This window comes from Streptomyces sp. NPDC046876, from assembly GCF_040645035.1.
Lineage (GTDB): Bacteria > Actinomycetota > Actinomycetes > Streptomycetales > Streptomycetaceae > Streptomyces.
In genome coordinates this window covers 1-53662 of the sequence record NZ_JBEYXK010000045.1, presented here as the reverse complement: position 1 = coordinate 53662, position 53662 = coordinate 1, and the positions used below count along the sequence as shown (strand labels likewise).

The following is a 53662-nucleotide window of genomic DNA, read 5'->3' as shown; positions in this document are numbered from 1 at the left end:
TGCACGACAGCCAGGCCCTCGAGCCCCTCGTCCGCGGCATACCGCCCATCCGCTCACGCCGCGGGCGTCGACGGCGCAAGCCCGGCAAGCTTCACCCCGACAAAGGTTATGACTACGCCCACCTGCGAAAATGGTTACGCGGACGCGGCATCAAACACCGCATCGCCCGCAAGGGCATCGAGTCCTCGCAGCGGCTGGGACGCCATCGCTGGACCATCGAACGCACCATGGCCTGGCTCGCCGGCTGCCGCCGACTCCACCGCCGCTACGAACGCAAGGCCGAGCACTTCCTCGCCTTCACCAGCATCGCCTGCACCCTCATCTGCTACCGCAGGCTCGCCAAATGAGATGGCCTCTAAGCCCCGCCGGCGTTCGAGGCGCCGGGTCCGGGGCGGAGCCCCGGGATACGGAGAAAGGGCGGGGCGGGGAGAAGCTCCGCGCAGCGGCCCCCGGTACCGCTCGGGCTTCGGCTCCGGCCCAGCCGGGCCGCCGCCCCCGGGCCCGGCCCAGGGGCACGGCCGGAGGGCGTCAGCTGAAGATGATCATGGAGCCTTGGCCAAGGCTACGGGTGGCGGCCGCATGCAGCCCGAGCCACACATGCCGCTCCCGCGCAAACGGGCCGCCCCCCTCCCCGGAGGGGACCGGCCCGGCCGGCTCCTCCAAGGCCGTCGGCCTCCCCGGCGCCGGCGGAGCCACCGGCGGATTCCCCGGGTCGATCCCGATCGCCGGCGCCACGACCACCAGCTCCCGCAGCAGCCCCTGCGCCGACCCCAGCGGCCCACCCCCGGCCAGCAGCTCCTCGTTCGCCAGCGGCACCGCGAAGTCCACCGGCACGTACGCCCCGGCGTGGTCGTAGTGCCACACCAGATGCGACTGCTGCGCCGTCGACTCGAACATCTCCAGCAGCTGCTCGTAGTCGCCGCCCAGCTCGTCCACCGGCGTCACCGGCAGCCCGCAGATCTGCAGCAGGTACGCCCGCCGCAGGAAGTGCAGGGCGTCGTAGTCGAAGCCGGCGACGGGGGCCACGTCCCCGCTGAGCCCCGGCATGTACGCGAACACCGGCACGGACGGCAGTCCGGCCTCGCCCAGCGCCTTGTCGTACGAGGCGATCTCTTCTGCGAAGGGGTTGTCGGGGCTGTGGCACAGCACGTCGACAAGGGGGACCAGCCACAGGTCACAGGCCACGCGGGCTCCGATCAGTCGTTGCCGCCGATCCCGCCAGCGTAATGCTCCGGACACCCTCCGCGAAGGCCTGCGCAGAACCTGCTCTCCGGAGCGCGGCCGGCACCGGCCACGGCCGTTCTCCGGAGGGCGGCCGGCGCCCAGCTACGGCCGTCTCCGGTGCGCGGCCGGCGCACGCCTACGGCCGGTTCCCCACCTTCCACACCCACACGTCCTGCACCCGCTCCGGCTGCCGCCCCACCAGCTCGCTCACCAGCTGCCGCAGCACGTCCGCCCGGTCCTGGTCGGGCAGCACCAGCGCGCCCGCCTTCCAGTACTCCAGGTCCCGCCGGGCCTGCTCCCGCCACTGCGGGGTGATCTCCGGCGGCTCCTGCCCGTAGCGGACGTCCCGCAACAGGTTCGACAGGTGGCGCGGGGCGGCTCCGTAGATCCCGATCCGCTCGGGCCCCCACGGCCCGTTGAAGTAGCCGCCGGCCAGCCGGAAGCCGAAGTCCGCCTCGACCTGCCAGTGCAGCGCATCGGCCTGCCCGGGGTCGGGCAGCGGTACCGGAACGAGTGCCTCGCCCTCGTTGACGTAGCCCTTCCACGCCCCGGAGGCGACGAACGCCGGCACCGGCGCCCGCTCCCGCACGGTCAGCGGCAGCGGCAGCACCGGGACCAGCGCCGCGGCCGCCGCCAGCAGCCCGAGGGTGCGCAGCTCGCGCGCCCGCACCCGGACGATCCGGTCCAGCGCCAAGGCCAGCAGCACGCCCAGCACGGGGGCGCACACCATCGCCACGCGCCCCTCGATCACCGACTCGAACAGCGGCATCTTCCCCAGCACCCACCAGGGCCCGGGCAGCACGACCCCGGTGTGCGGCACCGGCACCCGCGCACCCAAGGACAGCAGCAGCGCCACGGCGCCGGTGATCGCCAGTGCGCGGACGGCCGGGCTCCGCCACAGCCACACGCACACGGCCGCCCCGAACGCCAGCAGGGGCCAGCCGTAGAAAGCGTTCTGCTCGGTGGTGTTCAGCGCGAGCCGACCCGCTGTCTCGGGGTCGCCGAACAGGGAGCGGGCGGCGTACTCGACGAGGGCGCGCGGGCTGTTGCCCGCGTTGTCGCCGTGCAGGACCGAGTGGTAGCTCTGGGGTCCGAAGAACTGCCAGTACAGCGGGACCGCCAGCAGCGGCAGGCAGACGGCCGCGGCGACCGCGAGGCCGAGCCCGAGCGGCCGCACCGCGGCGAGGGCGCGCCGGCGGTCGACCAGCAGGTAGGCCAGGGAGAAGACCAGCATGCCGAGCGCGGCGATGAGCAGCGGCTCCTCGCCGAGGAAGATCTGGTACGTCGCGAACAGCCCGAGCAGCACCCCGTCGCGGGCCACGCTGCGCCCCTCGCACAGCCGCAGGGCCCGGTCGACGATCAGCGGGATCATGAACAGGACGACGAAGTTCGGGTGGCCGTTGGCGTGCGAGACCATCGGCGGCGCGAACGCGGCGAGCGCCCCGCCCGCGGCGGCCGCCCAGCGGCTCTCGACGAACCGGCGCCGGATCATCCAGTACCAGGTCCAGGCGCTGGCGGCCATGCCGAGGGTGAGGACCAGGGCGAAGGTGACGGTCTCGCCGAAGGCGAGGGTGACCGGGATGAGCGGCACGGTCAGGCCGAGCATCGTCGCGTTGGCCATCAGGTTCACGCCGTCGGGCATGCCCTGGGCGGTGGTGAAGAGCGGATTGCGCAGGTGGGTGATGTTGTCGGTGGCGACGCCGACGAACCACTCCCACTGGTTCTGGTCCTGGAGAGCGTCGTTGAGGTACCGGCCGTCTAGGTCCGCCCACAGGCCGTGGAAGACGTAGAAGGAGAGCGCGAGGAAGACGGCGGCGACGGCGAGGCCGCCGGCGTTCAGGCGCAGCAGCTCGACGAGCGCACCGCGGCGGCGGCCGCCGACGGCGGCAGGGCGGGCGGGGCGGGCTGCGGCTGCGCCCGGCGCGGGCCGTCCGGCTGCGCGGCGTACCGGCACCTCGGCCACGGTCCCGCCGCCGCGCCGCAGCAGGCGTGTGACCTCGGCGTCGACGGCCGGGCCGTCGAGGGCCGAGGCGGCGAAGGCGGCGCGCGCCGCGTCCCCGTCGAAGAGGGCGAAGCCGAAGGTGCCCCTGCGCAGGCCCGGTATGCCGGGGATGCCGACGGCGCGGCCGAGGCGGCTGCGGCTGCGCCCGAGCGCCGCGACGGGCGGGCGGGCGGTGCCTTGCGTACCGCCCTCCCCCTGGCCGAGGGCCTGCTCCAGGCGGGCGAGCTCGTCCAAGGGCGTGCCGAGCCCCGCGTCGGTCAGCAGGACCCGCCGGCCCTCGGACGCCCGTACTCCGGCGCGCAGGACGGCGCCCTCCCCCGCGGGGCCGTCGAGGCGGACCGTACGGATCCGGGGATCCGCGGCGGCCGAGGCCGCGCCCTCGGCATGGGCCCCGTCACCGGGCTCGGGCTCGCCCTCCGCGGAACCGTCGTCGACGAGGACCAGCTCCCAGCCGCCCGGGCGGCCCTCCAGATGCTCGCGGACGGCGGCGACCGTCGCCCCGAGGCGCTCCCGCTCCCCACGGACGGGGATCACGACGGACAGGTCGACGCCCGCGGTCCGGGAGGCAGAGACGGAGGCGGCCGAGGCGGACGAGTCAGCAGGGGCGGACGAGTCAGCAGAGGCAGCCGAGTCGGCAGAGGCGCGCGGGGCGGAGGCGGTCGCGGCCCAGGCCGCGGTGGCGATGGCGGCGGGGCGGTCCACGCTCCCGCCGCTCACGCCGCGACCGGCTTCAAGGTCGCGGCCCAGTCCAGCGTGTGCTGGTTGTACGCGTGCACCAGGCGCCGCACCTCGTCGGCGTCCGCCCGCGTCACGGCGTCGATCAGCTCGTTGTGCCCCGACCACAGCCCCGTGTGCAGGTCCGCGGCCGCCTTCAGGTACGGCACGGTGAAGGCCCAGCACTGCACCCGGATCCGGTGCAGGAAGTCCGTGATGTACGTGTTGCCGACCAGCCCGCTCAGCTCCCTCCAGAAGCGCAGGTCGTAGCCGATCAGCACTTCGAGCGAGCCGCTCTGTGCAGCCCGACACGCCTCCTCGGCCCGACGGCGCACCGACACCAGCAGGTCGCTCGAGCCGGGCGCGGTGCCGCGCTCCACGAGCCGCCGGAAGATCCCGTCGACTATGAGCGTACGGGCCTCGATCATGCCCCGGAAGTCGTCCAGGGTGTAGACGCGCACGCGGAAGCCCCGGTGCTGCACCGACTCCAGCAGCCCTTGCGCGGCGAGGTCGACCAGTGCCTCGCGCACGGGGGTGGCGGAGACCTCGTACTGCTCGGCGATCTGCTTGACCGTGAACTCGGTGCCCGGTGGCAGGCGTCCCGCGAGCACCTCGTCGCGCAGCGCGTCCGCGATCTGCTGACGAAGTGTGTTGCGGGTGACAGCCGTGCTGCCTGGCATAGGGGTCCGTCTCCTTAGATGAGCTTCGGACACCTTAGGCCAGGCAGCACGGCCGAAACCGATCGGTGCGCGGCCGATTTCGGCCGCGGGCCCGGTGGGACCCCGGCGGGGACCGGGCAGGACCCGCCGGGGCCGGGTCGGTCAGGCCGAGGTGGTGTGCCGGTCGGCGACCGTCAGCGCCTCGTCGAGCAGGGCCAGGCCCTCCTTCGCCTCGGCCTCGGTGATGTTGCAGGCCGGGACCACGTGGGTGCGGTTCATGTTGACGAACGGCCACAGGCCGGACGCCTTGCAGGCCGCGGCGAATTCGGCCATCGGCGCGTTGTCGGCGCCCGCGGCGTTGTACGGCACGAGCGGCGTGCGCGTCTCCTTGTCCCGTACGAGTTCCACGGCCCAGAAGGTGCCGAGGCCCCGGACCTCGCCGACCGACGGGTGCCGCTCGGCGATCTCCGCGAGGGCCGGGCCGATCACGTTCTGCCCGAGGTGGGCGGCGTGCTCGACGATGCCCTCCTCCTCCATGGCGTTGAGCGTCGCGACGGCGGCGGCGCAGGCCAGCGGGTGGCCGGAGTACGTCAGACCGCCGGGGTAGGGGCGGGTGGCGAAGGTCTCGGCGATGGCGGCGGAGATGGCGACGCCGCCGAGCGGGACGTAGCCGCTGTTGACGCCCTTGGCGAAGGTGATCAGGTCGGGGGTGACGTCCCAGTGCTCGGCGGCGAACCACTTCCCGGTGCGTCCGAAGCCGGCCATGACCTCGTCGAGGATGAAGACGATGCCGTAGCGGTCGCAGAGCTCGCGCACGCCGGCGAGGTAGCCGGCCGGGGGCACCATGATCCCGGCGGTGCCGGGCACCGTCTCCAGGATGATCGCGGCGATGGTGGCCGGGCCCTCGAAGGCGATGGTGTCGGCCAGGTGGGCGAGGGCGCGCTCGCACTCCTCGGCCTCGGTGGTGGCGTGGAACGGGGAGCGGTAGAGGAACGGGCCCCAGAAGTGCACGACCCCGGCGGCGCCGGTGTCGGAGGGCCAGCGGCGCGGGTCGCCGGTCAGGTTGATCGCGGCGGCGGTGGCGCCGTGGTACGAGCGGTACGTCGACAGCACCTTCTGGCGGCCCGTGTGCAGACGGGCCATCCGGACGGCGTTCTCGACGGCCTCGGCGCCGCCGTTGGTGAAGAAGATCTTGTCCAGGTCGCCGGGCGTGCGCCGGGCGATGAGGCGTGCGGCCTCGGAGCGGACGTCGACGGCGAAGCCGGGGGCGAGGGTGCACAGGCGGGCGGCCTGCTCCTGGATCGCGGCGACGACCTTGGGGTGCTGGTGGCCGATGTTGGTGTTGACCAGCTGGGAGGAGAAGTCGAGGTAGCGCTTGCCCTCGTAGTCCCAGAAGTACGAACCCTCGGCCCCGGCGACGGCGAGCGGGTCGATCAGGGCCTGGGCGGACCAGGAATGGAAGACGTGGGCGCGGTCAGCGGCCTTGACGGCGACGCCGTCGCCATCGAAGGGGAGATGAGGGGTCATACGGCCACGCTAGAAGTGCGCAGGTGGGAAGGGATATCGGCGGACTGTATGGGGGCGGCGCCGCACCCTCGGCACTCTGTCGCCGCGCCAGGGGGCCGGGGGTGGGCCGAGCGCGCCTTCATTGACAGCATCCTCCCAAAATGACAGCCTGCTGTCATATGAGGAGGCGATCCACATGAGCGACCTCGAGCGGGACCCCGACCGGCGGCCGGTCCACCTGGCGGTCTACGACACGTACGCGGACTGGGAGACCGGCCACACCACCGCCCACCTGGCGCGGCGCGGCCACCGGGTCCGTACGGTCGGCTTCGCCGCGGACGGCACGGTCACCACCATGGGCGGCGTCCGCATCCGGCCCGACCTGGCCCTGGCGGACCTCTCGCCCGAGGACTCCTCGCTGCTGATCCTCACGGGCGCTTCGCTGTGGGACACCGGCGACGAGCTGGCCCCCTTCGCCACGAAGGCCCGGGAGTTCCTGGCGGCCGGGATCCCGGTCGCGGCGATCTGCGGCGCCACGGCGGGCCTGGCCCGGGAGGGCCTGCTGGACACCCGCGCCCACACCAGCGGGGCCGCGGCCTACCTGGCGCAGCAGCCGGGCTACGCGGGCGCCGGGCGGTACGTCGAGGCCGACGCGGTGACGGACGGCGACCTGATCACGGCCGGGCCCACGGAACCGGTGGCCTTCGCGCGCGAGGTCTTCGCCCGGCTGGACGTGTACGGGCCGGAGGTGCTCGACGCCTGGTACCGGCTGTTCCACGACTCGGACGCGAGCGCGTTCCCGGTGCTGATGGCGGCGGGGCGCGGCGATGCCTGACGCGGAGCCCGCGCAGCCGGCCGGACCAGCGCCCGCCCAGCAGGCTGGACCGCCGCCCGCCCAGCAGGCCGGACCACCGCCCGCCCAGCCCTGCACGACCCGAGCCCGCCAAGACCTGCTGAGCCGGACCGCGCTCGGTGTCTTCGGCCTGAACGGGCGGTTCCTGGCCCTCTCGGAGGAGCTGGCCCGCCCGGCCGGCCTGACCGCGGCGCGCTGGCAGGTGCTCGGCGCGGTCCTGCAGGAGCCGCTGCCGGTGGCCGGCATCGCCCGGGCCATGGGCATCACCCGGCAGAGCGTCCAGCGCATCGCCGACCTGCTGGCGGCGCAGGGCCTCGCGGAGTATGTACCGAACCCGGCGCACCGGCGCGCGAAGCTCCTGCGCCCGACGGAGGCGGGCCGCGCCGCGATCGCCCGCATCGGCCCGTCCCACGCGGCCTTGGCCACGGCCCTGGCGGCCCGGCTCGGCGACGAGGCCTTCGCGGAAACGGTCCGCACCCTGGACCGGCTCGCCGCAGCGCTGGACGCCCTGCTGCCGCCGGAGCCGGCGTCCGACTAGGGCCTGGGGTTCCCGTCGCCGCCGGGGCGCGACCGTGGTGCCTGAGTTTGTGTCGAAGTCAATAAGCCTGCAAGCAAAGCTTGTTACGTGTGAAGGGCCCATCGCAGACTGCCGCTCATGGAGCCGTTGAAGGTAGTGGCACAACTGTGGGAGCGAATCGACGCACGCGACTGGCACGGCGTGTCCCGCCTCATCGCCGAGGACGCCGTCATCGAATGGCCGGTCAGCGGCGAGCGCATCGTCGGCCGGGCCAACTTCATCGCCGTGAACAGCGATGACGCCTACGCCGACGAGAGATCCGTGGAGGTGCTGCGGATCCTCGCCGACGGCGATCTCGTCGTCACCGAGGTGGAGATACCTCAGGACCACGTCGTCTACCGCGCCGTCTCCCTCTGGACCGTCAAGGACGGCGAGATCGTCGGCGCCCGCGAGTACTGGACCAGCCCCGGCCAGGACCCGGCGCCCCGCTGGCGTGCGGGCTATGTCGAGCCGCTGGCCGAGCCCCTGGCCGAGCCCCTGGTGGCAGACTGAGCCGCGTGCTCACCCAACTCCTCACCGCGACCGGTGTCCTGGCCCTGCTGACCCTTGTCCCCGGGCCCGACATGGCGGTCGTGACCAGGCGCGCCGTCGCCCGCGGGCGGGCCGACGGGCTGCGCACCGTCGCCGGGATCACGGCCGGACTGCTGCTGTGGGGCGTGCTCACGGTCGCCGGCCTGGCGGCCCTGCTGGCCGCGTCGGCCGAGGTCTACCTCGTGGTGAAGCTCGCGGGCGCGGCGTACCTGTGCTTCCTCGGCGTGCAGGCGCTGCGCCGCCCGGGGGCCGAGCCGCAGCCGGGAGACGGCAACGGCTCGACACGCGGCAGCGACGGCGGCGACCGGGGCGAGCGCGGCAGTGCCTGGCGTACCGGGCTCGTCAGCAACGCCCTCAACCCGAAGATCGCCGTGTTCTACACCGGCCTGCTCCCCGCGCTCGCGCCGTCCGGGCTGCGCCCGGCGGTGGGCATGGCGCTGCTGGTGCTGGTCCACGTCGTCCTGACCGTTGCCTGGCTGGCCACGTACGTGTACGTGCTCTCGCGCGCCCGGCGGTTCTTCGCCCGGCCTCGCGTGCGCCGGGCCCTGGACCGGGTGACCGGGGTCGTCCTGATCGGCTTCGGGATCCGGGTGGCGACGACCCCGTAACCGGCGCTCGGTCAGGGCCCCGGTTCAGGCCCCGGCGTCAGGCTTCGGCCCCGCCGCCCAGCCGGTCCAGTTCCTCCCCGATGGCCGTCCGCAGGCCGTCGTGCCGGGGGCCGAGCTCGTACTGGCTCCCCCTCCAGTACTCCTCCTCGTACAACCAGACGGGCAGCCGCACCAGGTCGGCGGGCTCCCAGTCGTAGCGCGGCCAGATGTGGGCGTGCAGGTAGGGGTCGGTGTTGCCCAGGATCTCGATGTTCACCCGGCGGAAGGCCGGGTCGAGCCGGCGGCAGGCCCGTTCCACGGCCTCGGCGAGCCGCTCCATGTCGCCGAGGTACGCGACCCTGCGCGCCCGGGGCAGGTCGGAGAGCCGGGTCACGGACGGGTCGTCGGTGAGCAGCACCGCGTACCCGGGGAGGAACTGCCGGTCCCCGATCACGGCGAAGCCCTGGTCGAGGCGGCGCAGCACCGTGGGGTTCTCGCCCCGGTGGGCGCTGCCTATGCGGTCGTTGCGCCAGTCGTCGTTGATCATCGGCCCAACGTAGCGGCAGTCGGCAGTCGGCATCCTGCCGCCGTCCCGTGCACTTCAGGCCCGTGCACTTCAGGCCCGTGCACTTCAGGCCCGTGCACTTCAGGCCCGTGCACTTCAGGCCCGTGCACTTCAGGACTCGGGCCGCCCCGCCAGCCGTCCGAGCAGGGCGATCGCCTCGGCCACCGGGACCGGCTCGAAGAAACGGGTGTCGGCCTCCTCGACGGCGGCGATCGCGCGCGGCGCCAGCCCGGCGCCGGCGTCGGTGACCCGGAGCCGCTTGGCGCGGGTGTCGGCGGGGTCGACCTCGCGCCGGATCAGGCCCTTGGCCTCGAGGGTGCGCAGGACCTGCGAGGCCATCTTGACGTCGGTGCCCGCCTGGCGGGCGACGGCGAGCTGGTTCGGCTGCTCGCCCTGCTCGTTGAGCCACCACGTGCAGGCCAGCAGGACGAACTGCACGTGGGTGAGGTCGAGCGGGGCGAGCGCGGCGGCGATGCCGCGCTGCCAGCGCAGGGTGGCGTGCCAGAGCAGGAAGCCGGGGCTCTCGGCGGGCGTGAGGGCCATCAGCCGGCCGCCCGGGCGACGAGGGCGGCCATGGTCTCGGGCCAGTCGGCGGTGACGGCCGGACCGATCTCGGGGCCGAGCGCGTCGGCGCCGTCGCCGGTGATCTCCATCCGGTACACGACGCGGGTGCGGAGGTCCCGGCCCCGGTCGAGGCGGTGGACGGTGCGCAGGAGCAGGCCGTCGAAGCGGGCCTCGTCCACGAACAGTTCGCCCGGCTGCGCCTCGGCGATGCGCAGGTGCACCGGGTCCTGGCCGGCGGGGGTCATGACGATGGCGGTGCCGGTCTCGAAGGGTCCGTCCAGCTCGATGTGCTCGATGTCGGCGTTCCAGGTGCCCCAGTTCTCGACATCGGCCCACAACCCCCAGACGGCTTCAGGCGCAGCGTCGGTCTCGATGCTGTGCTCGTACGTCCACATGGAATGCCTCCGCGGATCAGTATCTCGAAGAACTTCTGTGTACAGATTATCTTCGCGACGACTATCTGTCCACGGGTTCCACGGGTTCCATGGGTTCCACGGGAATCGGGAATCCGTGGGGCGGGTCGGTCCGCAGGATGATCCCGCCCTCCCCAGGGAGGGCGCCCCGTAGCTCGCAGGTTTCCCCTGTCATACCTGAGAGCTATTCAGGAAGGCCGCTCTGCAGCGGGACGCCGACCACGGGTGCGGATTCCTAACTTCGGTATCGGAGAACGCGCTTCGAGCGCACACCCGCACCGCACCCGCTGGATCGAGCGAAAGAGCAGGGACCGCCATGACCCGCCTCGACGGACGCCTCGACGGACGCCCCGCAGGACGCCCCGACGGATGCGGCGACGACGTGCGCCGTCCGCTCGGCCGTCTGCGCCGCACCCTGCTGGCCGGCCTCGTCGCCGCGGCCGTCGCACTCCCCGTGTCCGCCGCCGCATCGCCCGACGTGCCCGCGCCCATACCGGTGGCGTTCGAGGAACAGGCCGCGCCCCAGGCGCGGTACGCCGCCAACCGGGCCAACCTCGCCGAAGCGGCCCGCATGGCGCAGCAGGCCGGGCGGACCGGCCGCGCCGGGAAGCTGCGGGCGATGCAGGCGGACGGGACCGCGCAGTTCCTCGCCTTCGACGGCCGCGGCAAGGGGCGGGCGGTGGAGGTGTTCGGCGACTTGGAGACCGCCGACCGGATCGCGGTCCTGGTGCCCGGCTCCGACACCTCCCTGGACACCTACCAGCGGTTTCGATCCGGGGCGCTGGCCCTGCACCAGCGCCTGAAGTCCGCGCACCCCCGCTCCGCGGTGGTCGCCTGGCTGGGGTACGAGACGCCCGGGACGATCAGCCCGACAGTGCTGACCGCCGACCGGGCGGCCGAGGGTGCGGCCGAACTGTCGCCGTTCCTCAGGCAGTTGGCGCGGTCCACCGCACCCGGCGCCCGCGTGTCGCTGCTGTGCCACTCCTACGGCTCGGTGGTCTGCGCCCGCACCGGGACCGGCCCCGAGGTCGACGACATCGCCCTGTTCGGCAGCCCGGGCACGGGGGCCGCCTCGGCCGTCGAGCTCCCGACCGGCGCCCGGGTCTGGGCCGGGCGCGGCGACGGCGACTGGATCGCCGGTGTGCCGCACGTCCGGCTCGGCGGGATCGGCTTCGGCACCGACCCGGTCTCCCCCGCCTTCGGCGCCCGGCCCTTCAAGGCAGGGCCGGGCGGCCACAGCGACTACCTCAAGCCGGGGACCGAGTCCCTGGAGAGCCTGGCCCGCATCGTCCTCGGCCCCGACACCCCCGCCCCTGCTCCTGCTCCTGCCGCTACCCCTGCACCCGGCCCCGCTCCGGAGGTCCCCCATGCGTAAGCTCCGCGCCCGCTGGTCCGCCGTCGCCGGGCGGGTGGAGGCCGCCACCCCCGCCGGCCGGGACCGGGCGGTGGATGCGCTGCGGGCCTTCGCCATCCTCGGGGTGGTGCTGGGGCACTGGCTGGTCACGGCCATGACCACCGCCGACGGCGGCCTGAGCACCACCAGCCCGCTGTCGCACATGCCGTGGCTGGCGCCGGTGTCCTGGGTGTTCCAGACGCTGTCCGTCTTCTTCCTGGTCGGCGGCCGTGTCGGCGCCCGGTCGCACGCCGCGGCGCGGGAGCGCGGGGTGTCGTACGGGGCGTGGGTCGGCCGGCGGCTCGCCCGGCTGTTCCGGCCGGTCGCAGCGGTGCTCGGGCTGTGGGCCGTGACCGCGGTCGGGATGCTGCTCGGCGGGGCCGAACTGGACACCGTGCACGCGCTGGTGCGGCTCGTGCTGTCCCCGCTGTGGTTCCTCCTCGTCTTCGCCGCGCTGACCGCCGCGACGCCGCTCGTGGCCCGGATGAGCCCGCTGTGGCCGCTGGGCGTGGTGGCGGCCGTGGACCTGTGGCGGTTCGGGCTGGAGGGCCCCGCGTGGATCGGCTGGGTCAACGTGGCCGCGGGCTGGCTCGTCCCCTACACGCTCGGGGCCGCCTGGGCCCGCGGGGCGTTCGCCCGGCGTACTCCGGCCGCCCTGCTGCTGCTCGGGGGTGCGGCCGCCACCGCGGCGCTGGTGCTGTGGGGCGGCTATCCGGCGTCCATGGTCGGCGTCCCCGGCGCCCCGATATCGAACCTGAACCCGCCGACGCTGGCCGCGGCCGCCTTCGGCCTGGCCCAGTGCGGGCTGGCACTGCTGCTGCGCGATCCGCTGGCACGGGCCATGCGCCGGCCCGGCGCTTGGGCTGCGGTGGCCCTGCTCAACCTGTCCGCGATGACGGTGTTCCTGTGGCACCAGACCGCCATGATGGCCGTCACCGCTCTCGGGCTGCTGGCCCCCGCCGACCTGCCGGGGCTGCACACCGTGCCGGACTCCCCGCAGTGGATAGCCGTCCGACTGCTGTGGCTGCCGGTCTTCGCCGCCGCGCTGGCCGTCTGCTGGTCCGCGTTCCGTGCGTACGAGCAGGGCGTACGGCTCCGGCGGTCCACCCCCTCGCGCACGGTCGCGGGCTCCGTCGGCTCCGCCGGTTCCGCCGGTTCTGCGGCGGCCGCGGGTCTCGTCGGCCCCGGCCGTCCGCGGGTGGCCCGGGAGGAGGTGATCACCCATGCCTAGTCTGGGCGGCATGACCGAACAGAGCAGCGCCACGGCCCAGCCCGCGGCCTCCGGGAGGCGCGCCGTCCTGCAGGGTCTGGCGGCCGACCTGTTCACCCTGGAGTGGAACCCGCTTCCCCGGCTGTCCCGGCCGCGCTGGCTGGCTTGGCTGCCGCATGCGGTGGTCGGCTACCTGGCGTTGTTCTTCACCTTCCTGACCACCGAGCAGCTGTCCGACCACTACCACGTCACCGGCGGCTATCCGCTGCTGGCGGCGCTGGCGACTGGCGCGTCCATCGTCCTGGCCATGTTCCGGCCGATCGCCGCTTGGTGGCTGGCTCTGCTGGCCGGCGCGCTGGTGGCCGTGCGGACCCACGACCACGTGGGGCCCGGCCAGAGCTGGCCGTGGACGCCCGGCGGGATGATCGGGTTCGGGATCGTGCTGATGCTGGTCGCGCTGCGGGTGCCGCCGCGGGTGACCGCCGTCGTCGTCGGCCTGTCCGTCGCGTTCACCGGCCTGGCCGAGCTGCTGTTCAAGCCGCCGGGCGCCCAGAGCGTGGCCCTCGCCGACCTGGTTCTGTTCGGCTTCGTCGGCGTGCTTGGGTACGCGCTGCGCGCGACCCGGCTGGCCCGCACCAAGCTCGTCGAGCAGGAGACGCTCACCGAGGAGGAGCGCAGCCGGCGCACCCTGCTGGAGGAGCGCAGCCGGATCGCCCGCGAACTGCACGACGTCGTCGCCCACCACATGTCGGTGATCTCCATCCAGGCGCAGGTCGCCCCGCACCTGGTGGAGAACCCCTCCGAGGAGCTCAAGGAGAACCTGTCGGGGATCCGGGAGAACGCGCTGGAGGCACTGACGGAGCTGCGGCGGGTGCTGGGCGTCCTGCGCTCGGAGCATCCCGACGACCCCGCGAACCCGCACCACCCGCAGCCCTCGCTGGCCGAGTTGGAGGGCCTCGTCGACAACGTGCGCAGCGCCGGCCTGGAGGTCACCACCGAGGTCGCCGGAATACGGCGGCCGCTCGCGCCGGGCGTCGAGCTGACCGCGTACCGGATCGTGCAGGAGGCGCTGAGCAACTGTCTGCGCCATGCGCCCGGTTCGCGCGTGGAGGTGGGCATCGCGTACGGGCCGCGCGAACTGCACCTGTGCATCGCCAACAGCGCACCGACCCGCCCGGCACCGCCCTCGCAGGGTGCGGGGCACGGGCTGCTGGGGATGCGGGAGCGGGCGGGCATGCTGGGGGGCGAGCTCGCCGCCGGCCCGCGCCCGGGCGGCGGGTACGAGGTGAGCGCCGTGCTCCCCGTGGATCCCGAGACGACGAAGGGCTGAACCGGACGCATGAGCGCTTCCGCCGCACCGATCAGGGTGATGATCGCCGACGACCAGATGATGGTCCGCCAGGGATTCACCGTCCTCCTCAACGCCCAGCCCGACATCGAGGTCGTCGGCCAGGCCGTGGACGGCGCGGAGGCGGTGGCGCAGGCCGCCGAACTCGGCCCGGACGTGGTCCTGATGGACATCCGCATGCCCGGGATGGGCGGCATCGAGGCGACCTCCGTGATCACCGCCGTCCCGGACTGCGCGGTGAAGGTGCTGGTGCTGACCACCTTCGACCTCGACGAGTACGTGTACGAGGCGCTGCGCGCCGGGGCTTCGGGGTTCCTGCTCAAGGACGCCTCGGCCGACCAGCTCGCGGAGGCGGTGCGGGTGGTGGCGGCCGGCGAGGCGCTGCTCTCGCCGAACATCACCAAGAGGCTGATCACCGAGTTCTCCCGGCTGGGGGCGCCGCGGGCGCCGTCGAAGGCGCGGATCGCCGATCTGACCGAGCGGGAGACGGAGGTGCTGGCGCTGATCGCGCAGGGCCTGTCGAACGCGGAGATCGCCGCGCGGCTGGTCGTGGCCGAGCAGACGGTGAAGACGCATGTGGGCCGGATCCTGGTGAAGCTGGGCCTGCGCGACCGCACGCAGGCGGCGGTGTTCGCGTACGAGACGGGTCTGGTCCGTCCGACGGGGTACTGAGGGCCCCCGGGTAGTACCTGAGAGGGAGGCCCGGAAATCCCCTTCGGCGGCGACGCGGACGAGGCAGCGGCGGACCTACCGTGTGGAACATGACCGAGACGACTTCCGGGGCAGCCCCCCGGACACCCGAGATCCGGCTGGCATCGGGCCTGCTGGAGAGCCTGCGCCAGGAGCTGATCACGGATGCCTTCGCGTACCGGCCGCTGCCGCCGATGCGCACGGACGGTCGGCTGACGCGGCGGCTGCCGCAGCGGTTGCGGGCGCGGGCGGCCTACCTGCCGCATGCCGCGGCCGCCGGGGCCGCGCTGTTGGTGCTGCTGCTGGCGGCGACCTCCAGCGAGTTCGGGCCGCTGGGGGCGCTGGTGCTCGGGCTGATCGCGGCCACCCCGGTGCTGATGACGCTGGTCCGGCCGGTGGGGGCGTTCTGGGTGGCCCTGGTGGCCGCCGGTCTGTTGGGGCTGGCGGCGCCGAGCGAGCCGGCGTGGCCGTGGTCGCCGGGCGCCGTCGCCTCGTACCTGGTCTCGGTGAGCATCGTGGCCATGCGGACCAGGCCCCGGGCGGCCGGCTGGATGTGGCTGATCACAGTGGCGTTCGGGATCCTGCTGCCGGCCGTCACCGGGCAGGGCGATCTGGCGGATGTCTCGCCGATGGCGTTCATACTGGCGGTGGTATTCCTGGCCGTGACGGTCCGCAACACGCGCCGGCAGGCCGAGAAGGAGGTCAGTGCGCAGGCCGAGGTGACGGCCGTCGAGCGGGAGCGCCGCACCCTGCTGGAGGAGCGCACGACGATCGCCCGGGAGCTGCACGACGTGGTCGCGCACCACATGTCGGTGGTGGCGATCCAGGCGGAGGCCGCGCCGTACCGGGTGAAGAACCCGCCGCCGGAGCTGGAGGCGGCGTTCGCCACCATCCGGGAGAACGCGGTGGCGGCGCTGACGGAGCTGCGCCGGGTGCTGGGCGTGGTCCGCTCCGCGGACTACGAGGCGCCGGAGGCGCCGCAGCCGACGCTGGCCTCGCTGGACGGGCTGCTGGCCAATGTGCGCGAGGCCGGGCTGAGCGTGGACAAGACGGTGACCGGTGCGGTGCGGGAGCTTCCGCAGGGCGTGGAGCTGTCGGCGTACCGGATCATCCAGGAGGCGCTGAGCAACACGCTGCGCCATGCGCCGGGGGCGCCGGCCGAGGTCGAGGTGTCGTATGTGCTGGGCGGCCTGGGGATACGGGTGGTCAACGGGGCGGCGACGGGTGACGTGCGGCCCTCGCCGGGCGCCGGGCACGGGATCACGGGGATGCGGGAGCGGGTGGCCATGCTGGAGGGTGAGATGACGGCCGGGCAGACGGCCGCGGGAGGGTACGAGGTGGCGGTGTTCATACCGGTGCGCGGGCGGCAGGAGCCGGCCGGGGAGACGGCGCAGGCCCCCGCATGACGATCAGGGTGCTCATCGTCGACGACCAGATGATGGTCCGTGAGGGCTTCTCCGTCCTGCTGAACGCGATGGAGGGCATCGAGGTGGTCGGCGAGGCCGTGGACGGCCGGGAGGCCGTCGAGCGGGTGGCGGCGCTCCGGCCGGACGTGGTGCTGATGGACATCCGGATGCCGGTGATGAACGGGCTGGAGGCCACGCGGGAGATCGTCGCGGCTCACTCGGACGCGAAGGTGCTGGTCCTGACGACCTTCGACCTCGACGAGTACGTGTACCAGGCGCTGCGGGCGGGGGCCTCGGGTTTCCTGCTCAAGGACGCCTCGGCGCGGCAACTGGCGGACGGGGTGCGGGTGGTGGCCTCCGGGGAGGCGCTGCTGGCCCCGACCGTCACCAAGCGGCTCATCCTGGAGTTCTCCAAGCTCTCGGCGGCGCCGAAGCTCGCGGGCTCGGCTGCCGTGGAGGAGCTGACGGAGCGGGAGACGGAGGTGCTGGTGCTGATCGCGCAGGGCCTGTCCAATGCGGAGATAGCGGACCGGCTCGTGGTCGCCGAGTCCACGATCAAGACGCATGTGAGCCGCATCCTGGTGAAGCTCGGGCTGCGCGACCGGACGCAGGCGGCGGTGTTCGCGTACGAGACCCGCCTGGTCACGCCCGCGTAGGGAGGTGTCCGGCGCCGGGAGCGGCATGGCCGGATCTGACAGAACCTGGTCATTGCGGCCATCGTGGCGCGGCGAAATGATCGAGGCATGCTCCCACCGCACAGGATCGTCATCGCTGCCTTCCCGGGGGCCGAGCTGCTCGACGTCACCGGTCCGGCCGAGGTGTTCTCGGTCGCCACACGGGTCGCCGGCCCCGGCCGGCCCGGCTACACGGTCCGGATCGCGACGGCCGGCGGAGCCCCGGTGGCCACCTCCAGCGGCCTGCGGCTGATGGCCGATCTGGCGCTGGACGAGGTGGACGCAGACGTGGACACCCTGCTGGTGGCGGGTGCGGTCGAGGTGGGTGAGAGCGGTGTCGAGCCGGTGCTCGACGGCGTGGTCATCGACTGGCTGCGCGAGGCGGCACCCCGGGCCGGCCGGGTGGGCTCGGTCTGCGCGGGCGCACACCTGCTCGCCGCCGCGGGACTGCTGGACGGGCTGTCCGCCACGACCCACTGGCTCACGGCCGCGCGCCTGGCCGCCGACCATCCCCGCGTCACCGTCGATCCGGACCCCATCTTCATCAGGGCGGGCCGCCTGTGGACCTGCGCCGGCATCACCTCGGGGATGGACATGGCCCTGGCGATGGTCGCCGAGGACAACGGGCGCGAACTCGCCCTGGCGACCGCCCGGATGATGGTCATGTACGTCAAACGGTCCGGCGGGCAGAGCCAGTTCAGCGTTCCGCTCGCGCTGCCGGACCCCGCCGACGACGACGCGCGGATCGACGAGCTGCGCGTGTGGATCGGCGAGCACCCCACCGAGGACCTGTCCGCCGAAGCCCTGGCCGCACGGCTGCACCTCAGCGTGCGCCACTTCTCGCGGCTGTTCCGCCGCCGCACCGCCACCACACCGGCCGCCTACGTCGAGGCGGTACGGCTCGAGGCCGCCCGCAGGCTGCTGCAGGACAGCGGGCACGGCCTTGCGGAGGTCGCCGCCCGCAGCGGCCTCGGCTCCGTCGAGAGCCTGCACCGTTCCTTCCGGCGCCGCCTGGGGACCACCCCTGCCGAGTACCGGCGCCGCTTCCGCTGACCACACCAGGAGAACTCCCCGTGTCCCGCACCCGCATCATCCCGATCCCGGTCCTGGGCCGGCACAGCATCAACGCCTACCTGCTGCTGGGCCGGCGGCCCGTGGTCGTCGACGCCGGCACACCCGGCAGCGGCCGCAGGATCCACGACGCGATCGCCGCGCACGGCGTGGACCCGACCGACGTATCGCTGATCGTCCTCACCCACGGCCACATCGACCACTTCGGCTCCGCCGCCGAACTCGCCCGCCTGACCGGGGCCCCGGTCGCCGGCCACATCGCCGACCTCGCGCCCTACCGCACCGGCCGGGTCCGCGAACCGTACCTGCCCACCGGCCCGATGGGCCGACTCATGGCGCGGAACGCGAAGCTGCACGTCCGTGCCGAGCCGCTCGAACCCGAGGTGCTCGTGCGGGGCGAGACCGACCTGGCCGACTTCGGGATCGAGGCGCGCATCATGCCCACGCCCGGGCACACCGCAGGGTCCGTCTCCGTCCTCACCGATCAGGGCGACCTCGTCGCGGGCGACCTGATCGCCAATTCCTTCATGGGGCTCATCCCGGGCAGGCCGGCCAACCCTCCCTTCCACGACGATCCCCTGGGCAACCTGGCCAGCCTGCAGAGGATGCTCGACCTGGGCGCCACCCGCCTCCACGTCGGGCACGGCAGCCCGCTGGAGTCCGACCGGGTCCGGCGCTGGGCCGCCAGGGAGCAGCGGCGCCTCGGCCGTCTCCGGGCAGCCGGGCGACTGCGCACCCGCCCGGCCGACGACCCGGTTGACGTCCCGGTTGACCGGCAGGATCCGGAACGGACGGCCTAGGCTGCGGGCATGGGCTTTGATCCGTGGGACGCCGCATTCGTCGCCGATCCGTACCCCGCCTACCGGGAGCTGCGGGAGCAGGGCCGGGCCATCTGGTGGGAGGCCACCGGGCAGTGGCTGGTGCCGCACCATGCCGACGTGAGCGCGCTGTTGCGCGACCGGCGGCTGGGGCGGACGTACCTGCACCGGTTCTCGCACGAGGAGTTCGGGCGGCAGGCGCCGCCGCCGGAGCACGAGCCGTTCCACGTGCTCAACGACAACGGCCTGCTGGACCTGGAGGATCCGGCGCACGGCCGGGTGCGGCGGCTGGTGTCCAAGGCGTTCACGCCGCGGACCGTGGAGCGGCTGGCGCCCGCGGTGGAGCGGCTGGCCGGGGAGCTGGTGGGCCGGCTGCTGGCCGAGGGCGGGGGCGATCTGCTCACGGCCGTCGCCGAGCCGCTGCCCGTCGCCGTGATCGCGGAGCTGCTGGGGGTGCCGGAGGCGGACCGGGGGCTGCTGCGGCCCTGGTCTGCGGACATCTGCGGGATGTTCGAGCTGAATCCGGACGAGGAGACCGCGCGGCGGGCCGTGCGGGCGAGCGTGGAGTTCAGCGCGTACCTGCGGGAGCTGATCGCGGAGCGCCGCAAGGAGCCGGGCGAGGATTTGATCTCCGCGCTGATCGCCGCCCACGATGACGACGAGGGGCGGCTCAGCGAGCAGGAGATGATCTCCACCTGCGTGCTGCTGCTGAACGCCGGGCACGAGGCGACGGTGAACACCACCGTCAACGGCTGGTGGTCGCTGTTCCGCAACCCCGAACAGCTCGCCGCGCTCCGTCCCGAAAAGTTGTCCACAGCTGTGGATGAACTGATGCGCTTCGACACGCCGCTGCAGATGTTCGAGCGCTGGGTGCTCGACGACATCCGGATCGGGGACACGACCGTCCCCCGCGGGGCCGAGGTCGCCCTGCTCTTCGGGTCCGCGAACCGCGATCCGGCCCGCTTCGAGAACCCCGACGCCCTCGACCTCGACCGGGTGGACAACCCCCATCTGAGCTTCGGCGCCGGGATCCACTACTGCCTGGGCGCTCCGCTGGCCCGCCGGGAGCTGACGGCCTCGTTCGGGGCGCTCCTGGCGGACGGGGTCCCGCCGCTGAAGCTCGTACGCGAGCCGCAGTGGCAGGAGGGCTACGTCATCCGCGGCCTGCGGGAGCTGCTCGTCGAGTTCTGATCCCGAAGGCCCGCACCGGCGTCATACGGCCAGGTCGCGGCGGCGCAGGGCGGCCAGGCCCGCCGCCAGGAGGGCCGCGGCGAGGGCGGTCAGGGCCGCGAGCGGGGTCCACAGGGCGCCGGCGCCCGGGCCGGGGCCGGGGAGCTTGGGCAGGTGGGCGAAGGGCGAGAGGTCCAGGGCGGCCTGCGGCAGGTCCAGGGCCGGGCCGATCCAGCCGAGGAGGACCACCCCGCCGGCCGCGGCCCAGGCGGCCGCCGCGTACCGGGGGGCCGCGCCGTGCAGGAGGGCCGCCAGGGCGCCGATCACCCAGACCGCCGGGAGCTGGGCGAGCGTGGCTCCGGCCGTCGCGGCGACGCCCCGGCCGTGGCCGAGGCCCAGGCCCAGCCCGCCCAGCAGCAGGATCAGCGCCGACCCGCCGAAGGCCACGGCCAGGTGGCCGCCGGCCCAGCGCAGCCGGCCGACGGGGGCCGCGAGGAGCGGTTCGGCGCGCTGCCCGCTCTCCTCGCCGGCCGGCCTCAGCACCGCCGAGACGATGTACAGGGCGGCGACCATGCCGAGCATCCCGGCCATCGTGGCGAGGAAGGCGTCGGCGAGGGCACCCTGCCCGCCCATCCGCTCGATGATCCCGCGGGTCCGGTCGTTGTCGCTGACCAGCTGTGCGGCCCCGTCCGTCATCGCGCCGAACACCGCCCCGGCCGTCAGGAACCCGGCGCTCCAGCCGGCCAGGCTGCCCCGCTGGAGCCGCCAGGCCAGCGCTCCGGCGCTGCCGAGACGGCCCTGCGCGGGCCCCGGCCGGGCCGGCAGGAAGCTCGAGCCGAGGTCGCGGCGCCCGGCGAGCGCGTACGCCGCCGCGATCTGCACCGCGGCCGCCGCGGCGAACAGGCCGAGCACCCACCAGCGTTCGCCGGCGAAGGCCCGTACGTGCTCCAGCCAGCCCAGCGGCGAGGCCCAGGTCAGCGCACTCGCCCCGGAGCCGCTGCCCGCACCGCCCGCAGCCCCCGCACTACCCGCACCGCCCGCGTCGCCCGCGTCGCCCGCGGCGCGCAGCACGAAGGCCGCGCCGAGCAGCGCCCCCGCGAGCCCCTTCGCGAGCCGCGCGCTCTCGGTGAGCTGCGCGGTGATCGCGGCGAGCCCGGCGAAGAGCATGCCGGTGGCGCCGATGCCGAGGCCCAGGGCGAGCGCCCCGCCCGCGCCCCGGGCGGCCAGTCCGCCCGCCACCAGCAGTGCGACCGCCGCATTGGCGGCGAGCGCGGCGAGCAGGGCGGCGGTCAGCGGCGCGCGCCGGCCCACCATGGCCGCGGACAGCAGCTCCTGACGGCCCGTCTCCTCCTCCTCGCGGGTGTGCCGGACCACGACGACCAGGCTCATGACCCCGGCGAGCACCCCGGCGAAGACCCCGCCCCGCCAGGCGGTCAGCGCACCGATGGAGTCGCCGAAGGCCGGCCCGTACAGGGCGCGCAGCGAGCCGTTGGTGTGCAGGGTGGCGAGCAGGTGCGCCCGGTCGGCCTCGGTGGCGTACGCCGAGGCGAGCGCGGCGGGCAGGCTGAGCACCGTCGCGGACACGACGAGGATCCAGACCGGCAGTACGACGCGGTCGCGGCGCAGGGCCAGGCGCAGCAGGGCCGCGGTTCCGGCGAACGGGTCCCTCATCGCACTGCACCCGCCTCCGCGTAATGGCGCAGGAAGAGCTCCTCGAGGGTGGGCGGGCTCGAGGTCAGCGACCGCACACCGGACGCGGTCAGGGAGCGCAGTACGGCGTCCAGCGCGTCGGTGTCGGCCTGCAGGCGGATCCGGTTGCCCTGCACCCGCAGGTCATGGACGCCGGGCAGCTGCGCCAGGCCGTTCGGCGGGCCGGCGAGCTCGGCGCTGATCGACGTACGGGTGAGGTGGCGCAGCTCGGCGAGGGTGCCCGTCTCCACGGTGCGGCCCGCGCGGATGATGCTGACCCGGTCGCAGAGGGCCTCGACCTCGCTGAGGATGTGCGAGCTGAGCAGGACGGTACGGCCGGCGGCGCGGGCCTCGGCGACGCAGCTGCGGAAGACCTCCTCCATCAGCGGGTCGAGCCCGGAGGTGGGCTCGTCGAGGACGAGCAGCTCGGCGTCGGAGGCGAAGGCGGCGACGAGGGCCACCTTCTGCCGGTTGCCCTTGGAGTACGTGCGCCCCTTCTTGGCGGGGTCGAGCTCGAACCGCTCGATCAGGCGGGTGCGGCGCGTGCGGTCGAGGCCGCCGCGCAGCCGCCCGTACAGGTCGATCACCTCACCGCCGGAGAGGTTGCGCCACAGGGTGACGTCGCCGGGGACGTAGGCGGTGCGGCGGTGGAGCGCCACGGCGTCGGTCCACGGGTCGCCGCCGAGGAGCTCGGCGGTTCCGGAGTCGGCGCGCAGCAGGCCGAGCAGGATCCGGATGGTGGTGGACTTGCCGGCGCCGTTGGGCCCGAGGAAGCCGTGGACCTCGCCGGTGGAGACCGAGAGGTCGAGTCCGTCCAGGGCGCGGGTGCGACCGAACGCCTTGTGGAGTCCGGCGACGCTGATGGCCTTCGTCATGTTCCTGAACGTACGCTGCTTTCAGAAATTTGTGAAGCTAGGAAATCGCGTAAAGTCCGGTACGTGGCGGAAGAGATGGCAGGGGCGCGCAGCGGCGGCATGCGGGACGGCGAAGCGGTCTCGCGCTTCGTGGAGCGGTTCGCCGCCCAGCTGACCGAGGCGGGCATGCAGCGCATGGCCGCGCGCGTCTTCGCGCAGCTGCTGGCCAGCGACAGCGGGTCGATGACCTCCGCCGAGCTGAGCGAGGCCCTCCGTATCAGCCCCGCCGCCGTGTCGGGCGCGGTGCAGTACCTCTCGCAGGTCAACATGGTCAGCCGGGAGCGCGAGCCGGGCTCCCGCCGCGACCGGTACGTCCTGCACAACGAGCTCTGGTACGAGACCTTCACCCGCCGCGACCAGGTCCTGACCCTGTGGGAGAAGACCCTGCGCGAGGGCGTGGCGGGCCTCGGCGCCGACACCCCGGCGGGGGCGCGCATCGCCGAGACCGCGGCGTTCTTCGAGTTCCTGCAGCAGGAGCTGCTGGGCCTGATGGACCGCTGGCGCAGCCACCGCGCCACCCTCGACCTGCCCTGACGGGCGGGAGTCCCGCCGAAACCGTTGCCCTGGGGCCCCGGCCGACTGCTAACCTGCATCCGCTGCCTTCGGCGCCCCCCAGCGGGAGCGTTCGGAGGCTTTTTTCATGCCTTCTGACACCCCCTCACCGAAGACACCCGCCCCCAACCCGGCACCCAGGACACCCGCCCCCGCCCCCGTCGGCTACCGCGCCCTGCTCCGCAACCGCGAGTTCGCCGGCCTGTACGCGAGCCTCACCCTGACCGTGGCCGCGAGCACCCTGTCCGGCTTCGCCCTCGGCACGCTCGTCGACCGGCAGGTCCACTCGCCGTTCCTGACCGCCGTCAGCATGTACGGGGCCGCCTTCGCCACCGTGCTCGGCGCGCTCACCCTGATGTCCGCGGCCGACGGCAGCCGGCCCCGCCGGACCCTGGTCCTGCTCCAGTGCGTCGCCCTCGCCGGCGCCGCCGCCCAGGCGGTGCCGGGGCTGCCCCTGACCGCCCGGTTCGGCCTGCTGCTGGTGGCCGGCTTCTTCCAGTCGCTGGGCACCGGGACCCGGATGGGCCTGCTCGCCGAGGTCCTGCCGCAGTCCTCGTACGCCCTCGCCCGCTCCCTGATGAACATCACCGCCGGCGGCATGTCCGTCCTCGGCTACGCCGCCGGCGCCCTGCTGCTGGCCCGCCTCGGCCCCCACCGGGTCTTCGCCCTCGCCGCCGCCCTGACCGGGCTCGGGCTCGCCGTCGTGGCGGCGACCGTGCGCGAGCGCTCGATCCGGCCGGGCCGCCGCCCCGGGCTGCGCACCACCCTGTCCGCCAACGCCGAGCTCCTCGCCCGCCCCGGGCGGCGGGCGCTGCTGCTAAACCTGTGGGTCCCCAACGGGCTGGTCGTCGGCTGCGAGGCCCTGTTCATCCCCTACGCCCCGGGCCACGCCGGGACCCTGCTCGCCGCCGCGTCCGCCGGGCTGCTCCTCGGCGACCTCGCCGTCGGGCGGCTGCTCACCGCCGACGGCCGGCGCCGGGCCGCCTTCGCCCTGCGGCTGCTGATGGCCGCGCCGTACCTGCTGTTCGCATTCCATCCGCCGCTGCCACTCGCCGCGGTCGCGGTGTTCGCCGCGGGGGCCGGCTTCGCGGCGACGCTGCCGCTGCAGGAGCAGCTGCTCGCGCTCACTCCCGACCCGGTCCGCGGCCAGGTCCAGGGCGTGGAGTCGGCCGGCCGGATGACCTGGCAGGGCCTGGGGGCGGCGCTCGCCGGCGCCGCCGCCCAGGTCGCCGGGCCGACGCTCGCGATCACCGCCCTGGCGGCGGCCTCCCTCGCCCTCACCGTCGCCTCCCGCCCGTCCGTCCGGCGCGAGGGCGCAGCGGCGGCGGCGCGGACCGGGCCGGCCGCGGAGGTCACCGCGGCAGGATGAGCCCCCACGCCGCCGGCCGCAGGGTCCAGGTCCGTCTGCGGACCGGCCCGGCGACGGCGGCGTCGGCGCGGTAGCGGAAGTCCGCCCCCGACACCGTGACCACCCCGGCCCGCACCCGCACCACGCTCCCGTCCACCCGGACCGCCACCTCTGCCAGCCCGCCGTCCGCGGGCGCCACCGAGACGTCCTCCACCCTCCGGTCGACGTCCGCCAGCACCACCCCGTCCGCCTCGACCCGCAGCCGGTGGCCGCCGCCGCTCCCGCCGGGCGCCGGCGCGGGCGGCCTGATCAGCGTGCGCACCAGCGAGCGGTACGCGCTGCGCACCGAGGGTCCGGCCGGCCGCGGCACGGGCGGCCGAACGGGTGGAATCCGCAGGCCTCCGAGCACGACCCCGTCGCTGTCGTCGACGAGCAGGTCCCGCACGCCGACGACCCCGTCGAGGACCGTCCGGGCGGCGGCCACCGCCGAGAGGGGAACGCCCAGCAGCCGCGCCAGCCCCAGCGACCCCGCCTGCCCCACCGGGATGAGCGAGACCGCCCCCTCGGCGAGACCGCGCTCGCGGTGCAGCAGCCCGACGGCCCGCACCAGCGCCCGGTCGTCGCCCACGATGACCGGCCGCCGATGGCCCCGGCGGGCGAGCGCCCGCGCAAACTCCGCTTCCGAGTCCGGGAGGCAGATTTTCGCCGCCGCCCCCGCCGACAGGACATCCTTCGCGATCCGCACGGACTCGCCGTCAAGACGGCGGGCGACCGGGTCGACGAGCACGAGCAGGCCGCCTACCGGCGCGCCCGCGGGGCTCATGGTGGGCTCTGGAGCCGACACCTCGGTCCTTCCTCGGGTAGCATCTTTGTGCAAGAGGCCCTTGCGCTATTGCGCCAGGGCCTTCGTCTATTCCGGGGTACCGGTCCGACGGCTCAGCCTGCGGTGTACATCGTCGTACGCCCCCTGACCCAGGACATGCCCCATCCGGAAGAGGTGTACGCCTGTGCCCGCTCTTGTGCTGCTCGGAGCTCAGTGGGGTGACGAGGGCAAGGGAAAGGCCACCGACCTGCTCGGTGGATCCGTTGACTACGTGGTGCGCTACCAGGGCGGCAACAACGCCGGCCACACGGTCGTCGTAGGCGACCAGAAGTACGCGCTGCACCTTCTCCCCTCCGGCATCCTCTCCCCCGGATGCACCCCGGTCATCGGCAACGGCGTCGTCGTCGACCCGTCCGTACTCCTCTCCGAGCTGCGCGGGCTCAACGAGCGCGGCATCGACACCTCCAAGCTGCTGATCAGCGGCAACGCCCACCTGATCACGCCGTACAACGTCACCCTCGACAAGGTCGGCGAGCGCTTCCTCGGCAAGCGCAAGATCGGCACCACCGGCCGCGGCATCGGCCCGACGTACGCCGACAAGATCAACCGCATCGGCATCCGCGTCCAGGACCTGTACGACGAGTCGATCCTGACCCAGAAGGTCGAGGCGGCCCTCGAGGGCAAGAACCAGCTCCTCGCGAAGCTGTACAACCGCCGCGCGATCGACGCCGCGCAGATCGTCGAGGAGATGCTCCAGTACGCGGAGCAGATCAAGCCGTACGTCGCCGACACCACGCTGATCCTCAACAACGCGCTGGACGAGGACAAGGTCGTGCTGTTCGAGGGCGGCCAGGGCACCCTGCTCGACGTCGACCACGGCACGTACCCCTTCGTGACCTCGTCGAACCCGACCGCGGGCGGCGCCTGCACCGGTACCGGCGTCGGCCCGACCAAGATCAGCCGTGTCATCGGCATCCTGAAGGCCTACACCACCCGCGTCGGTGCCGGCCCGTTCCCGACCGAGCTGTTCGACCAGGACGGCGAGGACCTGCGCCGCATCGGCGGCGAGCGCGGCGTGACCACCGGCCGCGACCGCCGCTGCGGCTGGTTCGACGCCCCGATCGCCCGCTACGCCACCCGCGTGAACGGCCTGACGGACTTCTTCCTGACCAAGCTGGACGTGCTGACCGGCTGGGAGCAGATCCCGGTCTGCGTCGCGTACGAGATCGACGGCAAGCGCGTCGAGGAGCTGCCGTACTCGCAGTCGGACTTCCACCACGCGAAGCCGATCTACGAGAACCTGCCCGGCTGGTCCGAGGACATCACCAAGGCCAAGTCGTTCTCGGACCTCCCGAAGAACGCCCAGGCGTACGTGAAGGCCCTCGAGGAGATGTCGGGCGCCCCGATCTCCGCCATCGGCGTCGGCCCGGGCCGCGACGAGACGATCGAGATCAACTCGTTCCTGTAGGACGAGCCGGAACATCCGCGAAAGGGGCGGTGCGCTGCGGCGCACCGCCCCTTTCGGCTCACTGCAGGTCGCCCCGCCCGAGCCAGGACGGGGTGTCCGGGACGCCCGCGTCCCACTCCTCATCCGCCTCCGCGGGCCCGTCCGGCGCGACCGGACGCCGCGGCACGATCACCGGCCGCAGCCCCCGGGCGGGCTCCGGTGCGGCCTTCGCCGCCCGCTGCGGCTTCGGCTCGGGCGGCGGCGCGCTGTCGTGGACCTGCTCGGCCACCGAGAACCGGCAGTGGAAGACCTGCCAGGCCCCCTCGAGGACCGCGAGGAATCCGTCGTCCGTCCGGTAGACCACCCGGCGGCGCACGGTCCGCGGGTGGACCGGCGCGAAGGTCTGCGCCCGTCGGCCGAGCTCGGCGAGGGCCTCCTCGCGCGTCCCCTCCACGTGGCCCAGTACGCCCACCGACCACATGCGGTGCTCGCCGCCGAAGCCGAGGTTCTGCTCCACGAGCAGTCCCCACCTGGCCATCCGGATCCCCCTCGTCGCAGCCGTCAGTCGTGCATGCCGAGCAGGGCGTCGACGGCGCCCTTGATGCGGTCGGTCGAGACCCCGCGGTCCACGGTGAGGTGCTCGAAGAGGCTGGGGGCGAACGGGGCGAGCAGCAGGTGGGCGAGGACCGCCGCGTCCGCCTGCGGCCGGGTCTGCCGCACCAGCATCGTGACGTGCGTGTGCATGGTGAGGTAAGCGCCGCTGTCGTAGCGGGCGCCCGGTGAGGCGGCCTCGGCGGCCGCCATCACGGCGCGGTGCTCGACCAGCCGCTCGGCCTGCGTGTGCAGGAACGCCCGCAGCCGCTCCTCGGGCGGCGCCTCGGGCCCCAGCGGCGGCGGCCCGCTGAGGAAGGCCTGCTGGAACCGCTTCTCGTCGTCGTCGAGCAGCGCGTACAGCAGCCGGCTGACCGTGCCGAACCGCCGGTAGACGGTGCCGACGCCCATCCCCGCGGCATGCGCGACGGCGTTCATGCTGACGGCGTCCGGGCCGTGCTCGGCGACCAGTTGCGCCGCCGCGTCCAGGATCTTGCGCCGGTTGCGCGCGGCGTCCGCCCGCTCGGGCGGAGCCTGGCCCGCGACGGGGAGTTCGATGCGGCTCATGGAACGAGGCTACCGGACACCCTTGCAAAACGGATTCCTATCCGGTTAACTTTCAACCATCGAACCGGATAGCAATCCACTTACCGGAGGGTCCGCCATGAGCGCCAAGGTCGCCGTCATCTACTACTCCGCCACCGGCAACGTCCACGCGCTCGCGAGCGCGGTCGCCGAGGGCGCCGAGAAGGCGGGCGCGGAGGTCCGCCTGCGCCGGGTCCCCGAGCTCGCCCCCGATGCCGCCATCGACTCCAACCCCGCCTGGCGCGAGCACGTCGAGGCCACCAAGGACGTCGAGGTCGCCACGCTCGACGACCTGACCTGGGCCAACGCCTACGCGATCGGCTCGCCGACCCGCTACGGCAACATCGCGGGCCAGCTGAAGCAGTTCCTCGACACCACCGGCGGGCTGTGGCAGAAGGGCGCCCTCGCCGACAAGCCGGCCACCGGTTTCACCAGCGCGCACAACGCCCACGGCGGCAACGAGTCCACGCTGCTCGCCCTCTACAACACCTTCCACCACTGGGGCTCGGTCATCGTCGCCCCCGGCTTCACCAACCCGGCGATCTTCAGCGCCGGCGGCAACCCGTACGGCACCTCCCACCCCGGCAGCAGCGGTGAGGTGACCGAGGAGACCCTGGCCGCGGCCCGCTACCAGGGCGAGCGCCTCGCGAAGTTCGCCGCCCGCCTCGCCGCCACGACCGACCTGGTCTGACAGCCGGAGGGACCCGTCCCGCGGCAGCCCGCGGGACGGGTCCGGCCGGCTCAGCCGCCGGCCAGCCGCTGCTCGATGCGCTCCCTCAGCCCGACGGCCCGGGCATCGTCGTACGAGCCGAGCAGCCGCGCCGCATCCCGCCAGTGCTCCCGGGCCTGCTCGGCATCCTCCGGCGACAGCGCCGCGGCCAGGCCGTCCAGGGCCCGGGCCTGCTGCCAGCCGTCCCCGAGCTCCCGGTGCACCGCCGCCGCCCGGCGGTGGAAGCCCGCGGCCTCGGCGCGGCGGCCGAGGCTCCGGTAGACGCTGCCGGCACCCTGCCAGGCGCGCGCCTCCCGGCTGCGGTCGCCCAGCCTCCGCTGGATCACGGCGGACCGCTGGTACGACTCCAGGGCCTGCGCCAGCTCCTCCTGCGCGTGCTGCGCCGCCCCGAGGGCCAGCAGCCAGTACCCCTCCAGCACCGCATCGCGCAGCTCCCACGCGATGTCCATCGCCTCCTGCGCGACCTCCCTGGCCCGCGTCACCTCGCCACGCTCCAGGTGCAGCGTGCTCTGCAGCTGCAGCACATTGCCCGCACTGCGCTTGCTGCCCCGGCGCCGGTGCACGCCGAGCGCCAGCCCGATGCCCCGCTCGGCCTCGGCCAGCCGGCCCGCCTCCAGGTGCACGGTGGCGAGGTTCCCCCAGGCCACTGCTTCCCCGTGCTCCTCGCCCAACTCGCGCGAAATCTCGATGACCTGCTCGAACCGCTCCTCGGCCTCGTCCAGCTGCCGCCTCTGCAGCAGCACCAGACCCAGCGCGTTGAGGGCCGAAGCCTCTCCCCTGCGCGCTCCGAGCGCCTGCCGGATCCGCAGTGACTCCCGGTGCAGGTCCATGCTGTCGGTGAGCCGGTTCAGCCTGCGGTAGGCGAAGCCGAGGCTCTCCAGCAACGCAGCCTCACCTTCCTGCTCGCCCAGCCGCCGCACGGCCCGCAGCCCGATCTCACCGGCTGCGACCCAGTCCCCGACCGGCGCGGACGGAGCCTGCGCACTCCGGAACAGCGCCGCCAGGTGCCAGGCGTGCCGGTCGAGCCCCGCCTTCTCGGCGGCCCGCACGGCCGCGCCCAGATTGGCGTGCTCCCGCTCGGCCCAGTCCACGGCCCGGTCGTAGTCCCCGAACGACAGCGGCTCGACGCCTTCCGCAGGAGCCCCCAGCTCGGGCGGCCGGGAGGTCGGCGAAATCCACTTCCGCGCCGCATCAGCCGTGTGCAGGTACCAGTCGAGCACCCGCTCCAGCGCCGCGGCCCGCCCGGCGGCCGTCTCCTCCAGCCGCGACTGGTCCATCGCGTAGGCCCGCAGCAGGTCATGGAACTCGAACCGCTCAGGAGCCGTCTGCTCCAGCAGATGCGCCCCCACGAGCACGTCCAGGAGCTGTCTGCCCCTCCTCGCACCGACACCCGCGAGCGCAGCAACCGCCCCGGGCCCGAACTCCGGCCCCGGATGCATCCCCAGCAGCCGGAACATCCGGGCCGCATCCACGGCCAGCGCCCGATACGACCAGGCGAACACCGACCGCACGGCCTCGGCATCCTGCTCGTCACCCGTACTCAACGCGTCCCACAACGCCGACTCGTCCCTCAGATCACCGATCAGCTCATCGAGCTCCATGTGCGGATGGCTGGCCGCACGCTCGGCCGCGATCCGGAGCGCCAACGGCAGCCGCGCACACAACCGGGCCAGGGCCAGCAGCTTCTCCTCGTCGTCCTCGGCCCGGTACCCCGCGGTCACGCTCCGCAGCAGCTGCACCGCCTCGGCCTCGGGCAGCACCCCGAGCGTGATCCGCTCCGCACCGTCCCTCACGGCCAGCCCGGACAACCGGCCCCGGCTGGTCACCACCACCAACGACCCGGGGCTGCCGGGCAACAAGGGCCGCACCTGAGCCACCGAAGCCGCGTTGTCCAGCACCACCAGCACCCGGTGATCGGCCAGCATCGACCGGTACAGGGCAGCCGCGGCATCGGTATCCGCCGGCACCGCCCCGGCAGGCACCCCGAGCGCCGCCAGGAACCGCTGCAGCGCCTCCTGCGCGGACACGGGCTCACCAGGGTCATACCCGCGCAAGTTCACATACAACTGCCCGTCGGGGAAATCGCCTTGGACCCGATGCGCCCAATGCAGCGCGAGCGAGGTCTTCCCGGCTCCGGCGGTCCCGGCGATGACGCAGACGGCCCCGCTCGCCATCCCGTCGAGCCGCCGCAACTCCTGGACCCGATTGACGAACCCCCTGACGCTTCCCGGCAGTTGCCGCGGCCGCACCCGGGAGGAGGCCTTCTCCACAGAAGCACCGTGGAAGTGCACGCCACCGCTGATGGACCCGGCCTGCACCAGGTCCCGGGCGGACCCCCCGGACACGGCGTTGCCGACATCGGGAGGAGGCAGGGGCGCCACCCGCCGCTCGAAGTAGGGCAGCACGTCCTCGCCCTCGCCGTACAGCTCCCGGATGAAGCCCTCCCACCGCGCGATCAGCTCCGGATCCCGGTACCGCACGGCGCCGTCCGGCACCCCGGCCTCGGTGTAGAGCACCCGGTAGAGGACCTGCCCGCCCAACACCACCACCTCGGGCAGAGGACCGGCCGCTTCGAGCGCCCTCACCCGGTCCGCATCGACGATCCGGATCTCCTTGCCCGCCCGGGCCTGCACCCGGAAGGCGTGGAGCTCCCACTGCACGTAGGCACTGAGCGGCCACTCCACCACCCGCACCCGGCGGAACGGACTCTCCCGCTCACGGTCACACCGAACGGCCCTCTCGATCCCGTCCCGCTCCCTCTCCAGCAGCCGGACGGACTCCTCCCACTGCCCGCGTTTGAGGGCCCGCCAACTGCTGTCGTTCTCCTCGAACGCCTGCTGCCGCTCGAACTTCCAGGACACGCGCCCACGCAAGGCGGTACGACGTGTCCGAAAATCTCTCTTGTACTCCGCATGCCCCAGCCGGTCGCCCTGCATCCCACCGAGGTAGAGCAGACCGGGATCACTCATCCGCAATGTCCGGCTTCGCCGAGCGCAACATGATCCCGGGGATGACCACCAACCGCTCGTCCGGCGCAAGGGCGACCCCCGCCGGCAGCCGGGACGCATAAGCCTCGGTCAGATCCCGCCCGATGACGACCACATCACCGTTGTCGAGCTCCCAGAGCTCCGGACACTCGTCCTCGTCCTTGCTGCTGCCCAGCTCCTGCGCGGATTTGCCTAACCGCCGAGCGAACGATGCGGATGCGTCGGCTTCCCAAGGACGAGTCATGTGTGCCCCCCACTCAAGTCCGTCCGGTGGTTACACATTGTAGCCAATCCGACTACGCACAGCAAGGATCATTCAGGCCACCACGACTGTTCACCCATGTGACACCCGCGGCGTTCTGCGACCATGTCGCGATGGAAGATGCCCGAAAAACAGTCAGCTCCGGCTCACCGCTCGAGCCGCAGATCGGCTTCTCGCGAGCGGTCCGCAAGGGTCGACACGTGGCGGTCGCCGGCACGGCCCCCATCGGCGCGGACGGCACCACCACGGCCGTGGGCGACGTCTACGCCCAGACGACCCGCTGCCTGGACATCGCAGAAGAGGCCCTGAACCAGGCGGGCGCCTCACTCCAGGACGTGGTCCGAACCCGCATCATGCTCACCGACGTGACCCGCTGGCGGGAAGCAGCCAAGGCCCACGGCGAACGGTTCGCAGCCATCCGCCCGGTCACCACGTTCGTGGAGGTCTCCCGCTTCATCGACCCCGACTGGCTCGTCGAAATAGAAGTCGACGCCGTCCTGGACGACCCCAAGCAGCCATGACCGGCACGCTGACGGGACTGGCACGGCACTGCTGGAGCCCGGGGTTCAACCCGGCGGCTCCGGACGACCTCCTCGTCCGCCTACTTGACGTCGAACCCGGTTTCCTCTTCCGGAGGGACCTGTCCCCGGCCGTCCTGGACGCGGCCGTCGACCACCCGGACCGCACCGTGCGCGGCATGCTCGCCGAGGCCCGGCCCGCGCTGGCCCCCGAGCAGTGGGGCCGGCTGCTCCTGAACGAGCCCGGCTCGGCCCGGCGGCAACTCTTCGTCGAGGACGCGGCCCGGGCCGGTGTCCGACTCACCCCCGACTGCCACCGAGCCCTCGCCGCCGACACCTCCCCCTATGTGCGGGCCGCGGCCGCCGCGCTGCCCGGGATTCAGGCCGCGCTGATCAGCGCCCTCGCCGCCGATCCCGACCCCCGTGTCCGGACCGGCGCGCTCCTGCGCCATCACCAGGACGCGCCCCTGGACCCCGCCACCTTCGCCGCTCTCGGCGAGGCGGACCGCACCCGAGCCCTGCAGGGCTGCCGACTGGAAGCGGCCTGGGCCGCCCGCCTCGCCACCGGCGAGGACGTAGAGGTACGGCGCACGCTCGCCGGGAACCCGCGGCTCCACCCGGACGCGCTCGCCCTCCTCCTCGCGGACGAGGACGAGGAGGTACGCGAGACGGTCGCCGTCCACCCCGATCTGACGGAAGACCAGCGCGCCGTGATCCGGATCGACATCGAGCCCGGTGCCGGCCGCGCCCACGTCCTGCCGTGGGTCGCCGACCTCCACCACGACCCCGAGGCCATGCGCCGGCTCGCCGCCTCCAGCCACCCGTTCGTCCGCAGCAGCGTCGCCCGGGCGCCCCGCCTCCCCGCCGACGTGGTCGAACGGCTCGCCCGGGACGAGGACCCGACCGTGCGGCTGTTCCTCGCCGAGTCCTGCGACGACGCGCCCGCCGACATGCTCCTGGAGGTGTGGCACTGGTGGGACGGCAGCCTCGGCTTCCCCGGCCGACCCCGCAGCCACCCCAACTTCCCGCGCGCGGGCCTGCTGCGCTTCGCCGCCGACCCGAACCCGCGGCTCCGCCGACTCGCCCTCTCCGACCCGGAGTCGACGCCCGCCCTGCTCGACGCATTCAGCCGGGACGAAGCCGAGGAGGTGCGGCGCGACGTGGCAGAGGACCCGCGGCTGGCACCCGCGACAGCGCTACGGCTCCTCGACGACGCGGCCGGGAGCGTCCGGGCCCGGGCGGCCCGCAACCCGGCCGTCCCGCCCGATGTACTGCTGCGCCTCCTGACCGACCCCCTGACCGCCCGAGACGCCTCGTGCAACCCGGCCCTGCCCCTTCCGGTCATGCACCGCATGGTCGAGCTCCTGGAAAGCGGCATGCCCGCTACGCGCGCATGACCTGACCGTGGAGCCTGGACCGGAGTGCGGGTGCCGGTGTGGTGTTCTAGCGTCGGAAGAGCGGGGGTTGACCGATGCGTCGAGCCGGTCACCCCCGGAGTGCCCGCTCCGCGCCGCCCCCCGCCCGCGGTCCGGCACGCTCGCGGATCGCGTGACCGCCCGAGAGAGCAGGTGCATCAGCATGCGTCCGTCGGTCCCCAGCATCCTCGCCGCCCTGGTCCTCGCCGGTGCCGCCTTCGCCGCCCCGGCCGCGTCCGCCAGCGTCCAGGACTGCCAGCAGTACCTCGCGTCACACGGCAAGCAGTCCACGTCCGGCGCCGCCCAGGCCTGCTACCAGGGCTCCATCGGCAACCAGACCAGCTGCGTCGCGAGCCTCCAGCAGGCCGGCGTCTCCGCGAACGACGCAAGCGGCGCCTGCCGCGCGGCCCGCTAGTCGGGCCCGGCGGCCCGGGACCCAACCACCGATCAGCCGAACTGCCCGGGCTGGTAGTCGCCCGCGGGCTGCTGAACCAGGACGTTGATCCGGTTGAAGGCGTTGATGAGCGCGATCAGCGAAACAAGAGCGGCAAGCTGCTCCTCGTCGTAGTGCTTGGCGGCGTTCGCCCACGCCTCATCGCTCACCCCGGCCCCGTCACCGATCCGCGTCCCCTGCTCCGCGAGCTCCAGCGCCGCGCGCTCGGCATCGGTGAAGACGTTGGCCTCCCGCCACGCCGCCACCAGGTGGAGCCGCACCGAGGTCTCCCCGGCGGCGGCAGCGTCCTTGGTGTGCATGTCGAGGCAGAACCCGCATCCGTTGATCTGGCTGGCCCGAATCTTCACGAGCTCCTGCGTCGAAGCAGGCAGCGCCGAATCCGAGATGGCCTTGCCCGCCGACACGAAGTGCTTCAGGGCCTTGCCGGCCACGGGGCTGCCGAAGACGTTCAAACGAGCGTTCATGGTGTCCTCCAGTCGATGGCTACGCCCATATGACGGCCCTGCCCCACCGAATGTGACACCCACAAATGTGAGCTGCGTCTCCTGTCAGCGGCCGCCCCTACCCTGCCCCCATGACCGCCGATCCCCTCCAGGAGCACCTGTCATCCATCGAGGCCCTGCTCGCCCAAGCCGCCCCGACCGACGACGAGCCCATACGCGTCCTCCGCACCAGCCAGGACTTCTGGGACGACGAGGACTACCAAGCCTGGCACGCAGCCGAAGCGGACATGCAGTCCCACCTCGCGGCCCTGACCACAGCCCTCACCCCCCGCTGGGGCACCCCCCTCACCGTCGACCTGTTCGCCTACCTCCAGGCCGGCTTCGACGGCGAGGAGCCGCCCGCCCCGCTCGACGAGCTCTGCCGGCAGGCCACCACCCTGCACGCCTGGCCGCTCCCGGACGGCCGCCGGCTCGGCCTCACCATCGCCCAGTGGGACAAGGAGCTCCCCATGCAACTTCTGGCCGCAGTCGGAGACCTCCACCACCTGAAGTAACGGATCCCCTACCGTACGTCGCATGAAGACGGCACTCGCAGTCTGCGCAACGGCAGCGGCCCTGGCCCTCGCCACCCCGAGCTCCGCCTACGCGGCCCAGGGCGTCCTGATCATCGACGGCGCCGCCCACCACTCACCCAGCGGCTGCTACCCGCTGGGCGACTTCGTCCCACCGGTGGTCTCCAACCACACCGACTCCGTCATCGCAGTCTGGTCCGACTACGAGTGCACGGGCCAGATCGAATGGCTGATCATCCCGGGCGAGACCTACCACCCGAACGGCAACCGCAGCATCTTCGTCCCCTGACCCGCAGACGCCCGACCAGGGCAGCACGTAGCGATTCGACGCGCCGGGAGCGAGCACGGACGGCGAGGGAGGCGCGGACACCAGGCACGGCCGGTCTGTCGCCCTGCCCGTCCCTCCCCCCTCCCCCGGGGGCCCGGACAGTCTGTGGCGTTCCGGGGTGGTGGTCGGGGTCAAGGGTGGCCGAAGGCCATCGCGCAGCGACGCGACCGGAGGAAGCGCCCTTGAGGCCGGCCGCCGCGCCGGAATGACACTCGGACTGACCGGGCCCCCGGGGGAGGGGGTACTTCTCTGATGCCGAGCCGGCGTCTACGGCTCAGCGGGCCGCCCAGGCGGCAAAGTCAGCCCAGGCCGCGGGGGCCACCGCAAAGGTCGGACCGCCGAGGTCCTTGGAGTCCCGGATGTGCACGGCGTGCGGGCAGGCGGCTACCTCGACGCACTGGCCACCGCTGGCATCGCTGTAGCTTGACTTGCGCCAGCTGTGCGTCACCTCGACACAGTTGCCACCACTGGAGTCGCTGTAGCTCGACTTGATCCACCGCATGGTGTTCGCGCTCACTTCTGCTCTCCCGCCAACTTCTCGATGAGGGCCAGGGATTCACGTGGCCCCAGGGCCTGCGCCCGGATCTTCGCATACCGCTGGGAGTAGAGGTTTACCTTCCCCGGATCGCTGATCAGCAGACTTTCGTCCTGCTGCTCCATGTACACGACGCGCTGTTGTTGCGGGGTCTCGACCAGCGTCAGCCCGCCACTCGTCCCAGCATGCTCACCCGTCAACCCGCAGTCGAGGGGGAGCACCTGAACGGTGACGTTGCGCCTTCGCGCCAGTTGCGCCAGATGCCCGAATTGGGCTCGCATGATGGCCTTACTTCCGATGGGCCGCATGAGCACAGACTCGTCGACGATGAACTCGATGAGCGGCATGGGGTCCCGATCGAAGAGAGCCTTACGCGCCATGCGCCCTTCCAGCAACTCCTCGATACGTTGCTCCGAGAGAACCGGAAACCCACCCGCAAACAGCGCTCGCGCATAGTCCTCCGTCTGGAACAATCCGTTCATCACACGAGTCTCGAACAAGTAGAGAATCTGCGCCTGCTGTTCGAGAACGAAGAAGTCCTGAAAGTGCTCGGGGAACTTGTCCAGCCGCACCAGGTCCCGTGCCGCTTCGAACAAACCAAGCCCGCCGCCGATCGCTGCCTCCAGCCCAACCAGCATCTCGTCGCTCGCTGGCTGCGCGCATGTCTCCACCGCGCTGACGGCTGCCGCCGAGTACCCCAGCATGCTGCCCAGCTCCTTCTGGGTCAGCTTCTCCCGTTCCCTGAAGGCCCTTGCCATCAGGGAAACCAGACGAGCTACCGCACTCGCCGTCTGCTTATTGGCGGCCTTGGCCATGGAGTGCACCCCCACTCAACCGGACTCAACCAGGCTCTACCAGCGCAGGCCGAGTTTCTACCGTTCCGGACTCTTGAGTCCGAGCCCTAGAAAACCGTAGACCGCACCCCCCACCCTGGACCCATGAACACAGAAAGTCACCCCACCAGCACGCCCAACTCCCGCCCCCCGAGCTGGATTCCGGCCACCGGCATCGGAATTCGCAAGGCAGGAGTGCTATTTGACGCCGTACGCGTGGACGGTGACATGGGACGGAAGCTCGCCGATCTCCTAGCGACGCTCACAGGCGGTGACCCCGGTCCGATCATCACTCAAGCCAACGGCCGGCGCCCGGTCTACTTCCTCGTCCCGGTCGGCAGCGCCGCCTACCGCGTCTGGCCGCCCGGATTCACCCGCCTCACCTCAGGCCCCCGCCGCACGACCTACCTCCCCATCCCCGCCCTGGACGGATCGTGGCCCCTGGCCTGGCGTTGCCCGCCAACCACCGAGGACCGGTTCGTGCACGCACTGCTCCTCTACCGCGCAGCCGGCCTCTACCAAGCCAGCTGCGAGATCTCCTCGGCCACCACCGCACAGGCGTCCGCGGCCGGATCGATCAGCGGGAAGTGACCGACCCCGTCGAGCAGCGTCAGCCCGACCGTCTCCCCGGCCTTGGCTGCCGCAGCCACGTACGACTCGGCCACCGCACTCGGCACGACGATGTCCTCCCGCCCGTGCACGATCGTGGTCGCGATCCCCGTCGGAACCAACGCCGCCGGATCCGCGTACGCCACCCGCTCCGCCCAGTGCGCCTCGCCGCCCAGCAGCTGCGCGGAGGCCCCTCCGCACACCCCGAGCTCCTCAGCCACCTCGAAGTCCGAGATGGGGGCCAGCGCCACCACGCCGCGCAGCAGCGGCGGGGAAGGCAGCTTCCACCCGGCCGGGGAACCAGCCGGCAGCACGTGCCGGGCGGCGGCCCACAGAGCGAGGTGCCCACCGGCCGAATGACCGGTGATCACGGTACGCCGGGGATCAGCGGCCGGAACCGCGGAAGCAGCGAGCTCAGGCAATGCATCCATCGCAGCCGCAACATCATCGAACGTCTCGGGCCACCGCCCCGCAACAGGCCCACCCGCACCAGCACCCTGATGAGGCACCGACCCCGAACTCCCCCGCCGATACTCGACGCTGGCCACGGCAAACCCACACCGAGCCAGAAAATCAGCCAACGGCGACACATGCAGCCGGTCGTACGGAGCCCGCCAAGCACCCCCGTGGAGCAACACCACCAACGGCGCGGAAGCAGCAGAAGCAGCAGAGGCAGCCGAAGAAGACGCCTCACCCCGAGGCGAATAAAAATCGATCACATGATCCGGATGATCCCCGTACGCAGCAGTCGCATCCGGCGCGACCGGCGGGTGGGAGAAGGCCGAGGCCGCCTCGGCGGCGTCCCGTTCGACTGCGGGGTCCGTCATCGGCTCAACCTCTCGGTAACGCATGGCACGTCTGGCACTGGTGTTCCGGTGGTCCGGTATTCCGGTGATCCGGCAGAGCGGGACCGTATCAGGCCGGAACCCGCCTGTCCCTGGGGGCCCTTGCACACCACAAGTCCAGGCATGGAAACGGATGGCGGCGGGCAGGGATCACACCCTGCCCGCCCCTAGCCGTGACGTTTCGCCACAGCCCCACCCGTAGGTCACCCGAACGTCACCCGAAGATGTGACCCAACGTCCGCGCCGCCCGCTCCGCATCGGCGAAGCCGACGTACAGCGGCGTGAAGCCGAACCGGAGCACGTCCGGAGCACGGAAGTCCCCGATGACACCGGCCCCGATCAGCCGGTCCATCACCTCACGCGCGTTCTCGCACCGCAGCGAGACCTGACTCCCCCGCCGCTCGTGCTCCACCGGGGTGACGGACTCGACCTTCCCCTCCGGCACGTACGCGGCCACGCACTCCAGGAAGAAGTCGGTCAGCGCAAGCGACTTGGCCCGCACCGCCCCGACGTCGACCCCGTCCCAGGCGTCCAGCGCCGCCTCCAAGGCCAGCATGGACAGGATGTCCGGCGTGCCGACCCGGCCCCGTACGGCACCCTGCACCGAAGGCGTGTACTCGGAGGTCATGGCAAACGGATCCGCGTGCCCGTTCCAGCCGGGCAGCGGCGAGTCGAAGGCCGCCTGGTGCCGCTCGGCGATGTAGAGGTACGCCGGCGAACCCGGGCCGCCGTTGAGGTACTTGTACGTGCAGCCGACCGCGAGGTCGACGCCGTTCTCGTCGAGGCCGACGGGCAGGGCACCGGCCGAGTGGCACAGGTCCCACACCACCACGGCGCCGGCGGCGTGCGCGGCCCGCGTGAGGCCGGGCAGGTCGTGCAGCCGGCCGGTGCGGTAGTCGACGTGGTTGAGCAGCACCACGGCGACGCTCTCGCCCCGCGCGGCGAGCACCGCAGCCGCCTCGGACGGATCCACCGGAACCACGGTCAGACCGGTCATCCGGGCCGCGGACTCGGCTATGTACCCGTCGGTCGGAAAGGTGGAGGCGTCGACCAGCATCTCGGTGCGGGCGGACGCAGCCGACCCAGCGGACCCGGCCGACCCGGCCGACCCAGCGGCCAGCCGAGCACCCCCCACCAGCGCCTTGAACAGGTTGACGCTGGTCGAGTCGCCTACGACGACCTGCCCCGGCGCCGCACCGACGAGCGGTGCGATCCGGTCGCCGATCCGCTCGGGCGCGGTCCACCAGCTGCCGGAGCTCCAGGAGCGGATCAGGTCGGTGCCCCACTCCTGGGTGACGACCTGGGCGACGCGCTCCGCGACGCCCACGGGAAGGGCGCCGAGGGAGTTGCCGTCGAGGTAGACGACTCCGTCGGGGAGGGCGAAGCGCTCGCGCAGCTTGCCGAGCTCGTCGGCGGAGTCCATGGCTGCGGCCCGGGCGGCCAGATCCAGATCCGGGTTCGGGTTCGGGCCCTGCGGGGCTGTTCCCCTACCCGCCCCTTCCCGAAACCGGGGCTGCGCCCCGGGCCCCGCCTGTGCGGCGCCGCTGCTGGGGGCGCTGCCCCCAGACCCCCGCGCCTCAAACGCCGGCGAGGCTGAACGGTTCTGCGTCGGCTCAGACATGGCTGCGCGCCGTCCACAGCTCGGGGAACACGTTCTTCGAGGCCCGCTTCTCCAGCCAGGTCACCCCGGCCGAGCCGCCCGTCCCCGTCTTCGCGCCCATCGCGCGGCGCGTGGCGACCAGGTGGTCGTTGCGCCAGCGCCAGACCAGCTCGGCCACGTCCGTCAGGACCTCGCCCAGCCGGTGCAGGTCGGGGTGCAGCTCCGGGTCCTCGTACAGGCCGGTCCAGACGGCCTCGACCTCGGCGGAGGCCTCGTACCGCTGGGACAGGTCGCGGTCGAGGACGGACGGCGGCACCGGCAGGCCGCGGCGCGCGAGCAGCCGCAGCACCTCGTCGTAGAGGCTGGGCTCCTGCAGGGCCTTCTCCAGCTCCGCGTGCACGCGCGGCGCACCGCGGTGCGGGACGAGCATGGAGGCGGACTTCTCGCCGAGCAGGAACTCCATCCGGCGGTACATCGCCGACTGGAAACCGGAGCCCTCGCCGAGGGCGGCGCGGTACGAGTTGAACTGGCCCGGGGTGAGCTGGGCGAGCGGGCGCCAGGAGGCGTTGAGGGCCTCCAGCTCACGGAGGGATCGTTTCAGCGCATCCATCGCCACGGGGACGCGGTCCTCGCGGAGCGCCTTCGCGGCGGTCTCCCACTCGTGGACGATGACGGTGAACCACAGCTCCATGACCTGGGTCGTGACCAGGAAGACCATCTCACCGGGATCGTCCGAGCGGGGGTGCTGGAGGTGGGTGAGGACGTCCGCCTGGACGTAGTCCTCGTACGGGGTCGTGCCGTCGAAGTCGAGGTTCGGGGTGTCCGAACCGGCTCCGGAGGCATCAAGGGTGTTAGACATCGCTGTCTCCTCGACACGTGCTTCCGGGTAGCGGTCCGCTCCTTCCGAATGGGTATGTGGAGCCCCGGTCCCCTGCCCGCATCATAGGACTGCTTCCCGGGCCGCCTCCAATGATGCGTGACCGGGCTCACAGACACTTTTCGGACACGGCCGGGCCGCGGAAGCCCTGACCCGGCGGGCCCGTCGGGGCCGTCGGGTCAGGGCCGAGCCGCCCCGGTCAGGCCCCCAGCGTCTGCGCCGCCGTCTCCGAGGAGTCGCGCAGGAACGTCGTGCAGCGCTCGTACTCGTCCTTCTCGCCGATCGCCTCGGCCGCACGGGCCAGGGCGTACAGGGCGCGCAGGAAGCCGCGGTTCGGCTCGTGCTCCCACGGCACCGGGCCGTGGCCCTTCCAGCCCGCGCGGCGCAGGGCGTCGAGGCCGCGGTGGTAGCCCGTGCGGGCGTACGCGTACGACTCGACCGGGCGGCCGGCGGCGAACGCCTCGTCGGACAGGACCGCCCAGGCGAGGGACGAGGTCGGGTGCGCGGCGGCCACCTCGACGGCGGGCGTGCCGGCGGCGATGGCCTCGCGGCCCGGCTCGTCGGGGAGGTGGGTGGGGGCGGGGCCCCCGAGCAGGTTCTGGTGAATGGACATGGATCAAGTCTGGGGTATCGGGCGCCGAAGCGGGCGCGGTGTCGTATGCGTACGCCCCGGGCGCGGTGTCGTATGCGTACGCCCCCACCACCCCGGCCGGGGAGCCCGGCGGTGGTCCAGCCACCGCCGGGCGGCCCGCGGGTCGGGGGTGGTGGGCGCCCCACCACCGGGCGGCCCAGCCGTGTGCCCGGCGCACCTCCCCCCGGGAGGGGGCTCCGACGGACCGTAGGAGGGCCATCGACGAAGGGGGAAGTCGTGAACACCGCTACCGCCACCGCCACCGCCACCGCTACTGCCACCGCCACCGCCGCCACTCGCCGGGCAGCCACCTCCATGACGAGCGCCATGACCGGCGCGGCCGCCGTCCGCGCCGCCTCCGGTGACGTCGTGCCGGGTGTCGGCGCCGATCTCGACGGTGCGGTCGAGGAGCTGTGCTCGGCGGTGTTCACCTCCCTGCGGCGCAAGGACCAGCGCGAACGCGGCCGCCAGTACGTACGCGGGCTGCTCGCGACCGAGGGCCGCAAGTCGATCCGCAACATCGCCCACCACCTCAGCGGGGCCGCCGACGGCGGTGACGGCAGCGGTTCCGCCGCCGCGGTCGAGCAGAGCCTGCACCACTTCATCGCCGCGTCGACCTGGGACTGGCAGCCCATCCGGACCGCGCTGTCGCAGTACCTCGGCCAGTCGGCGCCGCTGAACGCCTGGGTGGCGCAGCCGATGGCGATACCGAAGGGCGGGGAGCACTCGGTCGGGGCCGGCCACCGCTTCGACCCGCACCGGGGGCAGATGTTCCGCGGGCAGCAGGCGTTCGGGGTCTGGTACACCTCCGCGTCGGTGGTCACGCCGGTGGGGTGGCGGCTGTTCCTCGAGGAGGAGTCGTACGAGACGAACGGGTCGCACGGGTCACACGGGTCGGACGAGACGCACGAGTCGTACGAGACCTGCGCGGTCACCGGTGTGCTGAACTCGGTGCGGGAGGCCGGCATGCCCACCCGGCCCGTGGTCCTGGACATCCGCGACATCGCCACCCGGGCCACGCTGAACCGGTTCGCGGAGGCGCGGGTGCCCGTGGTGGGGCGGATCAGCCCCGAGGCCCGGCTGCTGGTGACCGACCCGCGGCTCCCCGGCTTCGGCGCCGGGACGCTGGCCGCGCGGGACATCCTGCAGAACGTGCGGGGGCTGCGGATGCCGGTGGAGTGGCCCGACCCGGCGGTGCCCGGGGCGCGGCGGACCTCGCTGGTCGCGGCCGTGCGGGTGATGGTGCCGGATCCGGCGCCGGGGCGGCGGCGCGAGGTGCTGCTGTTCGGGGAGTGGGAGGCGGCTCGGCGGCTGCCGACGCAGCTGTGGGTGACCGACATGGTGCGGACGGATCCCGGGGTGCTGGTGCGGATGACGAAGACGGCGCTGCGGGTTTCGGCGGCGTCTGCGGTGAGTGGGCAGGACGTGGGGCTGCGGGACTTTTCGGGGCGGTCGCTGGCCGGGTGGCATCGGCATGTGACGTTGGCTTCGGTGGCCCATGCCGTTCGGTGTCTCGGGGGTGGGGATGCGGGGGGCTGGGGCTGCGCCCCGGGCTCGGTGGCGGTGCCGGGGGCTGCCCCGGTTCCCGGCGCGGCGGCGGTGGCGGTCCCGCTGGCGGGGCGGTTGGGGGCGCGGCGGGCCGTGCGGGGTCGTGCGGCTGCCTCGCTGACCGGGGCTCGGTGACCGTTGCCGCTGCGCGGGCCTTCTCCCCGCCCCGCCCTCTCTCCGTATCCCGGGGCTCCGCCCCGGACCCCGTTCGCCTCACACGCCGGCGCGGCTGAAAGTTGCCGGCGCGGCTGAAAGACTCGGGGCTCCGCCCCGGACCCCGCGCCTCACACGCCGGCGGGGCTGAAAGTTGCCGGCGCGGTGGGGATGGGGAAGGGCCCCGTGCGCCGGGTGGCGTGCGGGGCCCTTCCTTCGTGGCGTGCGGGGACTACTTCAGCTTCGTGCCCGTCGAGCGGAGGTTGGCGCAGGCCTCGGTGACGCGCTGGGCCATGCTCGCCTCGGCCAGCTTGCCCCAGGTGCGCGGGTCGTAGGTGTTCTTCTTGCCGACCTCGCCGTCGACCTTCAGGACGCCGTCGTAGTTGCGGAACATGTGGTCCGCGACGGGGCGCGTGAAGGCGTACTGGGTGTCGGTGTCGAGGTTCATCTTCACGACGCCGTTCTCCAGCGCGGTGGCGATCTCCTGCTCGGTGGAGCCGGAGCCGCCGTGGAAGACGAAGTCGAACGGGTTCGTCTTGCCGTACTTCTCGCCGACGCCCTGCTGGAGGTCCTTGAGGAGCTCCGGGCGCAGGACGACGTTGCCCGGCTTGTAGACGCCGTGCACGTTGCCGAAGGAGGCGGCCAGCAGGTAGCGGCCCTTCTCGCCCAGGCCGAGGGCCTCGGCGGTGCGGATCGCGTCCTCGACGGTGGTGTACAGCTCGTCGTTGATCTCGTGGCTGACGCCGTCCTCCTCGCCGCCGGTCGGGGTGATCTCGACCTCGAGGATGATCTTGGCGGCGGCGGCCTTGGCGAGGAGCTCCTGGCCGATGGCCAGGTTGTCGGCCAGGGTCTCGGCGGAGCCGTCCCACATGTGCGACTGGAAGAGCGGGTTCAGGCCCTTGGCCACGCGCTCGGCGGAGATGTCGAGCAGCGGGCGGACGTAGCCGTCCAGCTTGTCCTTGGGGCAGTGGTCGGTGTGCAGCGCCACGGTGATGTCGTACTTGGCGGCGACGACGTGCGCGAACTCGGCCAGGGCGACCGCGCCCGTGACCATGTCCTTGCTGTACTGGCCGCCCAGGAACTCGGCGCCACCCGTGGAGATCTGGATGATGCCGTCGCTCTCGGCCTCCGCGAAGCCGCGCAGGGCAGCGTGCAGGGTCTGGCTCGAGGTCACGTTGATGGCCGGGTAGGCGAACTTGCCTGCCTTCGCCCGGTCGAGCATCTGGTTGTAGACCTCGGGGGTTGCGATGGGCATCTGTCCGCTCCTTGGATGTGCGGGGAGTGTGCGATTGAACCCTGACCTGGGGGCGACGTAACCGTCGCGCCTATCTTTCCAGACTCCGCACGACCCTCGACCCGTGCCGGGAGGGGCGAATTCCGGAATCTGCGCCACCGGAGGGTGAAAGAGCAGGTCAGCGGTTGTTTCAAGGGTCCCGCACCCGTGCCGCCCGGCCCCGGGCCCGTTCCGGAATGCGGAACGGGCGGCCCGGAGCCGGAGCCGGAGCCCGCTCAGGCCAGGCCGAGGTCCGACAGCTGGTAGCCGGTCAGGTACGGCAGACCCGCCTCGGCAATGGCGTCGGAGGCGCCGCGGTCCACGATGGTGGCGACGGCGACGACCTCGCCGCCCGCCTCGCGGACGGCCTCGACGGCGGTCAGCGGGGAGCCACCGGTGGTGGAGGTGTCCTCGACGACCAGGCAGCGCTTGCCCTTGACGTCGGTGCCCTCGATGCGGCGCTGCATGCCGTGGGCCTTCTGCGCCTTGCGGACGACGAAGGCGTCCAGGCGGCTGCCGCGCGCGGCGGAGGCGTGCAGCATCGAGGTGGCGACCGGGTCGGCGCCGAGGGTCAGGCCGCCGACGCAGTCGTAGTCGAGGTCGGCGGTGAGGTCGAGCATGACCTGGCCGACCAGGGGGGCCGCCTCTCCGTCGAGGGTGATCCGGCGGAGGTCGATGTAGTAGTCGGCCTCCTTGCCGGAGGAGAGGATCACCTTGCCGTGCACGACGGCCTTGTCCTTGATCTGCTGCAGAAGCGCATCGCGTACGTCAGTCATGCTCCCGAGCTTAGTTGCGCGGGGGCAGGGGCCATGCCATGCCACCTGCGCCATGCCACCTGCGCCACCCCGCCCGCCTCAGCCCAGTCGGCGCCACGTCCACGTCATCGCGACCTCCAGCGGGTCCACGGGCGTGACCAGCCGGGGCAGGGTGTTCAGCCCGTTCGGCGGGCCGGACTGCGGCTCCACGCACACGGCCTCGGGCTGCTCGTCGTAGACGACGACCCACTCGGCCCGGCTGGTGACCTTCAGCTCCAGCTCGCCGGGCCAGGTGAGGGTCGCCTCGACGCCGTACGGCATGCCGAAGCAGTCGTCCCAGGGGCCGGGCTGCGGGTCGATGCGCTTGCCGGTGGGCATGTGGTCGTCGCCGCGCTCCTCCTGCCAGGCGGGGGCGAAGTCGAGGCGTACGTCCTCGCCGCCGGCGCCGAGGTTGCGCAGGAACCAGGGGTGCCAGCCGGCCTGGGCCGGGAAGGAGTCGCCGTACGTCTCCACCCCCATGGTCACGGTCAGGCTCTCCGCGGACAGCTCGAAGGTCTGGGTGACCCGGCCGGGGTACGGCCACGGCTCGGCGAGGTCGTACGTGAAGGCCGCCTCGGTGTCGGTGGCGCGGGCCCGGCGCCACGGGTGGTCGCGGCCGAAGCCGTGGATGGCGTGCGGCGGCTGGTTGATCGGCAGCCGGTGCACGGCGGCCCCGTCGCGGAACTCGCCGTACGCGGTGCGCCCGCACCACGGCACCATGGGGAAGCACCCGTACCGGGGGCCTTGGCGCAGCACTTCCGTCCCGTCGATGCGCAGGCTGCTGATCCGGCAGCCGTCCTCCTGGTCGACCGTCACCTCGGCGCCGCCGGCGCTCAGTTGCGTACTCATGCCGCCGAGCCTAACGAGGGTCAGCGGCGGCGGCGCAGGGCCCGGCCGAGGACGACCGCCGAGGCCAGGGCGAAGGCGGCGGCCGGGGCGATCCAGCGCAGCCCGGCGCCGCCGGTGGTGGTGGCGGGCGCGGGCACGGGGGCGTAGCGGCCGCGCGGGGGTGCGTGGTCGACCTCCTCGGCACTGCGGCCGATCATGGTGCGGCGGGCGTGGGCGGCCTCGGCCGGGGGCTGCGCGGCGCCGGAGGTGTAGGCCTCGATCTCGCGCAGGCGGTCCAGGTCCCCGAGGTCGGTGAAGTCGGAGATGTCGCCGAAGTCGCCGTCCAGGAAGGGGTCGAGCGCGGGCTCCCCGGAGGGGTCCTGGCCGGGGTCCCGGGACGGTTCCAGGGAGGGCGGGGGGACCTCGGTGTCGAACACGGAGGCCCGGGCAGGCCCTCCGTCACCCGCATCCCCGGCCTCCTCCGTGTCCCCTGGATCCCCCGCTTCGGCCTCGGTCCGCCCGGCCGCCTGGGCGGCGAGCAGGCCCGCGGCCCGTTCCAGCAGCCGCTGTACGGCGCCCTCCACGGCCTCGGGCGCGAGGCCGGCGGTGCGCCCGCCGGCGGTGCCGTGGGCGGTGAGGTCCAGGGTGGTGCCGCCCTCGGTCGGGGTGAGCCGGAGCGCGACCGTCAGGGTGACCGTCCCGCTGCCCCGGATCTCGGTGCCCTCGCCGGCGACTGCGAAGTGGTCCGGGTCCTGCTCGGTGACGGACAGGCCGCCGCGGTAGGTGACGGTGTTGCCGCCGACCCGCAGTTTCAGCCGGCCCGCCACGGAGCCGGATCCGGCGTCCGTGCCCGCGTCCGTGCCCGCGTCCTGCTGGAGCCCGGGGACGCAACGGGCCACCCGGGCGGGGTCGCGCAGCACGGCGCGGAGGCTGTCGGCCTGTACCGGGACGAAAACCTGATGCTCCATGCGCTCGAGCCTACCGAGGCGACCCCCTCCCGTACCCGGTCCGGCACAACCCGAATGCCGAAGGACCGGGCAATCGCACGAATCGCCCCCAAGCGCCCCCAGGAAGCGCGCCCGGGAAGCGCCCTCGGGAATCGCCGCAGGAAGGCGGCGATCGCCCTCAGCTGTAGCGCGGGTGCGGCAGCGTCGACGGCGGCAGCCCCGCCACCCGGTTCCGCTCGGCGTCGCGGGCCGCGTCCCGCAGGGACTGCGTGGACAGCGAGCGCAGGCCGGGCGCGCCCGGCGTGTCGCGGTCGACGCGCAGCTCCGGGGCCCGCCCGCGGCCGGCCAGGACGAAGCCCCAGTCCTGCGGCGGTGCGTCGCTGACCCCGGGGCTGCGGTCGGGCCCGGCGGCGAAGCCGGAGAGCCGCCCGCCCGCGCTGTAGGGCGCGGTGCGCAGGCCGGCGGCGCGCAGGGTGGCTTCGACGGTCCAGTAGGTGCGGGGGCGGGTGGTGAGCGGGCCGGCGTGCACGGCGAGCCGCCCGCCGGGGGCGAGGGCGCGCGCGGCGAGCCCGTAGAACTCCTGGGAGTACAGCTTCGTGCTCGGGGTGATGCCCGGGTCGGGGAGGTCGGAGACGATCACGTCGAAGCGCCGGTGGGAGGCCGGGCCGCGCAGCCAGCGGAAGGCGTCCTCGGTGACGACGCCGAGGCGGGGGTCCTCGTAGGCGCGGCCGTTGAGCGCGGAGAGCATCGGGTCGGTGCGGGCGAGGCGGACGACGCCGGGGTCGAGCTCGACGACGGTGACGGAGGCGACGTCGCGGTAGCGCAGCACCTCGCGGGCGGCGAGGCCGTCGCCGCCGCCGAGGACCAGGACGCGGCGGTGGGGGCCGGTCATGGCGGGGTGGACCAGGGCCTCGTGGTAGCGGTACTCGTCGTAGCCGCTGACGCGCAGCCGCCCGTCGAGGAAGAGGTCGAGGGAGCGGGGGGAGCCGGCGGAGGGGCCGGTCAGCACGAGTTCCTGTATGCCGGTCTGCTCGGCGACGCGCACCTCGCCGCCGTAGACGGCGCGCCGGGCGACCTGCTCGAAGTCGTCGGCGAGGACGGTGGCGCAGGCGAGGACGGCGAGGACGGTGGCGTTCGCGGTGATCAGCAGCCAGCGGGAGCGGCGGCTGAGGTCGCGGCGGAAGAGGAACAGGACGAGTCCGGCGCCGACGACCGCGTTGACGGTGCCGGTCAGCACGGCGCCGGTGAGCTGGCCGAGCACCGGCAGCAGCAGGAAGGGGAAGGCGAGCCCGCCGACGAGGGCGCCCACGTAGTCGGCGGCGAAGAGGTCGGCGACGGCGCCGCCGGCGTCCTGCCTGCGGATCCGCTGGATGAGGACCATGAGCAGCGGGATCTCCGCGCCGATCAGTACGCCGATCACCAGGGAGAACGCGACGAGCGCGGGCCGGGACTCGCCCAGCCAGGCGAAGCTGGCGTACAGCGCCATCGCCGAGAGTCCGCCGAGCAGGGCGAGGCCGGCCTCGATGGCGGCGAATCCGAAGGCGGGCCTGCCCCGAAGGCGTTTGGCGAGCAGGGAGCCGACGCCCATGGCGAAGACCATGACGGACAGCACGACGGAGGCCTGGGTGACGGAGTCCCCGATGAGGTAGGAGCCGAGGGCGAGCAGTTCCAGCTCGTACACCAGTCCGCAGGCGGCGCAGACGAAGACGGTGGCCAGGACGAGGAGTCGGCCGGTCCGGGGCCGTACGGGAAGGGCGGGCGGGAGGGCCGCCGCGTCCCGGGGCTCCGGAGCCGGGAGCACCCGGCGCGGGACGGAACGGTCGATCATGCAGCGAACCGTACGTCACCGCCCACTTGCATCAGGTCACCCACATGGGTGCAAGTGGCGTTTCGCTCCCGCCAGTTGGCGCAACCCGTGCGCACCCCGCACCCACCCCCCACCCGCTTCGTGCGCAGCGCCCGCCTTGCGGCTGCGGCGCTAGAGCGGGGCGGGCTCCCGGGCGCCGGCCGATGCGCCCGCGCGCACACCGACCCTCGTACGAGTGGCCACCAACTGGCCTTCCTGCGGGTAGGCGTGCCAGGTCCGCCACCGCACCTGGCCCTCGTGGCGCTGCGCGAGCATGGCGGTGAAGGCGTGCGGGCTGCCGGGAAAGGTTCCGGCCAATCCGTTCGGGTGATCGGCGACCAGCGCGAGCAGCTCCTGGGCGCGCCCGGCGAAGGAGCCCTGCGACAGGGTTTCGACGCGGGCGGCGAACTCGTACTCCCAGCCGCTCATCCGCTTGGCCACGCCGAGCGGCAGTGGCGTGCTGCTGCCGGGCATGCAGGCGACCGTCTCCGAGCAGAGCACCGCGCCCTCCTCCAGGAGCACCTGGTGCGAGGCCCCGAGCAGGCGCAATTCCACCCGGGCGCCCGCGAGTTCGAGGTTGAGGACGGCCAGGGCGGGCAGGCGGTCGCGACCCAGGGCCCAGGCGAGGTCGGCGGCACGCGTGTCGGTGTAGGTGGTCTGGAGGGTCGTGAGCATGAGTCGGCTCCGCAAACGCGCGAGGGAGAGGGGCCGGACCCCGCCAGCGGTCGGTTCAACGGGTGGGGGGTCACCGGCTCGGGTCCACAGGAAGTCCCGGGTGGTCCGGGGACTGGTCTACTCAACCGAGGGAATCATGAAAGGCACGGCACTCACAGCGTTTTTACCCAACTTGATTGGGTTTACATCCCCGCGGGGGCTCAACAGTTCAGGTGTTCACCGGGACCCCGCACGCGAGGGCGCCCGGCGGCATGCAGCACCGCCGGGCGCCCGACGTACGCGGCGCCAGCTGCCCCGTGTCAGCTGGAACCGCCGCACCCCCCGCCACCGCAGGACGAACCGCCGCAGGACGAGGAGGAACCGCAGGAGGACGAGGAACCGCAGGAGGACGAGGAGCCGCAGGCGGAACCGCCGCCGCCCGACCACCAGCTGTGGGAGCTGCCCCGCCCGGAGATCCGCCGGGAGCCGCGCGACTTGGACGGCTTGGACAGGGAGAGGGTCCTCGCGGCCCGCTTGCGGTCGGCCGCGCGCCGCACGGCGACGGCAACGACAACGGCGAACACGGCGAACACCACGGCAAAGGCCAGGAACACGGTCCTCGACCCCCTTTGACTAGGCCTCGGTCCCCCGAGGAGCGGGATCCCCTCGTCCCGCGTGCAGGGGAGATGCCCGCGCGCCACCCCGGCCAAAGCGCACTTGAGCAAGTCCAGAGGTTCGCCGCAGGATGAGGCCCATGAGCGCACCCGCGGCAGGCCGCCGCCCCCTGTTGAACCGCCGTCTCGCGTCCTTCGGTACGACGATCTTCGCGGAGATGTCGGCGCTGGCCGCCCGCACCGGGTCGATCAACCTCGGCCAGGGCTTCCCCGACACCGACGGCCCGGCGCAGATCGCCGAGGCCGCCTCCCGGGCCGTCCTGGGGGGCCTGGGCAACCAGTACCCGCCGGGCCCCGGCGTCCCGGAGCTGCGCGCCGCGGTCGCCCGCCACCAGCAGCGCTTCTACGGCCTGGAGCACGACCCGGACACCGAGGTCCTGGTCACCGCCGGTGCGACCGAGGCCATCGCCGCGGCACTGCTGGCGCTGCTGGAGCCGGGGGACGAGGTCGTCGCCCTCGAGCCGTACTACGACTCGTACGCGGCCTGCATCGCGATGGCGGGCGCGACCCGCGTCCCCGTCACGCTGCGCCCGCACGCCGGCTCCTTCACCCTCGACCTGGACGAGCTGCGCGCCGCGGTCACCCCGCGCACCCGGCTGCTGCTGCTGAACAGCCCGCACAACCCGACCGGCACGGTGCTGGGCCCGGCCGAGCTCGCGGCCGTCGCCGAGCTGGCCGTCGAGCGGGACCTGCTGGTCGTCACCGACGAGGTGTACGAGCACCTGGTCTTCGACGGGGTCCACACCCCGCTGGCCTCGCTGCCCGGCATGCACGGGCGCACGGTCACCATCTCCTCGGCCGGCAAGACCTTCTCGTTCACCGGCTGGAAGGTCGGCTGGATCACGGCCGCGCCGGAGCTGGTCGCGGCGGTCCGCTCGGCGAAGCAGTTCCTGACGTACGTCTCCTCGGGCCCGTTCCAGTACGCGATCGCCGAGGCCCTGGACCTGCCCGACAGCTACTACGCGGACTTCCGCGCCGACCTGGCCGCCAAGCGGGACCTGCTCGCCGACGGGCTCGCGGCGGCCGGCTTCGAGGTGTACCGCCCGCAGGGCACGTACTTCATCACCACCGACATCACCCCTCTGGGTGAGAAGGACGGGCTCGCTTTCTGCCGGTCGCTGCCGGAGCGGTGCGGCGTGGTCGCCATCCCGAACCAGGTCTTCTACGACGACCAGGCCGCCGGTGCCGCCCAGGTCCGCTGGGCCTTCTGCAAGCGCACCGAGGTGCTGGAGGAGGCCGTGGCCCGCCTCGGCCGGCTCGCGGGGGCGTAGGCGCGCACGCGGCGCAGGGGCCGGCGTCCCCCCGCGTCTTCACCGAAGCTTCAGTGCGGGTTTCCGGCGGACGGCCGCACGCGGTCTTGTCCGGGGGCGAGGTTCTTCCCATCATCGGGGGGTTCCACTCACCAGTCCCAGCTTCGCGAGAGACGGGGTCCATGACGGCGACGGACAGTACGCCGGTTCCCGTGCGGCCGCAGGACCTCCGGACCGCCGGCCTGCCCGCGGCCGCGGTCGCGCTCGGGGTGTTCACCGCCGTCCGCGGTATCGGGGCCCTGGTGGTCGCCGCCGCGGCGTGGTGGGCCGGGCGCAGCCCGGTGCGGGTGCTGGGGCACTCGTGGGACTCCGTCTGGTACCTGGCCATCGCCCGGCACGGCTACGGCAGGACGCAGATGTGGCCGGGTCCCGTCACCGGGCTGGTGCAGAGCGACTACGCCTTCTTCCCGCTCTACCCGGTGCTGGTGCGGCTGGCCGGCGGGGGCGAGTGGGGCGCGCTGGTCGTGGCCTGGACGGCGGCCGCGGTGGCCGCGGTCGGGGTGTACCGGGTCGGCGAGCTGGTGGCCGGGCGGCGCGTCGGGGTCCTGCTCGTCGCCCTGTGGGCGGTGGTGCCGCACGCGGTGGTGCTCTCGCTCGCCTACACCGAGCCGCTGCTCGTCGCGCTGGCCGCCTGGTCGCTGTACGCGCTGCTGCGCGGCCGGTGGATGTGGGCGGCGGGCCTGGCCGTGGCCGCCGGACTGACCCGGCCGACCGGGATCGCCGTGGCCGCGGCCGTGTCGGTCACCGCCCTGCACGCCGTGCTCGTACGGCGCTCGCGGGGGCCCGGGGTGTGGGCGGCCGGGCTGCTGGCCCCGGCGGGCTGGCTGGCGTACGTCGCCGCCGTCGGGGTGCGCAGGGGGGATCCGGGCGGATACTTCACCGTGCAGCAGCACTGGGGGTCCCGCTTCGACTGGGGCCGGGCCACGCGGATCACCGTCTGGCGGGTGCTGACCGGCGAACCGGTGCCGCTCGCCACCACCGTGTCGGCCGCCGTGCTGGGCGTGGCGCTGCTGCTGGCGGGGCGGCTGCTGCTGGAGCGGCCGCCGCTGCCGCTGCTCGTGTACACCGCGGTGCTGCTGGTGATCACGCTGGGCGGGGCCGGCTACTTCGAGTCCAAGCCGCGGTTCCTGCTGCCGGCGTTCCCGCTGCTGCTGCCGGCGGCCGCCGCGATGGCGAAAGCCCGGCCGCGCACGGCGGTCGCGGTGACCGCCGTGCTGGCCGGGCTCTCGTACGGCTATGGGGTGTATCTGCTGGTCATCGCCAGGATGCCACCGTAGTGCCGACGGCTGCCGAACGACTTTCGAACGGCTTCCGAGGGGGACTACTCCCCCTCGCCGTCCTTGTCGTTGTCGTCGCCGTCGGCGGAGTCGAGGTCCTTCTCCAGTCCGAGCTGCTCCACGAGCCACTTGTCGAACTCGATGGAGGCGCGGACCCAGCTGACCGTGGAGGACACGAAGTGCTCCAGGCTGACGCCGGTGCCGATCAGCATCTGCGCCTCGCCGATCAGGCGGACGGAGCCGTCGTCGTGGGTGTGGCTGTAGACCTTCGGCCACAGGGTGCGACGGTTCCAGTCGTCGATCGACTCCAGGAGCTGCGGCTTCTCCTCGATCGGGTGCGGACGGTCGTAGAACGTCCGCACCGAGAAGACCTGCTGCTCGCCCTCGCCGCGGAACATGAAGTACGTACGGAACTCCTCCCACGGCGCCGCGAGGTCACCCTCGTCGTCGACGACGTACTTGAGCTCCATCTGCTCCAGCAGCTGCTTGACCAGGTCCTGGTCGGGGACCACGGGGCCCGCCGGTCCTGTGGCCTGCGGTTCGGGCTGCTGCCCTCCGAAATTCGGAATCGAGGCCGGGTCGATGCTCACCGTGTTCTTCCCTTCGTGCGGATGATGCCATCCTCCCCCATGGCTCCTACCCCGTGTCCAGCCCCACACGTGCGATCCGCTCCGGGCGGACAGCCGCCGGCCCTGCGCGGGCCGGGGCGGGCGCGGCGGGCCCCGGCCCAGGCGGCGGCCATAGCGGCTATCCGGCCCGGAGTGGCGGGCCCGCCCCCAGACACCCGCGGGGAGG

55 protein-coding genes are annotated in these 53662 nt (G+C 73.2%); 26 read left to right on the top strand and 29 right to left on the bottom strand.

Annotation, left to right across the window (positions count from 1 at the left end):
- Window positions 1–347 (top strand): transposase (locus ABZ924_RS22905; protein WP_361912730.1); only part of this gene is annotated, 347 nt, incomplete at its 5' end.
- Window positions 348–528: 181 nt separating this feature from the next.
- On the opposite strand, the gene ABZ924_RS22900 is transcribed toward ABZ924_RS22905, so the two are convergent.
- The 4 genes from ABZ924_RS22900 to ABZ924_RS22885 form a co-directional block, all read right to left on the bottom strand.
- Window positions 529–1185, bottom strand: coding sequence for a hypothetical protein (locus ABZ924_RS22900; RefSeq protein ID WP_361912727.1), 657 nt, complete (start codon window positions 1183–1185; stop codon window positions 529–531).
- A gap of 175 nt (window positions 1186–1360) precedes the next feature.
- On the bottom strand, window positions 1361–3943 hold the full coding sequence (locus tag ABZ924_RS22895; protein WP_361912724.1) for a glycosyltransferase: 2583 nt from the start codon (window positions 3941–3943) through the stop codon (window positions 1361–1363).
- Entirely contained in the window at window positions 3940–4620 is a 681-nt protein-coding gene (locus tag ABZ924_RS22890; protein WP_361912721.1) for a GntR family transcriptional regulator, read from the bottom strand. The genes ABZ924_RS22895 and ABZ924_RS22890 overlap by 4 nt, the downstream gene beginning before the upstream one ends.
- A 141-nt stretch (window positions 4621–4761) precedes the next feature.
- On the bottom strand, window positions 4762–6126 hold the full coding sequence (locus tag ABZ924_RS22885; RefSeq protein WP_361912718.1) for an aspartate aminotransferase family protein: 1365 nt from the start codon (window positions 6124–6126) through the stop codon (window positions 4762–4764).
- 175 nt (window positions 6127–6301) lie between these two features.
- Between ABZ924_RS22885 and ABZ924_RS22880 the strand changes: the two genes are divergently transcribed.
- The 4 genes from ABZ924_RS22880 to ABZ924_RS22865 all read left to right on the top strand — a co-directional run bounded on the left by ABZ924_RS22880 (window position 6302) and on the right by ABZ924_RS22865 (window position 8674).
- Window positions 6302–6940, top strand: a complete 639-nt coding sequence (locus ABZ924_RS22880; protein WP_361912715.1) for a DJ-1/PfpI family protein — start codon at window positions 6302–6304, stop codon at window positions 6938–6940.
- Window positions 6933–7496 (top strand): MarR family winged helix-turn-helix transcriptional regulator, encoded by a 564-nt coding sequence (locus tag ABZ924_RS22875; protein WP_361912712.1) that lies wholly within the window; start codon window positions 6933–6935, stop codon window positions 7494–7496. Before ABZ924_RS22880 ends, ABZ924_RS22875 begins: the two co-directional genes overlap by 8 nt.
- Window positions 7497–7613: 117 nt before the next feature.
- Window positions 7614–8027 carry a nuclear transport factor 2 family protein gene (locus ABZ924_RS22870; RefSeq protein ID WP_361912709.1) on the top strand — a complete coding sequence of 138 codons (414 nt, stop codon included), beginning with the start codon at window positions 7614–7616 and terminating at the stop codon, window positions 8025–8027.
- 5 nt (window positions 8028–8032) lie between these two features.
- Window positions 8033–8674 carry a LysE family translocator gene (locus ABZ924_RS22865; protein ID WP_361912706.1) on the top strand — a complete coding sequence of 214 codons (642 nt, stop codon included), beginning with the start codon at window positions 8033–8035 and terminating at the stop codon, window positions 8672–8674.
- 37 nt (window positions 8675–8711) lie between these two features.
- Here the strand turns inward: ABZ924_RS22865 and ABZ924_RS22860 are convergent, their stop codons facing one another.
- From ABZ924_RS22860 to ABZ924_RS22850, 3 genes are all read right to left on the bottom strand, one after another.
- Window positions 8712–9197, bottom strand: a complete 486-nt coding sequence (locus ABZ924_RS22860) for a diadenosine tetraphosphate hydrolase (RefSeq protein WP_361912741.1) — start codon at window positions 9195–9197, stop codon at window positions 8712–8714.
- 132 nt (window positions 9198–9329) lie between these two features.
- A complete protein-coding gene (locus ABZ924_RS22855; RefSeq protein ID WP_361912703.1) occupies window positions 9330–9761 on the bottom strand; it encodes a MarR family transcriptional regulator in 432 nt (143 codons plus the stop codon).
- Complete coding sequence (locus tag ABZ924_RS22850) at window positions 9761–10177, bottom strand: SRPBCC family protein (RefSeq protein ID WP_361912700.1); 417 nt, start codon at window positions 10175–10177, stop codon at window positions 9761–9763. The genes ABZ924_RS22855 and ABZ924_RS22850 overlap by 1 nt, the downstream gene beginning before the upstream one ends.
- Window positions 10178–10511: 334 nt before the next feature.
- On the opposite strand from ABZ924_RS22850, the gene ABZ924_RS22845 reads away from it, so the two are divergent.
- The 9 genes from ABZ924_RS22845 (at window position 10512) to ABZ924_RS22805 (ending at window position 19996) form a co-directional block, all read left to right on the top strand.
- Window positions 10512–11570 carry an alpha/beta hydrolase gene (locus ABZ924_RS22845; RefSeq protein ID WP_361912698.1) on the top strand — a complete coding sequence of 353 codons (1059 nt, stop codon included), beginning with the start codon at window positions 10512–10514 and terminating at the stop codon, window positions 11568–11570.
- A complete protein-coding gene (locus tag ABZ924_RS22840; protein ID WP_361912695.1) occupies window positions 11563–12819 on the top strand; it encodes an acyltransferase in 1257 nt (418 codons plus the stop codon). The genes ABZ924_RS22845 and ABZ924_RS22840 overlap by 8 nt, the downstream gene beginning before the upstream one ends.
- 10 nt (window positions 12820–12829) lie before the next feature.
- Complete coding sequence (locus ABZ924_RS22835; protein ID WP_361912693.1) at window positions 12830–14128, top strand: sensor histidine kinase; 1299 nt, start codon at window positions 12830–12832, stop codon at window positions 14126–14128.
- A 9-nt stretch (window positions 14129–14137) separates the two neighbouring features.
- Window positions 14138–14818: a response regulator transcription factor gene (locus ABZ924_RS22830; protein ID WP_361912691.1), complete on the top strand. Its 681-nt coding sequence runs from the start codon at window positions 14138–14140 to the stop codon at window positions 14816–14818.
- 89 nt (window positions 14819–14907) lie between these two features.
- Window positions 14908–16242 carry a histidine kinase gene (locus ABZ924_RS22825; RefSeq protein WP_361912688.1) on the top strand — a complete coding sequence of 445 codons (1335 nt, stop codon included), beginning with the start codon at window positions 14908–14910 and terminating at the stop codon, window positions 16240–16242.
- Window positions 16239–16898, top strand: coding sequence for a response regulator transcription factor (locus ABZ924_RS22820; RefSeq protein ID WP_361912685.1), 660 nt, complete (start codon window positions 16239–16241; stop codon window positions 16896–16898). The genes ABZ924_RS22825 and ABZ924_RS22820 overlap by 4 nt, the downstream gene beginning before the upstream one ends.
- Window positions 16899–16985: 87 nt before the next feature.
- Window positions 16986–17969, top strand: a complete 984-nt coding sequence (locus ABZ924_RS22815; protein WP_361912682.1) for a helix-turn-helix domain-containing protein — start codon at window positions 16986–16988, stop codon at window positions 17967–17969.
- 20 nt (window positions 17970–17989) lie between these two features.
- Entirely contained in the window at window positions 17990–18787 is a 798-nt protein-coding gene (locus ABZ924_RS22810) for an MBL fold metallo-hydrolase (RefSeq protein WP_361912679.1), read from the top strand.
- Window positions 18788–18796: 9 nt separating this feature from the next.
- Window positions 18797–19996 (top strand): cytochrome P450, encoded by a 1200-nt coding sequence (locus ABZ924_RS22805; RefSeq protein WP_361912676.1) that lies wholly within the window; start codon window positions 18797–18799, stop codon window positions 19994–19996.
- A 21-nt stretch (window positions 19997–20017) separates the two neighbouring features.
- On the opposite strand, the gene ABZ924_RS22800 is transcribed toward ABZ924_RS22805, so the two are convergent.
- Window positions 20018–21646 carry an ABC transporter permease gene (locus tag ABZ924_RS22800; protein WP_361912675.1) on the bottom strand — a complete coding sequence of 543 codons (1629 nt, stop codon included), beginning with the start codon at window positions 21644–21646 and terminating at the stop codon, window positions 20018–20020.
- Entirely contained in the window at window positions 21643–22539 is an 897-nt protein-coding gene (locus tag ABZ924_RS22795) for an ABC transporter ATP-binding protein (protein WP_361912672.1), read from the bottom strand. The genes ABZ924_RS22800 and ABZ924_RS22795 overlap by 4 nt, the downstream gene beginning before the upstream one ends.
- Before the next feature lie 75 nt (window positions 22540–22614).
- Between ABZ924_RS22795 and ABZ924_RS22790 the strand changes: the two genes are divergently transcribed.
- Window positions 22615–23112: a MarR family transcriptional regulator gene (locus ABZ924_RS22790; protein WP_361912739.1), complete on the top strand. Its 498-nt coding sequence runs from the start codon at window positions 22615–22617 to the stop codon at window positions 23110–23112.
- A gap of 106 nt (window positions 23113–23218) precedes the next feature.
- A complete protein-coding gene (locus ABZ924_RS22785; RefSeq protein WP_361912669.1) occupies window positions 23219–24499 on the top strand; it encodes a hypothetical protein in 1281 nt (426 codons plus the stop codon).
- On the opposite strand, the gene ABZ924_RS22780 is transcribed toward ABZ924_RS22785, so the two are convergent.
- Window positions 24483–25301 (bottom strand): diacylglycerol kinase, encoded by an 819-nt coding sequence (locus ABZ924_RS22780; protein ID WP_361912736.1) that lies wholly within the window; start codon window positions 25299–25301, stop codon window positions 24483–24485. The two genes, ABZ924_RS22785 and ABZ924_RS22780, sit on opposite strands and share 17 nt — an antisense overlap.
- A gap of 184 nt (window positions 25302–25485) precedes the next feature.
- On the opposite strand from ABZ924_RS22780, the gene ABZ924_RS22775 reads away from it, so the two are divergent.
- Window positions 25486–26769, top strand: a complete 1284-nt coding sequence (locus tag ABZ924_RS22775; RefSeq protein ID WP_361912666.1) for an adenylosuccinate synthase — start codon at window positions 25486–25488, stop codon at window positions 26767–26769.
- A gap of 58 nt (window positions 26770–26827) precedes the next feature.
- Here the strand turns inward: ABZ924_RS22775 and ABZ924_RS22770 are convergent, their stop codons facing one another.
- Together ABZ924_RS22770 and ABZ924_RS22765 are read right to left on the bottom strand one after the other, a co-directional pair.
- Window positions 26828–27286: a hypothetical protein gene (locus tag ABZ924_RS22770; RefSeq protein WP_361912663.1), complete on the bottom strand. Its 459-nt coding sequence runs from the start codon at window positions 27284–27286 to the stop codon at window positions 26828–26830.
- A 23-nt stretch (window positions 27287–27309) separates the two neighbouring features.
- The gene (locus ABZ924_RS22765) at window positions 27310–27906 is read right to left on the bottom strand and encodes a helix-turn-helix domain-containing protein (protein WP_361912660.1); all 597 of its coding nucleotides are present in this window, start codon (window positions 27904–27906) and stop codon (window positions 27310–27312) included.
- Window positions 27907–28003: 97 nt separating this feature from the next.
- Here ABZ924_RS22765 and wrbA point away from each other — a divergent pair, with 97 nt between their 5' ends.
- Complete coding sequence (gene wrbA, locus ABZ924_RS22760; protein ID WP_361912657.1) at window positions 28004–28615, top strand: NAD(P)H:quinone oxidoreductase; 612 nt, start codon at window positions 28004–28006, stop codon at window positions 28613–28615.
- Between the two features lie 50 nt (window positions 28616–28665).
- On the opposite strand, the gene ABZ924_RS22755 is transcribed toward wrbA, so the two are convergent.
- Both ABZ924_RS22755 and ABZ924_RS22750 read right to left on the bottom strand, forming a co-directional pair.
- A complete protein-coding gene (locus ABZ924_RS22755; RefSeq protein ID WP_361912654.1) occupies window positions 28666–31515 on the bottom strand; it encodes a DUF6879 family protein in 2850 nt (949 codons plus the stop codon).
- 100 nt (window positions 31516–31615) lie between these two features.
- Window positions 31616–31885 (bottom strand): hypothetical protein, encoded by a 270-nt coding sequence (locus ABZ924_RS22750; RefSeq protein WP_361912651.1) that lies wholly within the window; start codon window positions 31883–31885, stop codon window positions 31616–31618.
- Window positions 31886–32016: 131 nt separating this feature from the next.
- On the opposite strand from ABZ924_RS22750, the gene ABZ924_RS22745 reads away from it, so the two are divergent.
- From ABZ924_RS22745 to ABZ924_RS22735, 3 genes are all read left to right on the top strand, one after another.
- Window positions 32017–32424 carry a RidA family protein gene (locus ABZ924_RS22745; protein ID WP_361912648.1) on the top strand — a complete coding sequence of 136 codons (408 nt, stop codon included), beginning with the start codon at window positions 32017–32019 and terminating at the stop codon, window positions 32422–32424.
- Window positions 32421–33818 (top strand): PE-PGRS family protein, encoded by a 1398-nt coding sequence (locus tag ABZ924_RS22740; RefSeq protein ID WP_361912645.1) that lies wholly within the window; start codon window positions 32421–32423, stop codon window positions 33816–33818. Before ABZ924_RS22745 ends, ABZ924_RS22740 begins: the two co-directional genes overlap by 4 nt.
- A 181-nt stretch (window positions 33819–33999) precedes the next feature.
- Window positions 34000–34251 carry a hypothetical protein gene (locus ABZ924_RS22735; RefSeq protein WP_361912643.1) on the top strand — a complete coding sequence of 84 codons (252 nt, stop codon included), beginning with the start codon at window positions 34000–34002 and terminating at the stop codon, window positions 34249–34251.
- 32 nt (window positions 34252–34283) lie between these two features.
- Here the strand turns inward: ABZ924_RS22735 and ABZ924_RS22730 are convergent, their stop codons facing one another.
- Entirely contained in the window at window positions 34284–34754 is a 471-nt protein-coding gene (locus ABZ924_RS22730; protein ID WP_361912641.1) for a carboxymuconolactone decarboxylase family protein, read from the bottom strand.
- Between the two features lie 110 nt (window positions 34755–34864).
- Between ABZ924_RS22730 and ABZ924_RS22725 the strand changes: the two genes are divergently transcribed.
- Window positions 34865–35287 (top strand): hypothetical protein, encoded by a 423-nt coding sequence (locus ABZ924_RS22725; RefSeq protein WP_361912638.1) that lies wholly within the window; start codon window positions 34865–34867, stop codon window positions 35285–35287.
- Window positions 35288–35309: 22 nt separating this feature from the next.
- Window positions 35310–35594: a hypothetical protein gene (locus ABZ924_RS22720; protein ID WP_361912635.1), complete on the top strand. Its 285-nt coding sequence runs from the start codon at window positions 35310–35312 to the stop codon at window positions 35592–35594.
- Window positions 35595–35907: 313 nt separating this feature from the next.
- Here ABZ924_RS22720 and ABZ924_RS22715 read toward each other — a convergent pair whose 3' ends face one another.
- The 6 genes from ABZ924_RS22715 to ABZ924_RS22690 form a co-directional block, all read right to left on the bottom strand.
- Window positions 35908–36135: a DUF397 domain-containing protein gene (locus ABZ924_RS22715; protein ID WP_361912733.1), complete on the bottom strand. Its 228-nt coding sequence runs from the start codon at window positions 36133–36135 to the stop codon at window positions 35908–35910.
- An 11-nt stretch (window positions 36136–36146) separates the two neighbouring features.
- The gene (locus tag ABZ924_RS22710; RefSeq protein ID WP_361912632.1) at window positions 36147–36983 is read right to left on the bottom strand and encodes a helix-turn-helix transcriptional regulator; all 837 of its coding nucleotides are present in this window, start codon (window positions 36981–36983) and stop codon (window positions 36147–36149) included.
- Window positions 36984–37516: 533 nt separating this feature from the next.
- Window positions 37517–38437, bottom strand: coding sequence for an alpha/beta hydrolase (locus ABZ924_RS22705; RefSeq protein WP_361912629.1), 921 nt, complete (start codon window positions 38435–38437; stop codon window positions 37517–37519).
- Between the two features lie 232 nt (window positions 38438–38669).
- Window positions 38670–39878, bottom strand: a complete 1209-nt coding sequence (gene kynU, locus ABZ924_RS22700; protein ID WP_361912626.1) for a kynureninase — start codon at window positions 39876–39878, stop codon at window positions 38670–38672.
- A 190-nt stretch (window positions 39879–40068) separates the two neighbouring features.
- Window positions 40069–40914, bottom strand: coding sequence for a tryptophan 2,3-dioxygenase family protein (locus tag ABZ924_RS22695; RefSeq protein WP_361912623.1), 846 nt, complete (start codon window positions 40912–40914; stop codon window positions 40069–40071).
- 217 nt (window positions 40915–41131) lie between these two features.
- A complete protein-coding gene (locus tag ABZ924_RS22690) occupies window positions 41132–41545 on the bottom strand; it encodes a DUF3151 domain-containing protein (protein ID WP_361912620.1) in 414 nt (137 codons plus the stop codon).
- Window positions 41546–41800: 255 nt separating this feature from the next.
- Between ABZ924_RS22690 and ABZ924_RS22685 the strand changes: the two genes are divergently transcribed.
- Window positions 41801–43246 (top strand): transposase, encoded by a 1446-nt coding sequence (locus ABZ924_RS22685; RefSeq protein ID WP_361912617.1) that lies wholly within the window; start codon window positions 41801–41803, stop codon window positions 43244–43246.
- Window positions 43247–43496: 250 nt separating this feature from the next.
- Here ABZ924_RS22685 and fbaA read toward each other — a convergent pair whose 3' ends face one another.
- From fbaA to ABZ924_RS22650, 7 genes are all read right to left on the bottom strand, one after another.
- Window positions 43497–44519 carry a class II fructose-bisphosphate aldolase gene (gene fbaA / locus ABZ924_RS22680; protein ID WP_361912611.1) on the bottom strand — a complete coding sequence of 341 codons (1023 nt, stop codon included), beginning with the start codon at window positions 44517–44519 and terminating at the stop codon, window positions 43497–43499.
- 254 nt (window positions 44520–44773) lie between these two features.
- Complete coding sequence (pyrE, locus tag ABZ924_RS22675; protein ID WP_361912608.1) at window positions 44774–45313, bottom strand: orotate phosphoribosyltransferase; 540 nt, start codon at window positions 45311–45313, stop codon at window positions 44774–44776.
- A gap of 78 nt (window positions 45314–45391) precedes the next feature.
- Window positions 45392–46180, bottom strand: coding sequence for an aldose 1-epimerase (locus ABZ924_RS22670; protein ID WP_361912605.1), 789 nt, complete (start codon window positions 46178–46180; stop codon window positions 45392–45394).
- 20 nt (window positions 46181–46200) lie between these two features.
- A complete protein-coding gene (locus tag ABZ924_RS22665; protein ID WP_361912603.1) occupies window positions 46201–47127 on the bottom strand; it encodes an SRPBCC domain-containing protein in 927 nt (308 codons plus the stop codon).
- Window positions 47128–47284: 157 nt separating this feature from the next.
- Window positions 47285–48934: a polyamine aminopropyltransferase gene (locus ABZ924_RS22660; protein WP_361912600.1), complete on the bottom strand. Its 1650-nt coding sequence runs from the start codon at window positions 48932–48934 to the stop codon at window positions 47285–47287.
- A 150-nt stretch (window positions 48935–49084) separates the two neighbouring features.
- Window positions 49085–49627, bottom strand: a complete 543-nt coding sequence (locus ABZ924_RS22655) for a DUF2617 family protein (RefSeq protein WP_361912597.1) — start codon at window positions 49625–49627, stop codon at window positions 49085–49087.
- Between the two features lie 299 nt (window positions 49628–49926).
- Window positions 49927–50220: a hypothetical protein gene (locus ABZ924_RS22650; RefSeq protein WP_361912594.1), complete on the bottom strand. Its 294-nt coding sequence runs from the start codon at window positions 50218–50220 to the stop codon at window positions 49927–49929.
- A 131-nt stretch (window positions 50221–50351) separates the two neighbouring features.
- On the opposite strand from ABZ924_RS22650, the gene ABZ924_RS22645 reads away from it, so the two are divergent.
- Together ABZ924_RS22645 and ABZ924_RS22640 are read left to right on the top strand one after the other, a co-directional pair.
- Window positions 50352–51551 carry a pyridoxal phosphate-dependent aminotransferase gene (locus tag ABZ924_RS22645; protein WP_361912591.1) on the top strand — a complete coding sequence of 400 codons (1200 nt, stop codon included), beginning with the start codon at window positions 50352–50354 and terminating at the stop codon, window positions 51549–51551.
- 191 nt (window positions 51552–51742) lie between these two features.
- Complete coding sequence (locus ABZ924_RS22640) at window positions 51743–52867, top strand: glycosyltransferase family 39 protein (RefSeq protein WP_361912588.1); 1125 nt, start codon at window positions 51743–51745, stop codon at window positions 52865–52867.
- A 44-nt stretch (window positions 52868–52911) separates the two neighbouring features.
- On the opposite strand, the gene ABZ924_RS22635 is transcribed toward ABZ924_RS22640, so the two are convergent.
- The gene (locus ABZ924_RS22635; protein WP_361912585.1) at window positions 52912–53457 is read right to left on the bottom strand and encodes a YbjN domain-containing protein; all 546 of its coding nucleotides are present in this window, start codon (window positions 53455–53457) and stop codon (window positions 52912–52914) included.
- Between the last annotated feature and the right edge of the window lie 205 nt (window positions 53458–53662).

What these genes read in the sequence shown, in the direction of transcription:
- ABZ924_RS22735 (WP_361912643.1), top strand. Translation starts at nt 34,000, where the DNA reads ATGCGTCCGTCGGTCCCCAGCATCCTCGCCGCCCTGGTCCTCGCCGGT.
- ABZ924_RS22710 (WP_361912632.1), bottom strand. Translation starts at nt 36,983, where the DNA reads ATGGCCAAGGCCGCCAATAAGCAGACGGCGAGTGCGGTAGCTCGTCTG.
- ABZ924_RS22835 (WP_361912693.1), top strand. Translation starts at nt 12,830, where the DNA reads ATGACCGAACAGAGCAGCGCCACGGCCCAGCCCGCGGCCTCCGGGAGG.
- ABZ924_RS22765 (WP_361912660.1), bottom strand. Translation starts at nt 27,906, where the DNA reads ATGAGCCGCATCGAACTCCCCGTCGCGGGCCAGGCTCCGCCCGAGCGG.
- ABZ924_RS22715 (WP_361912733.1), bottom strand. Translation starts at nt 36,135, where the DNA reads ATGCGGTGGATCAAGTCGAGCTACAGCGACTCCAGTGGTGGCAACTGT.
- ABZ924_RS22820 (WP_361912685.1), top strand. Translation starts at nt 16,239, where the DNA reads ATGACGATCAGGGTGCTCATCGTCGACGACCAGATGATGGTCCGTGAG.
- ABZ924_RS22795 (WP_361912672.1), bottom strand. Translation starts at nt 22,539, where the DNA reads ATGACGAAGGCCATCAGCGTCGCCGGACTCCACAAGGCGTTCGGTCGC.
- ABZ924_RS22745 (WP_361912648.1), top strand. Translation starts at nt 32,017, where the DNA reads ATGGAAGATGCCCGAAAAACAGTCAGCTCCGGCTCACCGCTCGAGCCG.
- pyrE (WP_361912608.1), bottom strand. Translation starts at nt 45,313, where the DNA reads ATGACTGACGTACGCGATGCGCTTCTGCAGCAGATCAAGGACAAGGCC.
- ABZ924_RS22660 (WP_361912600.1), bottom strand. Translation starts at nt 48,934, where the DNA reads ATGATCGACCGTTCCGTCCCGCGCCGGGTGCTCCCGGCTCCGGAGCCC.
- ABZ924_RS22655 (WP_361912597.1), bottom strand. Translation starts at nt 49,627, where the DNA reads ATGCTCACGACCCTCCAGACCACCTACACCGACACGCGTGCCGCCGAC.
- ABZ924_RS22875 (WP_361912712.1), top strand. Translation starts at nt 6,933, where the DNA reads ATGCCTGACGCGGAGCCCGCGCAGCCGGCCGGACCAGCGCCCGCCCAG.
- ABZ924_RS22725 (WP_361912638.1), top strand. Translation starts at nt 34,865, where the DNA reads ATGACCGCCGATCCCCTCCAGGAGCACCTGTCATCCATCGAGGCCCTG.
- ABZ924_RS22730 (WP_361912641.1), bottom strand. Translation starts at nt 34,754, where the DNA reads ATGAACGCTCGTTTGAACGTCTTCGGCAGCCCCGTGGCCGGCAAGGCC.
- ABZ924_RS22645 (WP_361912591.1), top strand. Translation starts at nt 50,352, where the DNA reads ATGAGGCCCATGAGCGCACCCGCGGCAGGCCGCCGCCCCCTGTTGAAC.
- fbaA (WP_361912611.1), bottom strand. Translation starts at nt 44,519, where the DNA reads ATGCCCATCGCAACCCCCGAGGTCTACAACCAGATGCTCGACCGGGCG.
- ABZ924_RS22805 (WP_361912676.1), top strand. Translation starts at nt 18,797, where the DNA reads ATGGGCTTTGATCCGTGGGACGCCGCATTCGTCGCCGATCCGTACCCC.
- ABZ924_RS22850 (WP_361912700.1), bottom strand. Translation starts at nt 10,177, where the DNA reads ATGTGGACGTACGAGCACAGCATCGAGACCGACGCTGCGCCTGAAGCC.
- ABZ924_RS22880 (WP_361912715.1), top strand. Translation starts at nt 6,302, where the DNA reads ATGAGCGACCTCGAGCGGGACCCCGACCGGCGGCCGGTCCACCTGGCG.
- kynU (WP_361912626.1), bottom strand. Translation starts at nt 39,878, where the DNA reads ATGGACTCCGCCGACGAGCTCGGCAAGCTGCGCGAGCGCTTCGCCCTC.
- ABZ924_RS22825 (WP_361912688.1), top strand. Translation starts at nt 14,908, where the DNA reads ATGACCGAGACGACTTCCGGGGCAGCCCCCCGGACACCCGAGATCCGG.
- ABZ924_RS22780 (WP_361912736.1), bottom strand. Translation starts at nt 25,301, where the DNA reads ATGAGCCCCGCGGGCGCGCCGGTAGGCGGCCTGCTCGTGCTCGTCGAC.
- ABZ924_RS22845 (WP_361912698.1), top strand. Translation starts at nt 10,512, where the DNA reads ATGACCCGCCTCGACGGACGCCTCGACGGACGCCCCGCAGGACGCCCC.
- ABZ924_RS22790 (WP_361912739.1), top strand. Translation starts at nt 22,615, where the DNA reads ATGGCAGGGGCGCGCAGCGGCGGCATGCGGGACGGCGAAGCGGTCTCG.
- ABZ924_RS22885 (WP_361912718.1), bottom strand. Translation starts at nt 6,126, where the DNA reads ATGACCCCTCATCTCCCCTTCGATGGCGACGGCGTCGCCGTCAAGGCC.
- ABZ924_RS22855 (WP_361912703.1), bottom strand. Translation starts at nt 9,761, where the DNA reads ATGGCCCTCACGCCCGCCGAGAGCCCCGGCTTCCTGCTCTGGCACGCC.
- ABZ924_RS22840 (WP_361912695.1), top strand. Translation starts at nt 11,563, where the DNA reads ATGCGTAAGCTCCGCGCCCGCTGGTCCGCCGTCGCCGGGCGGGTGGAG.
- ABZ924_RS22720 (WP_361912635.1), top strand. Translation starts at nt 35,310, where the DNA reads ATGAAGACGGCACTCGCAGTCTGCGCAACGGCAGCGGCCCTGGCCCTC.
- ABZ924_RS22665 (WP_361912603.1), bottom strand. Translation starts at nt 47,127, where the DNA reads ATGGAGCATCAGGTTTTCGTCCCGGTACAGGCCGACAGCCTCCGCGCC.
- ABZ924_RS22750 (WP_361912651.1), bottom strand. Translation starts at nt 31,885, where the DNA reads ATGACTCGTCCTTGGGAAGCCGACGCATCCGCATCGTTCGCTCGGCGG.
- ABZ924_RS22870 (WP_361912709.1), top strand. Translation starts at nt 7,614, where the DNA reads ATGGAGCCGTTGAAGGTAGTGGCACAACTGTGGGAGCGAATCGACGCA.
- ABZ924_RS22890 (WP_361912721.1), bottom strand. Translation starts at nt 4,620, where the DNA reads ATGCCAGGCAGCACGGCTGTCACCCGCAACACACTTCGTCAGCAGATC.
- ABZ924_RS22785 (WP_361912669.1), top strand. Translation starts at nt 23,219, where the DNA reads ATGCCTTCTGACACCCCCTCACCGAAGACACCCGCCCCCAACCCGGCA.
- ABZ924_RS22670 (WP_361912605.1), bottom strand. Translation starts at nt 46,180, where the DNA reads ATGAGTACGCAACTGAGCGCCGGCGGCGCCGAGGTGACGGTCGACCAG.
- ABZ924_RS22770 (WP_361912663.1), bottom strand. Translation starts at nt 27,286, where the DNA reads ATGGCCAGGTGGGGACTGCTCGTGGAGCAGAACCTCGGCTTCGGCGGC.
- ABZ924_RS22815 (WP_361912682.1), top strand. Translation starts at nt 16,986, where the DNA reads ATGCTCCCACCGCACAGGATCGTCATCGCTGCCTTCCCGGGGGCCGAG.
- ABZ924_RS22690 (WP_361912620.1), bottom strand. Translation starts at nt 41,545, where the DNA reads ATGTCCATTCACCAGAACCTGCTCGGGGGCCCCGCCCCCACCCACCTC.
- ABZ924_RS22705 (WP_361912629.1), bottom strand. Translation starts at nt 38,437, where the DNA reads ATGACGGACCCCGCAGTCGAACGGGACGCCGCCGAGGCGGCCTCGGCC.
- ABZ924_RS22695 (WP_361912623.1), bottom strand. Translation starts at nt 40,914, where the DNA reads ATGTCTAACACCCTTGATGCCTCCGGAGCCGGTTCGGACACCCCGAAC.
- wrbA (WP_361912657.1), top strand. Translation starts at nt 28,004, where the DNA reads ATGAGCGCCAAGGTCGCCGTCATCTACTACTCCGCCACCGGCAACGTC.
- ABZ924_RS22740 (WP_361912645.1), top strand. Translation starts at nt 32,421, where the DNA reads ATGACCGGCACGCTGACGGGACTGGCACGGCACTGCTGGAGCCCGGGG.
- ABZ924_RS22800 (WP_361912675.1), bottom strand. Translation starts at nt 21,646, where the DNA reads ATGAGGGACCCGTTCGCCGGAACCGCGGCCCTGCTGCGCCTGGCCCTG.
- ABZ924_RS22830 (WP_361912691.1), top strand. Translation starts at nt 14,138, where the DNA reads ATGAGCGCTTCCGCCGCACCGATCAGGGTGATGATCGCCGACGACCAG.